The following is a 57,671-nucleotide window of genomic DNA, read 5'->3' on the forward strand; positions in this document are numbered from 1 at the left end:
TACCTTTGCCCATGAAATCACAGACTGATTCCAGAAAGAAACCCGGCGGATCGACCGCCGGGGCTGGGAGGCTACGGGGATAATACGGACTTACTGCGGGATCATGCCGGTGAAGACATAGGCCTGCAGCAGGGTGATCACGCCCACGATGCAGACGAAGAAGAGGCTGTGCTTCAGCGTGAAGCGCAGCAGGTTGGACTCGCTGCCCACCAGGCCCACGGCGGCGCAGGCCACCGCGATGCTTTGCGGGGAGATCATCTTGCCGGTGACGCCACCGGAACTGTTAGCGGCCACCAGCAACAGGTCGGAGACGCCCAGCTGCTGCGCCGTCGTGGCCTGCAGCGCCCCGAACAGGGCGTTGCTTGATGTGTCCGACCCGGTCAGGAACACGCCCAGCCAGCCCAGGATGGGGGAGAAGAAGGGGAAGCCCCTGCCCGCCTCCGCCAAGGTCAGCGCCAGGGTGGAGGACAGGCCGGAATAGTTGGCGATGTAGGCGAAGGCCAGCACGGCGCCGATCGTGTACATGGGCCATTTCAGCTCCGCCAGCGTCTCCCCGAACGTGGCCAGCGCCTTGCCCGGGCCATAGCGCAGCACGATCATGCTGAGGATGGCGGAGATGAGGATGGCGGTGCCGGTGGCGGCCAGCAGGTCCAGCTTGTACTGCGCGGCGTAGGGCGTGGCGGCCTTGACGATGGGGGCCACCTTGGTCACGGCGTTGTGCAGGCTGGGCACGTCGAACAGGAACACCGTGTCCACCAGGGCGCCGCCCTTGGCGAACAGGGCCTTGAAGGGCTTCAGGCTCCAGATCGTCACGATGACGGTGAGGATGAGGAAGGGCGACCACGCCTTCAGGATCTGGCCGCCGGTATAGGCGTGCGCGCCGCGCTCCTCCGCCGTCTCCTGGTCCTTGAAGCGGAAGATGGTCTTGGGCTTCCAGAACTTCAGGAACACCGTCAGGCACAGCAGGCTGATGAGGGCAGAGATGATGTCCGGCAGCTCGGCCCCGATGTAGTTGGACGTGAAGTACTGGCTGATGGCGAAGCTGAACCCCGTCACCAGGATGGCGGGCCAGGTTTCCTTCACGCCCTTGGCCTCGTCCATGATGAACACCAGCCAGAAGGGCACGAACACCGACAGGGCCGGCAGCTGCCGCCCGGTCATGGCCGCCACCTTGTAGACGTCCAGGCCGGACACCTGGGCGCCGACGATGATGGGCGTGCCCATGGCGCCGAAGGCCACGGGTGCCGTGTTGGCGATGAGGCAGAGGCCGGCGGCGTAGAGCGGGTTGAAGCCCAGCCCGGCCAGGATGGCGGCGGTGATGGCCACCGGCGCGCCGAAGCCGGCCGCCCCCTCTAGAAACGCGCCGAAGGCGAAGCCCACCATCAGCATCTGCAGCCGCTGGTCCTCGGTGATCGAAATGACGCTGGCGCGGATGATGTCGAACTGCCCCGTCTTCACCGTGATCTTGTACAGGAAGACGGCCGCCACGATGATCCAGGCGATGGGCCACAGGCCGTAGAAGAAGCCGTAGACCACGGCGGCGATGGCCGAGGACGCCGGCATGCCATAGGCCGCGACGGCGATGATCAGGGCCAGCAGCACGGTCAGCGTGCCGGCGACGTAGCCCTTCAGCCGCAGCACGGCCAGCGCCACGAAAAAGAAAACGATGGGCAGCACCGCGACCAGCGCGGACACCACCATGTTCCCAAACGGGTCATAGACCTGGACCCAAGGCTGCATGGCCTTCCCCCCTATTTGTTGTCGTGTCGAAACCAGGCGGAACGCGTAAGGCGGCGCGGGTTGGGGATGCCGCCGGTGCCCGCCGGCGTTCTGTCGTCCTCCCCACGCGGCTGGTGTCGGTCAGGCGCGCATATTCAGGCGTCCCGGGTATTGCCCGGGTTGATGTCTCCTTGGTCAAATTACTGTACCATGGACATAATGATGGATAACCCGCGCGCCGGGCGGGCGCAAACGGAAAAGATGGCCCTAATCCAAGGTCTTGGTTAACCCGGTTACGTGTCGGCCGATCCGCCTAGGGGAGAAATCCGGCCGAGGCCGCCGGGATTAAGCCGCTGAATGATTTGACCTTCCCTTGCACCGGAGGGGCGACCATTGCCGATCCCTGTTTGGTAAAATGATTTGACCAAGACTACTCCTTGGTAAAATATGGCGCCGACAATTTCCCCAGGGCAAAGGCAAGCCGGCCCCGGGGCAGCATCCTGGGAGGGACGGGCCTTTGACCACCACGAACCTGGCCGCCACGAATACGGCCGCCGCCGCAAGGCCGGCGGCCCGGCCGGATACGGTCTATTTCTTCGGCACCTGCCTGGTGGACATGCTGTACCCGGAGGCCGGGCTGGCCGGCATGGACCTGCTGCGCCACGCCGGCGTGCACGTGGTGTTCCCGGAGGGGCAGAGCTGCTGCGGCCAGCCGGCGCGCAATTCCGGCTATGTGGAGGAGGCGCGCGAGGTGGCGCGGGCGCAGCTGGACGCCTTTCCCAGCGACATTCCCATCGTGGTGCCCTCCGGCTCCTGCGCCGGCATGATGAAGACCCACTACGCCCACCTGTTCGAGGGCGATCCCGACCAGCCGCGCGCCATCGCCTTCGCCGCCCGCATCCATGAGCTGACGGCCTTCCTCGTCAACGTGCTGGGCGTCAAACTGGCGGACAAGGGCGCGCCCGTCACCGTCACCTGGCACCCGTCCTGCCATTCCCTGCGCGAGATGGGCGTGAGCGAGGAACCCAAGGCCCTGCTGCGCCAGCTGGCCAACGTCACCCTGGTGGAAAACAAGCGGGAGCGGGAGTGCTGCGGCTTCGGCGGCACCTTCGCCGTGCGCCAGGCGGCCGTGTCCACCGCCATGGTGTCGGACAAGCTGGCCAGCGTGCGGGAGACCGGCGCCGGCACCCTGCTGTCGGGCGACTGCGGCTGCCTGATGAACATCGGCGGGCATGCCGAGAAGGCGGGCGATGGCATCCGCTGCCGCCACATCGCGGAATTCCTGATGGAGCGCTGTCATGGCGGCTGACGGCGGCATGCATGCCGAACACGGCCCCCGGTTCGCAGAAAGGGCGCCCGACGCGCTGAACAACCCGCAGCTGCGCCGCAACTTCCGCCGGGCCATGGACGGCCTGATGGCCAAGCGCGCCGCCCAGTTCCCCGACCCGGCCTATTGGGCGGAGCTGCGGGAACGGGGCGCCGCCGTGAAGGCCCGCGCCCTGGCCAAGCTGCCGGACCTGCTGGAGCGGCTGGAATCCCGGCTGACCGCCAACGGTGTCCAGGTGCACTGGGCGGAGACGACGGAGGAGGCCAACGCCATCGTCCTGGGCATCCTGCAACAGGCCGGCGCCCGTACCGTCATCAAGGGCAAGTCCATGGTGTCGGAGGAGATGCACCTGAACGCCCACCTGGAGCGGCACGGTATCGAGGCGGTGGAATCCGACCTGGGCGAGTACATCATCCAGCTGGCGGGGGAGACGCCGTCCCACATCGTCATGCCTTGCATCCACAAGAACAAGGATGAGATATCGGACCTGTTCGCGGAGAAGATCCCGGGCCTGGAACGCACCGGTGACGTGGATGAATTGACCGCCGCCGCCCGCCGGGTGCTGCGGGAGCGCTTCGCCAACGCCGACGCCGGCATTTCCGGCGTCAATTTCGCGGTGGCGGAGACGGGCACCCTGGTGCTGATCGAGAATGAGGGCAACGGCCGCCTGTCCACCACCCTGCCGCCGCTGCACATCGCGGTGACCGGCATCGAGAAGGTGGTGGAATACCTGGACGACATCCCGCCCCTGCTGGCCCTGTTGCCCCGTTCCGCCACCGGGCAGCCCATCACCACCTACGTCAACATGATCAGCGGCCCCCGGAAGGCCGGCGAGAAGGACGGGCCCACGGCCGTGCACCTGGTGCTGCTGGATGCAGGGCGCAGCCGTGTCTATCAGGATGTGGAGCTGGCGGACACGCTGCGCTGCATCCGCTGTGCCGCCTGCATGAACCATTGCCCGGTCTACACCCGCGTGGGCGGCCACACCTACAACGCCATCTATCCCGGCCCCATCGGCAAAATCCTCACACCGCAGCTGCAGGGCCTGGACGCCGCCGGCGACCAGCCCCACGCCTCCACCCTGTGCAACGCCTGCGCCGAGGTCTGCCCGGTCAAGATCCCCATCCCCGACCTGCTGGTGCGCCTGCGGCGGGAGGCGGTGCGGCCGACGGAGACGCCGGCCACGCACCTTCCCCCCCTCTATTCAACAGTAGTGAAGGACGGCGGGGCGGAGCGGTCGTGGACGGAAAGCCTGGTCTGGGCCGGCTGGCGCCTGGTCTATACCCGGCCATTGCTGTACCGCATGGTCACCCGCGCCCTGGCCTGGGGCGGCAATTGGGTACCGGCCGACGCCCCACTGATGCGCGACTGGACCAAGGCGCGGGCCAAGCCCCGCTTCAAGCCGCGTACCCTGCATGATCTGGCGCGCGAGCGCGGTTACCTGAACGAGGTGCCGAAATGAGCGCCGCCTCAAACACGGCAAGGGCCAATATCCTGGGCCGCCTGAAGGCCGCCCCCGGCCGGCCGGGTCCCGACCTCGCGCCCTGGACGCCGCCCACCTATACCGACAAGCTGGTCCGCTTCCGCCAGATGGCGGAGGCCAACCACGCCGAGATCCATGACGTGACGGCGGAGACCTGGCCGGCGCGGCTGGCCACCATCCTGAACAACCGGGGCGTGGGCCGCCTGATGGTCGCCCCCGGCACACCGCGCGGCGACACATTACTGCAGGCGGCGGCCCAGGGCGTGCCCCTGCCCACCCTGGTGCCCTATGACCAGCCGGTGGAGGTGTTGAAGGATGCGCTGGTGCACCGGGTGGATGCCGGCCTGACCGGCACGCGCGGCGCCATCGCCGAGACGGGCACCCTGATTCTGTGGCCAACGGCGGAGGAACCGCGCCTCTTGTCGCTGCTGCCGCCCCTGCACATCGCCGTGCTGGAGGAGGACACGCTGCACGACACGCTGGCGGCGGTGGTGCGGGACCAAGGCTGGGCGGCGGGCATGCCCACCAATGCCCTGTTGATTTCCGGCCCGTCCAAGACGTCCGATATCGAGCAGACCTTGGCCTATGGCGTCCATGGCCCCAAGGAACTGATCATCCTGCTGATTAGAAAAGGGGAGTGATGGGTCATGCCGGACAGCATCGTGAACCCCGCCGCGGACCCCGTCCTCACCCGTGATTACGACGCCCTGCGCGCCGAGCTGGCGGGCGTGGTGCCGGCGGACCGGCTGATCACCGACCCGCTGCGCCGCCTGGCCTATGGCACGGACGCCAGCTTCTACCGCCTGGTGCCGAAGCTGGTGGTGCGGGTGGACAGCGAGGCGGAGGTGAGCCAGGTGCTGGGCGCCTGCCGCCGCCACAACACGCCCGTCACCTTCCGCGCCGCCGGCACCTCCCTCTCCGGCCAGGCCATCACCGACAGCCTGCTGATGGTGCTGGGCGACGGCTGGCACCGCTCCGTCATCAATGACGACGGCAGCGTCATCAAGGTGCAGCCCGGCATCATCGGGGCGGAGGTCAACCGCCGCCTGGCGCCCTATGGCCGCAAGATCGGGCCGGACCCGGCCTCCATCGAGAGCTGCAAGATCGGCGGCATCGCCGCCAACAACTCGTCGGGCATGTGCTGCGGCACCCACGAGAACACCTACAAGACCATGCTGTCGCTGCGCTTCATGCTGGCGGACGGCACCCTGGTCGACACCGGCGACGCCGCCAGCGTGGCGGCCTTCCGCGTCAGCCATGCCGACCTCTTGGCCAAGCTGGACGAGATGGGCCGGCGGGTGCGGGAGGACGAGGCGCTGGCCAACCGCATCCGGCGCAAGTTCGCCATCAAGAACACCACCGGCTACAGCCTGAACGCCCTGGTCGACTACCAGGACCCGGTGGACATCCTGGCCCACCTGCTGATCGGGTCGGAGGGCACGCTGGGCTTCATCGCGGAGGTCACCTACCGCACCGTGCCGGAACTGGCGGACAAGGCCAGCGCCCTGCTGCTGTTCCCCGACATCGTCGAGGCCGGGCGCGCCGCCTGCCTGCTGAACGGCGGGCCGGTGGCGGCGGTGGAGCTGATGGACCGCGCCAGCCTGCGCAGCGCCAAGGGCCAGCCGGGATTGCCGCCCGAGATCGACAGCATGGGCGAGGACGTCGCCTCCCTGCTGGTGGAAACCCGGGCCGTCAGCCCGGAGGCCTTGCGCCAGAACATCGCCGCCATCGAAGGGCTGCTGGCCGGGGTCACCCTCCTGCGGCCCCCGGCCTTCACCACCGACGCGGCCGAATACACCAAGCTGTGGAAGATCCGGAAGGGCCTGATCCCCACCATCGGCGCCATGCGCCAGACCGGCACCAGCGTGATCATCGAGGACGTGGCCTTCCGCATCGAGGATCTGGCCGACGCCTGCCACGACATGCGGGCGCTGTTCGACAAGCACGGCTACCCCGACGCCATCCTCATGGGCCACGCCCTGGCCGGCAACCTACACTTCGTCTTCGCCCAGGATTTCAGCACCGAGGCGGAGATCGACCGCCACGCCCGTTTCATGGACGAGATGGTCCACATCGTGGTGGAGAAGTATGACGGATCGCTGAAGGCGGAGCACGGCACCGGCCGCAACATGGCCCCCTTCGTCGAGCTGGAATGGGGCAAGGCCGCCACGGCATTGATGTGGGAGATCAAGCGCCTGCTGGACCCGGCCAACCTGCTGAACCCCGGCGTGCTGCTGAACACCAACCCGCGCCTGCACCTGGAGAACCTGAAGCCCCTGCCGCCGGCCCACACCATCGTCGACACCTGCATGGAGTGCGGCTTCTGCGAGAAGATGTGCCCCTCGCACGGCATGACGCTGAGCCCCCGCCAGCGCATCACCGGCCTGCGGGAAATCGCACGCCTGACGGCCCTGGGGGACCCGGCGACGGAGCTGCGGGATCTCTACGACCACCACGCCATCGACACCTGTGCCGCCTGCGGCCTGTGCGCCACCGCCTGCCCCGTGGGCATCGAGACCGGGCAGCTGACCAAGGCCCTGCGCGGCAAGCGCCACGGGCCAAGGGCCCGCACCGTGGCCGGCCTGATGGCCCGCCATTACGGCACCGTGCTGGCCGCCACGCGCGGCGCCCTGAACCTGGCCGCCTTCGCCGCCCAGGCATTCGGGCCGAAGAAGGTGGCCAGCCTGGCGGCGTACGCCCGCAAGCTGTCGGGTGACCGCCTGCCCCACGCCGGCCCCAACCTGCCCGAGGGGGCCAGCATGGCCTGGCTGAAGGACCTGCCGCCCCCCACCGCGACGGGCGAGCCGGTGGTGTACCTGGCCGCCTGCGCCGGCCGCACCTTCGGGCCGGCGGTGGAGGATGGGGAGAGCGATCCCCTGCCCGCCGTCACCCTGCGGGTGCTGGAGCGCGCGGGCTTCCGCGCCATCGTGCCGGAGGGCCTGCCCAACCTGTGCTGCGGCCTGGCCTTCGAGTCCGAAGGCATGCAGGAGGCGGCGGACGCCAAGGCGGCGGAGATGGAGGCGGCGCTGAAGGCCGCCAGCGACAATGGCCGCATCCCCATCGTCATGGACGCCAGCGCCTGCACCCAGCGCATGAAGACCTACCTTTCCGGCCGCCTGCCGGTGAAAGACCTGGTGGAGTTCCTGGCGCAGGACGCCCTGCCCCGCCTGACGCCCACCCCGCAGGCGGAACCCGTGCTGCTGCACCTGAACTGTGCGGCCCGCAAGATGGGCATCGATCCGCAGGCGGCCGCCGTGGCCAAGGCCTGCGCCAGCACCGTGGTGGTGCCGGAGCGCGTGGGCTGCTGCGGGTTCGCCGGTGACAAGGGGTTCGTGGAGCCGGAACTGAACGACCACGCCCTGCGCTTCCTGGCCCCCCAGGTGCCGGCGGGCTGCGAGGCGGGATACTCCAGCAACCGGACGTGCGAGATCGGCCTGGCCGACCATGCCGGCGTGCCCTATCGCCATCTGGTCTATCTGGTCGACCGGGCCACGCGCTGACGGATCGCCGATGGGCCCGCCAATGCTCCTATGCCGGCCCCGGCACTTCCGCACCGTTGACGGCGACCCCGCCGCCCCCTACCCATATCGGGCGTCGAAAAACAGTGCGTCATAAACCCGCGATGGCCGGCCAAGGCCACGCATGAGCGAGAGAAATCAGGGGAGAGGACCATGACGGCACGGGTTACGGCCGGGCATCTTCAGGTGGCGCAGGAACTGTTCGACTTTGTCGAGAACGAGGTCCTGCCCGGCACCGGATTGTCGGTGGAGGCCTTCTGGCAGGGCGTGGATGTGCTGGCGCACGAGCTGACGCCGCTGAACCGCGACCTGCTGGCCAAGCGCGACGCCCTGCAGCAGCAGATCGACGACTGGCACCGCGGCCAGAAGGGCCGGCCCTTCGACGGCGCCGCCTACCGCGCCTTCCTGTCGGCCATCGGCTACATCCAGCCCGAGGGGCCGGACTTCAGCGTCAGCACCGCCAATGTGGATGCGGAGATCGCCACCATCGCCGGCCCGCAGCTGGTGGTGCCGGTGATGAACGCCCGCTATGCCCTGAACGCCGCCAACGCCCGCTGGGGCAGCCTGTACGACGCCCTGTACGGCACCGACGCCCTGCCCGAGGATGACGGGGCGGAGCGGGGCCGGGGCTATAACCCCATCCGCGGCGCCAAGGTCATCGCCTTCGGCCGCACCTTCCTGGACCAGTCCTTTCCCCTGGCCGAGGGCTCGCACCGCGACGCCACCGGCTATGCCATCGTGGACGGCGCGCTGGCGGTGACGCTGGAGGGCGGGGCCAAGACGGGCCTGGCCGACCCCAGCCGCCTGGGCGGCTGGCAGGGCGACGCCGCCGCCCCCACCGTGATCCTGCTGTGCCGCCACGGCCTGCATGCCGAGATCCACATCGACGCCGGTCACCGCATCGGGCGCGAGGACAAGGCCCACGTGGCCGACATCGTGCTGGAATCCGCCATCACCGCCATCATGGATTGCGAGGATTCGGTGGCAGCGGTGGATGCCGCCGACAAGGTGCTGGCCTACCGCAACTGGCTGGGCCTGATGAACGGTACCCTGACCGCCCAGTTCGAGAAGGGCGGCCAGACGGTGGACCGCCACCTGAACCCGGACCGCGTCTACACCGCCCCGGGGGGCAAGACCCTGACCCTGCCGGGCCGCAGCCTGATGCTGGTGCGCAACGTCGGCCATCTGATGACGTCCGACGCCGTGCTGCTGGCCGACGGCAGCAACATCCCCGAGGGCATCCTGGATGCCATCATGACCAGCACCATCGCCCTGCACGACCTGCGGCGCGAGGGCGTGGGCGAGACTCCGGCCGTGCGCAACAGCCGCGCCGGCAGCGTCTATATCGTGAAGCCCAAGATGCACGGGGTCGAGGAGGTGGCGTTCGCCAACCGCCTGTTCGGGGCGGTGGAACAGCTGCTGGGCCTGCCCGCCAACACCCTGAAGATGGGCATCATGGATGAGGAGCGGCGCACCACCGTCAACCTCAAGGAATGCATCCGCGCCGCCCAGCACCGGGTGGTGTTCATCAACACCGGCTTCCTGGACCGCACCGGCGACGAGATCCACACCTCGATGGAAGCCGGCCCCATGGTGCGCAAGAACGACATCAAGGGCACCGCCTGGATCAAGGCCTATGAGGACTGGAACGTCGACACGGGCCTGGCCTGCGGCCTGAAGGGCCGGGCGCAGATCGGCAAGGGCATGTGGGCCATGCCCGACCGGATGGCGGACATGCTGGCCACCAAGATCGCCCACCCCCAGGCCGGCGCCAACACCGCCTGGGTCCCCTCCCCCACCGCCGCCACGCTGCACGCCCTGCACTACCACACCGTGGACGTGGCCGCCCGCCAGGCCGTGCTGGCCGGCCACCGCCGCGCCAAGCTGGAGGACATCCTGACGCCGCCGCTGGCAAATGGCGCCAATTGGTCGGAGGAGGAAATCCAGCAGGAACTGGACAACAACGCCCAGGGCATCCTGGGCTATGTCGTCCGCTGGGTGGACCAGGGTGTCGGCTGTTCCAAGGTGCCGGACATCAACAACATCGGCCTGATGGAAGACCGCGCCACCCTGCGCATCAGCAGCCAGCACATCGCCAACTGGCTGCACCACGGCATCTGCACCAAGGAACAGGTGCGCAGCACCCTGGAGCGCATGGCCGCCGTGGTCGACAAGCAGAACGCCGGCGACCCCGCCTACACCCCCATGGCCCCCAACGTCAGCCACAGCATCGCCTTCCAGGCCGCCTGCGACCTGGTGTTCGACGGGGTGCGCCAGCCCAACGGCTACACCGAACCGGTGCTGCACCGCCGCCGGGCGGAGGCCAAGGCGCGGCAGGCAGGGGCGTAGGCGCGAGGGTTGGGTTTGCAGTGAGGGTTGAGAAGGGGCGGGGTCGAGAGGTCTCGCCTCTTTTTCTTACGCTGAGTTTAGAACTTTTCTTATGAGTAAAGAGTATTTCATGTCCCTCATCTTGATCATTTAGGTCCAGGAAGAGGCTCCAATGAGAGTGGTTCCCAACCACAGCTTCTCCGGACACAGAGCCTTCAGGATGAGACTCACATTGCGAAGCCTTGAGAATATTCGAAAAGCACGCTAAAATTGCAGCCGAATAAACGAGGATGCCGATCAATGGAACTAAAATCATTTCGCGTAAGGAATTTTCGGTCAATTAATGACAGTGGCGAAATAGATGTTTCACGAATAACAGCCCTGTTGGGACGAAATGAAAGTGGAAAATCCAATGTTCTTCGAGCCCTGCATAGTTTGAATCCGGCAGGTGGGTTTGAGGCACTTAACCCAATTAAGGACTTTCCACGTCACTGCAAGCTTTCGGATTGCAACGACAATACCCCTGTTGTTGATTCCATATGGATCCTAAGCAAGCATGAACAGCAAAAACTTGCAGAAATTTGGCCTGCTGCTGAAGGTGTATCTGAAGTCACAGTTGGCCGCTGTTATGGTAAAACACGCTATGTTGGTATGGATGCGTCACAAGAGGTGTTTGACATAGCGGCAATCAAAAGCGAAGCGCGGAAGATTGACGCAGCTGTCAAGGCAAGAGCGTCAAAATTGGTTGAAACCGCCAAGGCCGAATTAGAACAGGCTTCAAATACATTTGTCGCCGCAATCAGCACCGGGGTAACCGCAGCCACCTGGGCGGCGTCAGCGACGCCCGCCCTAGCAGCATTACGACAGGCTCTCGCAGCAGCGGACGTCGAGCTTACCGATACGCAAGATCAAAAGATCATAGTACTAGAGGAGATGGCAGAAGCCATTCCAGGAAGAGAAAAAGCTCACGAAAGCGCACGTAAATGGATTATCCAGCGACTGCCAATTTTTATATATCTTGAGGATTATCCGGAAATAAAAGGCCATCAGGATATAACGCAATTCCTTCAACGAAAAAGAGATAGTAGCTCAACCCTAGCGGATATTAATTTTGAAAAGCTGTGCAAGGTTGCAGGATTAAGTCCTGACCAACTGCAAATTCTACTTCAGAGAAACGATCAAGAAACTCGGAGCCAATTAGCCAACCGCGCGGGGGCGGTTGTAACGACCGCCATTCGCAAGCGCTGGAAGGATCGAGAACTTAAGGTACGCTTCAATCTCGATGGTAGTCATTTTGACACCCTAATCTCCGATCCGAATAGCGTTTATGACGTCGAAGTTAATCTTGACGAGAGAAGCCGCGGGTTTCAATGGTTCTTCGCCTTTTATATCGTATTCGCAGCCGATACCGAGGATGGAAACGCTGATGGCGCAGTTCTTCTTCTAGATGAGCCAGGACTATACCTTCACGCCCGATCGCAGGGCGATTTACTTCGCCATCTCGAAAGCGATTTTAAAAACCAAATAATATATACAACGCATTCTCCGTTTATGGTTCCGACACACCATTTGGACTGGGTGCGAACGGTCAACATCACTGAAGACGAAGGTACTACCGTTTCCAACGATCCCAACGGCGATGCTCGTACCCTTTTCCCGTTGCAGGCCGCACTTGGATACGACCTTGCCCAAAGCTTGTTCGTCGGGCCAAACAACTTGGTCGTCGAAGGCGTCACTGACTTCTGGATTCTGTCAGCAGTATCGGCATATCTAAAAGATCAAGCCAAAATTGGACTCGATGAACGCCTCGTCGTAACGCCATCTGGAGGCGCGCAGAAAGTTCACTACATGGTAGCACTGCTAACATCTGAAAAACTAAACGTTCTTGTCCTATTCGATGACGAAAAAGATGCCAAGGCAACGCGGGACGATTTGATAAAAGGTAAGCTGATCAGATCAGATAACGTAATTTTTGCCAGTCAAGCTTTTAAAACGCCACCGGCTGAAGCCGATATTGAAGATATATTGGATCCAAAAATTTACGAAGCACTTGTACGCGAAGCTTATGCCAAGGAATTGAGGGGCAAGAAACTCGAATTGAACGCCCACATTCCCAGAATAGCCCGCCGGGTCGAAGCGGCATTCGACGCGCTCTCGATAGGCTTCCACAAGACACGACCGGCAAGGCTGTTTCTGCAAAAGATGGTTAATGACCCAGCATCTGTATTGCCAGCAACAAGCCAAGATCAGTTCGAATGCCTATTCAAGGCCATCAACGCCGCTCTCGAGAAGCATCTGTTACGATAATTCCATGAGGCTGTAAGTCTGTGGGCTGCTGGATTGCCCTCCCCGCCCATATTCGTCCTGACCACCTTCTAGGCCTGGAGTTTGTGCCCCCCAAACCTTGTCCCCCAGACAATCCCGCCCTTGCCCTGCCCGCCCGCCGCTCGTATCGAACCAGGAACCCCTGTCTGCGGAGAGCCGCCATGGTCGAGATCGACACCCGCCCCATGACCGTCAGCCCCGTCACCCTGACGGGGGCCGTGGTGCGGCTGGAGCCGTTGAGCCAGGATCATCTGCCGGGGCTGATCACCGTGGGGCTGGACCCGGTGCTGTGGCGCTGGGTGCCGACGCAGGTGACGACGCCGGATGAGATGCGGGCCTATGTCCACACGGCGCTGGAGGAGCGGGACCGGCATGTCAGCCTGCCCTTCGCCATCGTGCACCGGGCCAGCGGGCAGGTTATCGGCAGCACGCGCTATGGCAACATCGACCGCGCCAACCGGCGGGTGGAGATCGGGTGGACCTGGGTGGCGCGGTCGCACCAGCGTACCGGCGCCAACACCGATGCCAAGCGCCTGCTGCTGACCCATGCCTTCGAGGTCTTGGGCGCCCACCGCGTGGAGTTGAAGACCGACGCGCTGAACCAGCAGTCCCGCGCCGCCATCGCCCGCATCGGCGCCACGCAGGAAGGCATCTTCCGGTCCCACGTCGTGGTGCCGGCCCGCGTGGGGCCGGAGGGCGAGGCCATCCCCGCCCGCCTGCGCGACAGCGTCTATTTCTCCATCATCGCCGCCGAGTGGCCGGCGGTGAAGGAGCGGCTGGCCGCCCTGGCGCGGCCGGACTGAGCGGGACCGACCGTCCTATCGCAGCCGCGAACGCCCCCGCCCTGCAACCGATGCCATACTTGCGCGACCCGTCCGTCCACCTTAAGGCTGTGACGGCGCTCATTGCGTGAGCAGGCGCAGCATGACAGATATGCGCTGCCTATCCTGGTAATCACCGCCCGCCGGCCATTTACGCGATTGACCGGAGCGTTATTCCCCGTGCTAACTGTCGTTAGTGTGCTATTAATATTTTGCACATCCATTGAACAGTACAATTCGGCGGCCGGCGTCACCCGGTGAACGAGCCCAGCCAAGGGCCACGCCGGGGAACGATGGGGGAGTGGCTGAGGATGAAGGGACCACGCGTGTACGCGGCCGCAGGTCGGCTGTTACGGGGCCAAACGGTATGGGGCCGGGCGCTTTCCGGTATCCTGCTGATGGGCGGCGCGCTGCTGGGCGGCGGCGCCGTGGCGCAAGAGCAGGATGCGGGGGGCATTCCGGACATCATCGTCACCGCCCAGCGGCGCGCGCAGTCGGTGCAGGACGTGGGCCTGTCCGTCTCCGTCCTGTCGGCGGGGGATCTGGCCACGCACCACGTCACCTCGGTCAACGATCTGCAGAACATGACCCCGGGGCTGGAGGTCACCAACGCCTTCGGCGGCGGGCAGCCACAGTTCCGCATCCGGGGCGTGGGCTTCAACGACTATGCCTCCAACAACACGCCCACCGTGGGCGTGTATGTCGATGAGGTCGCCTACCCCCTGCCCATCATGACCCAGGGCCTGGTCTATGACGTGGACCGGGTGGAGGTGCTGCGCGGGCCGCAGGGCGTGCTGTACGGCCGCAACACCACCGGCGGCGCCATCAACATCCTAACGGCCAACCCCACGGACAGCGCCAGCGCCGGCATCACCGCCGACTATGGCAGCTATGACGCCGCCAAGATCGAGGCCTATGTCTCCGGCCCCGTCAGCGACACGGTGAAGGTGCGCCTGTCGGCCATGACGCAGCAGGGCGGCGCCTGGCAGACCAACCGCCTGACCGGCCAGGATTTGGGCAACGCCAACCGCACCGCCGTGCGCGCCAAGATCGCCTGGACGGCCACGCCGGACACGGACGTGAGGCTGAACCTGCATTATGGCCGCGACCTGTCGGACGGCACCGGCGGCTATCTCTTCAACCCCGCCGTCCAGCCGGGCGTGGGCACCCTGCCCGCCGATACCGACCCGTCCAGGACGGGGTGGGGCCTGTCGCCCGCCTTCGCCAAGGTCATCGGCGCCGACCCCAATGCCAAGCCCTTCCGCAACAACACCAGCGGCGGCGCCGACCTGACGGTGCTGCACCGCTTCGAGGATGTGACGCTGACCAGCATCACGGCGTGGGAGGCGCTGAACCGCAAGGAGTTCAACGACTGGGACGCCACCGCCTACCGCGACGCGGATGAATATTTCAACAGCCGCGCCCAGGACGTGTCGCAGGAGGTGCGCCTGGCCTCCAGCGGGCCGGGCCGGCTGCAATGGGTGGGCGGCCTCTATTACTCGCACGAGACGCTGCGCGAGGCCTTCCTGTCCGACTTCACCGACATCTACGGCTTCATCGCCAACACCCGCTATGCCCAGACGGCGGAATCCATCAGCGGCTTCGGCCAGGCCGACTATGCCGTCACCGACCGGCTGAAGCTGATCCTGGGCCTGCGGGAGGAGCATGAGGACCGCACGCTGCGCACCTTCAGCACCATCACCATCCCCGACACCGGCATCGGCGTTTCAGCGGACAAGGTGCCCACCGGCTTCACCCAGACCACGGGCAAGGCGGGGGTGGAGTTCAAGGTGACGGATGAGGCGCTGCTGTACGCCAACCTCAGCCGGGGGGTGAAGTCCGGCGGCTTCACCGCCTACAACACCCTGGCGCTGGGCGGCCTGGCCCCGTTCCGGCCAGAGGTGCTGTGGGCCTATGAGGCGGGAGTGAAGTCCGACCTGGCCAACCACACCCTGCGCCTGAACGCCTCGGCCTATTACTACGACTACCATCACCAGCAGGTGCAGTCGGTCATCATCGACCCGAGCTTCGGCGCCATCGGCAAGATCGTGAACGCCCCCCGGTCGGAGATTTACGGCGCGGAGCTGCAGGCCGACTGGGCGCCCCGCCCCGGCCTGCTGATCACCCAGGCCCTGGGCCTGTCGCATGGCGAGTTCAAGGAATTCAACGCCGTGGACACGGCGGCCTCGCTGGCCACCTGCTATCCCTGCCGCCCCATCTATACCAACCAGGCGGGGGAGGATCTGGGCTTCCCCCGCATCACCTACAACGGTGGCGTCAGCTATGACTGGGCCCTGCCCGGCCACACGCTGAAGACGGAGGCCGACTACAGCTATCGCAGCAGCGAACGCTCGCTGCTGGGCAGCCGCTACAACGTCGCCGGCTATTGGCTGGTCAACGCCGCCGTCACCCTGACGCCGGACCAGGGGCCGTGGACCGCCACGGTCTACGGCCAGAACATCCTGGACAGGCGCTACGACCTGCTGCGCAACTTCTTCACCAACGCCGACATCGCCATCCCCGGCCGGCCGGCGACCTGGGGCATCCGCCTGGGGTACCAGTACTAAACGCCCGCAACAGCCTGGCCGAGAGCGTCATGGACGAAGACTTCCTGGGCAACCCCATCACCACGGACGGCGCGCACAGCGCCGGGCTGATCGACGATTTCGTCGGCGGGCTGCTGGCCTATGAGACGCGGGCCGTGAACCTGCTGGCGGTGGCGGATGAGGCGGTGGACCTGCCCCTGGTGCAGACCTATGCCGGCATGCTGTGGATGTTCCTGGAATCCACCGACGGCCCCGGCCGCGCCGCCCCCTATGTGGCGCGCGCGCTGACCGCCGCCCGCCACGGCACGCGCCGAGAACAGCTGAACGCCGCGATGCTGCAGGCCTGGTGGCGGGACGACATCCCCGCCGCCCTGGCCCTGGGCGACCAGATCGCGGAGGAATTCCCCCGCGACCTGGCGGCGGTGAAGGTCCACCAGTACCTGAACTTCAACCGGGGCCAGTCGCCGGACATGGTGCGCATCGCGCTGAAGGTGCTGCCCCGGGCCGGCGACGTCGCCTATCTGCACGGCATGCTGGCCTTCGGCTATGAGCAGTGTCACCTGCTGGATGAGGCGGAGGCGGCGGCCCGCCGCGCCATCACCCTGAAGCGCAAGGAGCCCTGGGCCCACCACGCCCTGGCCCATGTGATGCTGACCCGGGGCGAGATTGACCAGGGGGCGGCCTTCCTGCGCAGCGTGCACGACAGCTGGACCGAGCTCAATTCCTTCATGTCCACGCACCTGTGGTGGCACTACGCCCTGTTCCTGCTGAGCCAGGGGCGGGCGGCGGAGGCGCTGGCCACCTACGACGCCCGGGTCTGGGGCGTGGACAAGGGCTATTCCCAGGACCAGGCGGGGGCGGTGCAGTTGCTGAGCCGGCTGGAGCTGGCCGGCGTGGAGGTGGGCGACCGCTGGACCGACCTGGCCGGCCACCTGGCCGCCCGCGCCACCGACACGGCCCAGCCCTTCCTGGCGCTGCTGTACCTCATGGGCCTGGCCCGCGCCGGCAGGGCGGAGGCCGAGACCCTGCTGGACGCCATCCGCGCCCAGGCGGGCAAGGCGCCGGACCACAGCCGGGAAACGTGGGCGGATGTGGCCGTGCCGGCGGCCGAGGGGCTGGTGGCCTATCACCGGGGCGACTGGCGTACGGCGGTGCGCCGCCTGGGCCCGGTTTTGCCCCGCCTGGTGGAGATCGGCGGCAGCCACGCCCAGCGCGACCTGTTCGAACAGGTGGTGCTGGACGCCTATCTCAAGGACCGGCGCTGGGCCCCGGCGCAACAGATGCTGGAGCTGCGCCGGGCCCACGACCCCGGCGGCGTGCCCCTGAACCGCGCCCTGGCCCAGGTCTATGACGCGCTGGGCCTGCCCAGCCTGGCGCGCCAGGCGGCGGCGCGAGCCCAGGCCACGGCGGAGGCGCACCGCCATGACACCAGCCTCTTGGTGAACTGACTCAATGGCCTGGACGATCTTCCTCATGCGCCTGGTTAAATCAGCAGTGGTGCTGGCGGCGGTGGCGGCGGCGCCCGCCGCCTGGGCGCGCGACACCATCACCCTGGGCCTGCAGCTGGAGCCGCCGGGCCTGGACCCGACGGCGGAGGCCTCGGCCGCCATCCCCGCCGTGGTTTTCCCCACGGTGTTCGAGGGGCTGGTGCATCTGGGCGTGGGCGGCACGGTGCAGCCCCTGCTGGCCACCGACTGGACGGTGGCGCCGGACGGCCTGACCTACATCTTCCACCTGCGGCCGGGCGTGCGCTTCCAGGACGGAACTGATTTCGATGCCGAAACGGTCAAGTTCTCGCTTGAGCGCGCCATAGCGCCTGGCAGCACCAACCCGCAGAAGGTGGCGCTGTCGCACATCGACCATGTCGACGTCCTCGACCCGCTGACGGCGGCCATCCACCTGAAAGCGCCCTACGGCAGCCTGTTGCAGGTGCTGGGCTGGCCGGCGGCCGTCATGGTGTCCCCCGCCAGCGCCGCCGGCAACGTCACCCATCCGGTGGGGACCGGCCCCTACGCTGTGGCCGACTGGCAGCGGGGCAACGCCGTCACCCTGGCGCGCAACCCCGCCTATTGGGGCCCAGCACCGCATCTGGCCAGCGTCACCTACCGCTTCATCGCCGACCCGGCGGCGGCCACGGCGGCGCTGAAGGCCGGCGACATCCAGGGCTTCCCCGCCTTCCCCGCGCCTGAGGCCATCGCCGCCCTGAAGGCCGATCCGCGTTACACTGTCGACGTCGCCCCGTCGGAGGGGGAGACGCTGCTGGCGCTGAACAACCGGCGCCCGCCCTTCGACAATGTGCTGGTGCGCCGCGCCCTGTCGCATGCCATCGACCGCCAGGCCATCATCCAGGGCGCCATGTTCGGCTATGGCGCCCCCATCGGCAGCCATTACCCGCCGCAGAACGCGGGCTATGTCGACCTGACGGGCCTGTATCCCCACGACGTGGCCAAGGCCAAGGCCCTGCTGGCGCAAGCCGGATACCCGCAGGGCTTCACCGCCACCCTGCGCGTCCTGCCCCTGCCCTATGCCAAGCGCGCCGCCGAGATCATCGCCGCCCAGCTGGCGGAGGCGGGGGTGCATGTGGTGCTGCAGGATGTGGAATGGGCCACGTGGATTTCCCAGGTCTATGGCGGCCACGACTACGACATGACCATCGTCGCCCATGTCGAGCCCATGGATTACGACATCTATGGTCGCGACGATTACTATTTCGGCTACCGCAACCCGGCCTACAAGGCGCTGCTGGCCCGGCTGGACGCCACGGTGGACCAGGGCCAGCGCCTGGCCCTGCTGGGCGACATCCAGCGCACCCTGGCCAACGACGCCGTCAACGTCTTCCTGTTCGAATACCCCTATTTCGGCGTGTGGGATGCCGGATTGCGGGACATCTGGCTGCCCACCCCGGTGCAGCTGGTGGACCTGGCCACGGCGCGCTTTGACGAGGCGGGCGCGGATGCCGCCGCCGCTGGCGGGCTGTGCGGTGCCGGGGGGCTGGCGTGGCTGCTGGGCATGGCCGTGCTGGCCGCCGTGGCCCTGGCCGCCGCCAAGGCCGGGCCGCGCTATGTCGCCGGGCGCCTGGCCGTACTGCTGCTGACCCTGCTGGCCGCCAGCCTGGCCATCTTCCTGGTGCTGCAGGTCATCCCCGGCGACCCCGCCCGGGTGATGATGGGCCTGAGCGCCGACCCGGCCGCCCTGGCCGTCCTGCGCCACCAGATGGGCCTGGATGTGCCCGCACCCCAGCGCTACCTGGCCTGGCTGGCCGGCCTGGCGCGCGGCGATTTCGGCCTCAGCTACACCTACCGCGTCGACGTCGGCCGCCTGATGGCGGAGCGGCTGGCCGTGACCCTGCCCCTGACCCTGTACGCCGTGCTGCTGTCCACCCTGCTGGCCGTCGCCCTGGGCACGCTGGCGGCGCTGGGCGCCGTGTGTGGGCGCCAAGGTAACGTGGTCGACGCCTTCCTGAACGGCGTGGCGCAATTGCTGATCGCCATCCCCAACTTCTGGGCCGGCACCGTGCTGGCCCTGGTATTCGCCGCCGGCCTGCACTGGTTCGCCGCCGGCGGCTTCCCCGGCTGGGGCGGCGGGCTCTTGCCGGCGCTGAAAGCCCTGACCCTGCCGGCCATCGCCCTGGCCGCCCCCCAGGCCGGCATCCTGGCGCGGGTGCTGCGCGGTGAGCTGGTGGAGCAGATGGGCCAGGATTACGTCCGCACCGCGCGGGCCAAAGGCCTGAGCCTGTCCCAGGCCCTGCTGCGCCACGCCCTGCCCAACGCCTTCGTGCCGGCGCTGACCATCCTGGGCATGCAGTTCTCCTTCCTGCTGGCGGGCGGCATCATCATCGAGAACGTGTTCTTCCTGCCCGGACTGGGCCGGCTGGTGTTCCAGGCCGTGGCCCAGCGCGACCTGATCGTGGTGCAGGGTGTGACCGTCGGCCTGGTGTTCGCCGTGGTGGTCGTCACCTTCCTGGTCGATCTGGCCAACGCCGCGGTGGATCCGCGCCTGACACAGGGGCGGCGCCCATGACCGTCATGATCACGCTGGAGGCGGCGACCGACGGCGGCCGCCATTCCAGGGCCCTGGCCGCCGGCCTGCTCCTGACCGGCCTGGTGGTGGCCGCCGCCCTGCTGTCGTTGGCGTGGACGCCCTATGACCCCACCGCCATCAATGTCGCCGGCCGGCTGGCCGCACCCTCCGCCACCCACTGGTTCGGCACCGACGCCTATGGCCGCGACGTCTTTTCCCATGTGCTGGCGGGTGCGCGCAGCGCCTTGGCCGTGGCCCTGGCCGCCGTGGGCGCGGGCGCGGGAGCCGGCGTGCCCCTGGGCCTGCTGGCGGCGGGCCGGCGCGGCTGGGTGGAGGAGGGGACGATGCGCGGCAGCGACGTGGTCTTCGCCTTCCCCGCCCTGATCACCGCCGTGCTGATCGCCGCCTTGTGCGGCCCGGGTGCCGTGGACGCCATCGCCGCCATCGGCCTGTTCAACATCCCCGTCTTCGCCAAGGTGACGCGGGCGGCCGCCCTGGGCGTCTGGGCGCGGGATTACACCCTGGCCGCCCGGCTGGCCGGCAAGGGCGGCGGCCGCATCTCGCTGGAGCACGTGCTGCCCAACATCGCCGGCCTGCTGCTGGTACAGGCCACCATCCAGCTGTCGCTGGGCATCATTGCCGACGCCGGCCTGTCCTTCGTCGGCCTGGGCACCCAGGCGCCGCAACCCAGCTGGGGCCGCATGCTGGCGGACAGCCAGACCCTGGCGGGCCAGGCGCCCTGGCTGGTGCTGTTCCCCGGCCTGGCCGTGGTGGCCGCCGTGCTGGGCTTCAACCTGCTGGGCGAGGGCCTGCGTGGCCGCCTGGCCCCCAAGCGGGGGGCCTGATCCCATGGCGCTGCTCGACATCCGCGACTTCAGCCTGGCCATCGACGGCCGCACCATCCTGAGCGCCGTATCGCTGACGGTGGAACCGGGCCAGATCGTGGCCCTGGTGGGGACGTCCGGCTCCGGCAAGTCCATGACCGCCCTGTCGGTGCTGGGCCTGACCCCCGCCGGCGCCAGAACCCAGGGCAGCATCCGCCTGGACGGGCGGGAGCTGACCACCCTGACCGACAGGCAGATGAACGCCGTGCGCGGCCGCGACGTGGGCCTGGTGTTCCAGGAGCCCATGACGGCGCTGAACCCCGTCCTGTCCATCGGCGCGCAGGTGGCGGAGACGGTACGGGTGCACGGCATGGCCAGCCGGGCGGAGGCCATGCGCATCGCCGACGCCATGCTGACCCGTGTGGGCCTGCCGACCGACCGCTTCCCCCGCAGCCGGCGTCCGCATGAACTGTCGGGCGGCCAGCGCCAGCGGGTGGCCATCGCGGCGGCCCTGGCGCTGAAACCCAAGCTGCTGATCGCGGATGAGCCCACCACCGCCCTGGACGTGACCACCCAGGCCCGCATCCTGGGCCTGCTGGTCGATCTCGTCCGTCAGGACGGCCTGGGCCTGCTGCTGATCAGCCACGACCTGGCCCTGGTGTCGCGCGTGGCCGACCGCGTGGTGGTCCTGCATGACGGTGCGGTGGTGGAAGTGGGCGACCCCGCGACCGTCTTCGCCGCCCCGCAGCATCCCTATACCCGCCGCCTGCTGGCGGCCACCGAGCCGGCGCGGCAGCGGCCGGACGTCCTGCCGGCCCCCGTACGGCCGCCCCTTTTGGTCGCTGAGGGCATCGTGCGCGACTATCCCCTGCCCCGTGCCGGCTGGTGGTCCAAGCCGGCGCACCTGCGCGCCGTGGACCAGGCCAGCCTGGCCGTGCACCGGGGGGAGAGCGTGGGCATCGTGGGCGAGTCAGGATCAGGCAAGTCCACCCTGCTGCGCACCCTGCTGGCGGCGGACGCGCCGCAGGCGGGCGCGGTGCGCCTGCTGGACCAGGCCTGGTCGACAGCGTCCGAGGCCGCGCGCCGCCCCCTGCGCCGCCATGTTCAGATGGTGTTCCAGGATCCGGTGGGCAGCTTCGACCCCCGCTGGCGGGTGGAGCGCGTGGTGGCCGAGCCCTTGGCCCTGCTGGACACACCGCTGACGCCCGCCTTGCGCCGGGCGCGGGTGGAGGAACTGCTGACCCAGGTGGGCCTGGCGCCGGCGGATGCCGACCGCCATCCGCACGAATTCTCCGGCGGCCAGCGCCAGCGCATCGCCATCGCCCGCGCCCTGGCGGTGCAGCCCGACCTGATCGCCCTGGATGAGGCGACCTCGGCCCTCGACGTGCTGACCCGCGCCCAGATCCTGGACCTGCTGGCCGACCTGTCGCGACGCCTGGGCCTGGCCTATCTGGTGGTGTCGCACGACCTGGCGGTGGTGCGGGCCTTGACCGACCGGCTGTTGGTCATGCAAGGCGGCTGCATCGTGGAGGAAGGACCGACCCTGCAGGTGCTGAGCCGGCCCCAGCATCCCTACACCGCCAGCCTGCTGGCGGCCACGCCCACCCTGGCGGCTCACGTCGCCTGATGGCTGCCATCGCCGCCTTGACCGTCCCCCGCATGGAACACCGCGCGGGCGATGGCGCGGGCCAGGCAGTCGGCGGCGGCGGAACCGATACGCGCCACCTGGGCCCAACGGCCGCCGGCGGCCGCCACCAGGGCCGGTCCCCGCGCCACGGCGAACACGGTGTCGCCGTCGAACGGCGTGTGGGCCGGGCGCGCGGCGCGGGCGATGCCGTCCTGCGCCATCATCGCCACCCGCTTGCATTCCGCCGTGCTGAGGTCGGCGGAGGCGGCAACCACGGCGATGGTGGTGTTAGCGCCCGCCGTGGGCTGGCGGTGCACGCCCAGCCGCGACAGCTCCGGCACCGGGTCGCTGGCGTCCACGGGACCCTGGGGCGTTCTTCCGCCAAACTCACCATCAATCTCGAAAGGCCAGGCCCAGTAGGTGCGGCCGTCGGGCATGAAGACCGAGCCCAGGGGGTTGGCCGCCACCAGGGCGCCGACCACCAGGCCATCACCCAGGTCGATGGAGGCGGTGCCGACACCGCCGGGGATCAGCCCCGCCATGGCGCCGCGCCCGGCGCCCAGGGCGCCCTGGGGCACCTCCAGTCCGGCGGCTTCCACCGCGCGCATCCCCAGGTCGCGGTAGGGCGGCGTCAGGCCCCAGTCCTTGTCGCCGCCATTGGCCAGGTCATAGAGCACGGCGGCCGGGACCAGCGGCACGGCGGGTGTCCCGGGCCGCAGGGTCAGGCCCATCCCGCGCCGCGACAGCACGGCCGCCACCCCGTCCGCCGCCGCCAAGCCGAAGACGGAACCGCCGGTCAGGACCACGGCATGAGCCCGGCCCGCCAGGTTCTCCGCCGCCAGCATCTCGGTCTCGCGGGTGCCGGGGCCGCCGCCGCGCACATCCACGCCGCCGGCCCAGCCGGCGGCCCCCTTGGCCCCTCCGCACATCAGAACGGTGACGCCGCTACGCACTCGCTCATCCGTGGCGTGGCCCACCGTCAGGCCGGGGACGTCGGTGATGGCGTTGCGCGGTCCGGGGGCAGGCATGATACGGTTTTCCAACGGCTTGTTTCACAGTCCGGGGACGGCCGATCCACGATTCCGGCCGAGACAGCGCGGATAGTCCCCCTTCGCCCTCGTACCTTCAACGGGAAACACCATGCCCGACGTCCCTGACCTGCCGCTCGCCACCACCCGGCTGGTGGTCACGCCCGACACGGTGACGGTGCGCGACGGCCGTCCGCCCTTGAGCCTGCTGGTGCATGAGGGCGGCGCGCGCGCCGATACCACCGTCTTCTTCTGCCACGGCAGTGGCGGCAACAAGAACCAGTGGCGCCACCAATGGGCCGCCCTGGTGGAGGCGGGGGTGCGCATCGTCGCCTGGGATTTCGTCGGCCACGGCCAAAGCCCGCAGCCGCGCGACTGGGCGGCGTATCAGGGCAGCCATCTGGTGGCGGACTACCGCCAGATCCTGGAGACATATGGTCAAGGCCGCGTGATCCTGGCCGGCCATTCCTATGGCTGCCGCCTGACCTTGAGCCTGTTGCAGGGTCTGGCGGCGGAAGGGCGGCTGGACCGTGTGGCGGCGGCCCTGCTGCTGGCCCCGCCCAGCCCCGTCGCCCAGCTGGGCGCCAACCCGCTGAGCTGGCTGCCGCCCTTCATCCTGGAATGGATCCGCCCCATCATCTCCGCCAAGTTCCGTTCCCTGGCCTGGCATCCGGACACCGACGCCGCCCTGCTGGCGTTCGAGGAGCAGGCGACCAAGGGCAACAGCCTGTTCATGATGAAGGCGCTGATGAGCCAGGCGGCCCACCCCGACCCGGCAGCGCTGTCCGCCCTGACCCTGCCCATCACCGTGGTGGCCGGCGCCAACGACGGCCTGACTCCCCCGGCCGGCGCCCGCGACCTGGCCGGGCGCCTGCCCAACGCCACCTACGTGGAACTGGAACGCTGCGGCCACCAGATCATGCTGGAAAAGCCGGCCGAGACCAACGCCCTGCTGCTGGGCCTAGTGAACGGCTAAGGCGCCCTGGGGGTAGGGGTGGGAGTGGAGGAGTAGGTGATGGCCACGATGCGCCATCCGGTCGTGTCCTTCACCAGCTGCCACATCTCCAGCCCCCGGTTGGTTTCCACCCCGTCGATGAAGAAATGAAAGTCGAAGGTGACCGAGGCAACGGTGCCGTCGCTGACGATGCGGATGTTGTCGTGGCGCGGGTCCAGCGCCGATTTGGTCGTGGAGACGAAATTGGCAAAGTCGCGATGGCTGCCCTCCCGCACCTTGGGCTTGACCCCGGCGACAGGCGCGTATGCCTCCTCCGTCAGGACGTTCAGCCAGGTGCCGCCTTCTGGAATGAACAATGACGCCAGGCCGGTGCCGTCATGGCTGACCACGGCGGCGTGAAAGGCGTCCATCACTTGGCGAATGCCGGCCTCGTCCGGCCCCGCCGCCTGGGCCGCCGGGGCCAGGCACAGGCTGAGGGCGAATAGGGGAATGAGTAAGGCGCGCATGGGGCCTCCTGTCGTCGGGAATGCCCCTGCCTGGCACGGCGTCCGGCGCTTTAACGACTAAAGAAACGCTAAAGCCGCCTAAAGACGCGCTCCAGCCAGCCCTGCGGCCGCAACTGGGCGTCCAGCCCGTCCAGCCGCGCCGCCGTGACCTTGGCCAGATCGCCCGCTGGGCCAGCGGCGAAGGCGGTCCACACCACCCGCCCCGTGGCGGCATCCGTCGCCGTCAGCGACAGTTCCGGCGCGCCGTTCCACAGGATCAGACGGGGCGTCAGCGTCAAGCCATCCGCTGGCGGCGTGTCCGATGCCGTCACGGCCACAGCCGTCACTTGCGCCAGGCGGTTGGTCACCACCGTGTCCAAGGCACGCGACAGGGCATCATAGCCAGCCTCGCCGGTCTCGTTGCGCACCGGCGCCACCGCCACCGCCGGCCAGGGCGTTGATCCGGGTGCCAAGCCCCAACCCGCCAGGGCAACCAGCGCCACCGCCAAGCCCGCGACGGCCAATGGGCCCCAATGGCTATGAAACATCTGAAACGTCCCCTCCCGGGGAACGGACGACTCCTGGTTCAGCCGGTAGCCCCGTCGCGCCACGGTGACTAGGTGCACCGGCTCGCCCGCGTCCTCGTCCAGGGCGCGTCGTAGATCGCCGATGACCACGGCCACGCTGTTGGCGCTGACGGCCCTGCCCTGCCAAACGTCGGCCAGCAAGGCGTCGCGGCTGACCACCTCACCGCGTCGCACGCACAGTGCCGCCAGCGTCCGCGCGGCGCGATCCTCCAGCCGCCGCTCCGTCCCGTCGGCATGGCGCAGAGATACGCCGTCGAAAGTCCAATCACCGATGCGATGCGTAGGTGTCATATCGCTGATCCCTGCCTCGTCGGCCCAGGATAGCACGCCTCACTCGTACCGCAGCGCCGCCACCGGCGGGGCGCTGGCGACGCGGATGACGTGGACCGCCACCGTGGCCAGGGCCACGGCCAAGGCGGCGGCGCCGGCGGCCAGGAAGGTCAGGGGCGCCTGGTCCACCCGCACCGTGAATTGCAGCAGCCACTGGTGCAAAGCCCACCAGGCTACAGGCCACGCCACCAGGTTGGCCAGCAGCACCGGCCGGGTGAATTGCCAGGCCATCAGCCCCATGATGTCCGGTACCCTGGCCCCCACCACCCGGCGGACGCCAATCTCCTTGGTGCGCCGGGCCGCCGTCAGGGCGGTCAGACCGAACAAGCCCATATTGGCCAGCGCCACGGCCAAGCCACCGAAGGCGGCGAAAACGCGGGCCTGGCGCCTTTCCGATTGGTAGAGGCTTTCGATCCGCTCATCCGCGAAGGCGCGGCGCAGGTATTCGGCGTCGGGGTACAGTTTGTCGACCACGGCGTTCACGGCCGCAACCGTGGCCCGTTGGTCACCTGCGGCCAGGCGCACGGTCAGGTGCTGGCCGCTGGCCTTGATCAGGAACATCAGCGGCAGGTCGGCCCGGCGGGCGGACTGAAACCGCATGTCCGCCACCACGCCGGCGACCTCGGTGGGGTCTTCGCTGTTGATGGAGAGGCGTTCGCCCACCGCGTCCTCCGGCCTGGCGTATCCCATGCGCCGCGCCGCGGTTTCCGTCAGGATGAGGTAACGCGGCTTGTCCTCGTCCACCTCCGTCGGCTTCCAGCCGGAGGGCAGGCCCTTGCCCGCCACCAGGCGCGCACCATAGGTGGCGAAGAAATCCTGGTCCGCGGTGAAGCTGGCGATGCCCCGCGCCTGGCGCAGGGTGCTGCGGGTGTCCGCCGGGAGGTCGAAGCTGGACAGGCTTTCCGATTGGGCGGCCGGCACCAGGCTGGACAGGCTGGCGGCACGCACCCCGGGCAGGCGTGACACCTCCGCCTTCAAGGTGGCGGCCCGCGCAAGATCGGCGGGCAAGTTGCTGACCAGGTACAGGCTATCCGGCTGATAGCCCAGGCCAGCCGCCTGCACATGGGCCACCTGGCGCTGCACCGTGAAGGTCGCCACCATCAGGGCGATGGACACCGCGAACTGCGCCACCACCAGCACGGCCCGTACACGGCCGGCACCCGGCGCCTGGGCGCGGCCCTTCAGGACCTCCCCGGGCCGATAGCCCGACAACACCAGGGCGGGATAGAACCCGCCCAGTACGCCCACCAGCACGGGCGTGGCCAGCAGCAGGGGCAGCAGCCAGCCCCGCGTCAGGGGCGCCAGCGATACATCCCGGCCCACCAGTCCCTGAAACGCCGGCCGGGCCAGTTCCATGAGCGCCAGGGCGGCCACGGTGCCGAGGGTGGCCAGCAGCACCGCCTCGCCGGTGAACAGGGCGACCAGTTGCCGGCGGCGGGCGCCCACCAGCTTGCGGATGCCCACCTCGCGGGCGCGGGTGATGGCCTGGGCCGTGGCCATGTTGGTGTAGTTCGCGATGGCGATGCCCAGGATCAGCAGGGCGACGCCGCCCAGGACCTGCAAGGTGCCGACGTCCCCCTCGGCGAGGGTGCCCAGCACCTTGACCCGCAGATAGATGTCGGGGACGGGGTCAAGCCGCAGGCTGACCATGTTGTCCATCCCGCCGCCCGCCTTGTCGGGGTTGGGCGGGTTGTGCCGGTTGACGAACGCGGGCAGCGCCGCACCCACGGCCGCCGCCGACGCCCCCGGCGCCAAGCGGACATAGGTGGTGACGCCCGAGATGTCGGACCAGGCGCGCGGCTTCGCATGCGCCCAGGACTTGTCCCCCCGCGCGGCCTCGGCGGCGACCGCGGTGAAGACCAGATGGCTTTGCCGCAGCGGCGCCAGAACACCGGTGACGGTCAGGGCCGGTCCGTGCCGCACCTCGATCGTGCGGCCCATGGGGTCGGCGTCCCCGAACAGCGTGCGCGCCAGTTCCCGGGTTACCACCACGCCGTCGGGCCGGGCCAGCGCCAGGGTGGGATCGCCCCGTTCCAGTGGATAATCCAGCAGCCGCAGGAAATCCGGATCGGCCCACAGCACCCGCTGTTCGAAGTAGCGGGTGGCGGCGCCCAGCATCACCCGATCCGGCTCGATACGGGTGACGGCCTCCACCTCCGGCACCTCCTGCTTCAGGGGCTCGGCCAAGTCATCCGGAGCGAAGGCCAGCTTGATGGACTGCCCGCCTACGTTCAGCTGGCTGCCCACGCGGTACAGGCGGTCGACGTGGGTGAAACCCCGATCCACCGTCCCCTCTTCCGCGACGTAGAGGCTGACCAGCAGGAAGGCGGCGATACCGACGGCCAGACCCGCCAGGTTCAGGAGGGTGAACAGGACATGCCGGCGGAAGAAGATGGGCAGCGTGAACGTGGACATCGAGCACCTCCCCCTTATTCATACCGCAGGGCGCTGGCCGCCGGCGCCCGGGTCACGCGGATGACGTGGATGGCCACGGTGGCCAGTGCCACGGCCAGGGCGGCGGCCCCGGCGGCCAGATAGGTGCCGGGCCCCTGGTCCACCCGCACGGTGAATTGCCCCAGCCAGCGATGCAGCCCCCACCAGGCCAAGGGCCATGCCACCAAGTTGGCCAGCAGCACCGGCCGCGCGAACTGCCACACCATCAGCCAGGCGATGTCGCGCGCCCGGGCCCCCACCACCCGGCGGATGCCAATCTCCTTGGTCCGGCGCGCCGCCGCCAGCGCCGTCAGGCCGAACAGCCCCAGATTGGCCAGCACGATGGCCAGCGCGCTGAAGATGGCGAAGACCTTGGCTTGGCGCTCCTCCGTCCGGTACTGGGCTTCCAGCCGGTCGTCGGCGAAGCCGCGCGGCGCGCGGCGCGCCTCGGGATACAACCGATCCACCAGGGCGTTGATGGCGGCCAGGGCCGGACGGGGGTCGCCGGCGGCCAGGCGGACGGTCAGGAAGCCGCCGGTGGCGCCGATGGAGAACATCAGCGCCTCGTCCGCGTCGCGGGCGGTGCGGAAACGGACATTGCCCAGCACGCCCGCGACCTCGACCGCATGGTCTTCCTCATCAGTGTAGCGATCGCCCACGGCGTCTATGGGATGGCCATACCCCAGGCGCCTGGCCGCAGCCTCGGTCAGCCAGACATAGCGCCGCCCCCCGTCCATCGCAGCGTGCCAGCCGGGCGGCAGGGCAACCCCCGCCTTGAGATCCAGGCCATAGGTCGCGATAAAGTCCGGATCCGCCGAGAACTCCGGCATGAAGGCCTTGCCCGGCGTGGCGCCATGGGTGTCGCCGGGCACCGTGAGCTGGGTCATGAACTGGCTGATGTCGGCGGGGACGAGGCTGCTGAAGGCCGCGCCCTGGATGCCGGGCAGCTTCGCCAACTCCGTCTTCATGGTGGCCGCGCGCCGGGCGTCGTGGGGCAGCTGGCTGACGACGTACAGGTTTTCCGGCAGGAAGCCCAAGGCGGCGGTGCGGGCGTGCGCCACCTGGCGCAGCACCGTCACCGTGGCGATGATCAGGGTGATGGAGATGGCGAACTGCGCCACCACCAGCACGGCGCGCAGGCGGCCGGCGGCCGGCGCTGCCCCGCCCTTCAGCACCTCCGCCGGGCGGTAACCGGAGAGCACCAGGGCGGGATAAAGGCCGCCCAGCACCCCCACCACCAGGGGCGTGGCCAGGACCAGGGCAAGGAAACCGCCGTCACGCAGCAAGGAAAAGCCGAGCGGCCGGCCCACCAGCGCCTGGAAGGGGGGCAGCAGCACCTCCACCACCGCCAGGGCAGCCAGGGTGCCGGCGATGGCCAGCGCCACGGACTCACCGGTGAACAGGGCCACCAGCTGCCAGCGCCGGGCGCCGGCCAGCTTCCGGATGCCGACCTCGCGCGCCCGGTGGATGGCCTGGGCCGTGGCCAGGTTGGTGTAGTTGGCGATGGCCACGCCCAGGATCAGCAGGGCAGCAGCCGACAGGAGGCCCACGGTGCCAACGTCGCCGCCCGGCTTGGACTGGTTGAAGGTTTTGATGTGCAGATGGATGGCTGGCACCGGGTCCAGGCGCAGTGTCATGAAGCCCTGGCGCACATCATCCGGCAATTGGCTCAGGACGGCGCGGCGCCGCACGAAATCCGGCAGCCGCGCGGCCACCGCCCCGGCGGAGGCGCCCGGGCGCAGCCGGACGTAGACGGCGGTTTCCCCGATGTGGCTCCACTGCTCCGCCGCCATATGTGCCCAGTTCTTGTCGCCCCGACCACTGTCGGCAGCGATGCCGGTGAACTTCAGATGGGTTTCGGCCAGCGGCTTCAGCACGCCGGTGACGGTCAGCATCTGGCCGCCCGCCACCTGGACGGTGCGGCCCATCGGATCGGCATCCCCGAACAGGGTGCGGGCCAGATCCGGCGTCACCACCAGCCCGTCGGGCCGGGCCAGCGCCGTGGCGCTGTCGCCGCGGGCCAGGGGATAGTCCAGCACCCGCAGCAGGTTGGCGTCCGCCCACAACAGCGGCGTGGTCAGGACGCGATCCCCATCCTGAAGGTCGACATCCTCCTCCGAGGCGCGGGTGACCGCCTCCACCTCCGGGAAATCCTGCGCCAGCGGTTCGACCAGCAGGGGCGTGGTGGCGCCCAGGACGATGTCGTTGCCGCCCACGGACAACCGTGTCCCCACCCGGTACAGCCGGTCCACGCCGGTGAACCCCCGGTCCACGGTCAATTCCCCCGCCACATACAGGCTGACCATCAGGAAGCCGGCGATCCCCGCCGTGAGCCCGAACAGGTTGAGCAGGGTGATCAGCGCGTGGCGGCGAAAAATGGACGGCAAGACGATCATTCAGCGGTTTCCCCCGGCTGCGGAATGAGGCCATTGCCTTAAGCAAAAGGTGGGCCGTAGCTTAAGTTATTGTTATTGGTGATAATACCCGGACAACACTCTTGTCCGTTCCCGGACAGTGTCCGGCGGCGGACAGCGGCGGCGTCCGATCACTGCAGTTCCGCACGCAGTTCCCGCACACCACGGCCCAGCCGCCGCTTCAATAAATTACGCAAGGTTGCGGAGTCCGCGTACCCTACTTGGCCGGCGATCCGCTCCAGATCCTCACCCAGCGAAATGAGGTGCTGCACGCGTTCGATGCGCAGGTCCTGGAAGAAGGCGAGCGGGGACTTGCCCAACACCGCTTCGGCCCGGCGCTGCAGGGTGCGTGGGGTGACGGACAGGGCCTTGGCCGCCTCTTGAAGCGAGAAGCCATCGGCCAGATGGCTGCGCGCCCAACGCTCGAAACGTTCAATCAAGGGGTCGGCATGCGCCAGATAGTCCGGGACGATGTAGCGTGCCTGGGAGGGCCGCTTGTCGATCAGCATGAAGCGGGCCACGAAGGCCGCCAACTCGGGGCTTTTCTGCCGCATCAGCCACAGTGCCAGATCCAGGTGGCCCATGGCCGCCCCGGCGGTGACCACCTGGCCGCAGGCGGCAATCATACGCGTATCGTCCAGCCGGACGTCGGGGTAGCGCTGGCGAAACAATGGCGCCAGCGCCCAGGTGGTGGTCGCCTCCAAGCCGTTCAACAACCCGGCCTCGGCCAGCAGGAAGGTGCCAATGCAGGCGCCGGCGACGCCGATGCCCGCCGCATGCCAAGCGCGAAGATGGCCCACCGCCTCGATGACGTCCGTGCGTTCCAGCGCCTTCAACAGCAGGTGGGGCAGCTTGGCATTCAGCGCTGGGACGACCACCCAATCCGCCTTGCGGACGGCGTCCACCGGTTCAACGGGCGCGGCGAAGCCCAGGGCGGTGCGGACCTGCCGTCCTAGGCCCACCACACGTACGTCGAAGGGCGCGACAGGGTTCCCCTGGGCGGCCGCGAGTTCGTTCGCTGTTGAAAAGGTGTCCAGCAACACCGTCAGGCCGGTGTCGAAAACGTCATCAAGGGCCAGGATGGTCAGTCGCATGTCGCAAATTGCCCTAAGAATGTCACTTACGACCATAGCGCGACGTCGGCGTGAAATCTACAATCCAAATAAACACACCTGAGAATTCAGGTACTCTTGGGTAATTGTCATATGTTGGAGCATCATTCATGCAAATAACATCGGAAATACATTTGCTTTTATTGGTTATTCTTGCGACGATAATGATGTGGATTCCCTATACGGTGGCTAGAATCCTGACGCGCGGCCTCATACCGGCTCTGTCCTACCCTAATCCGTCCTATCCGCCCGACCCGGCCTGGGCAGAGCGGGCGCGTCGCGCCCATGCCAACGCCATTGAGAATTTGGCGCCGTTCGCCCCCCTGGTTCTCATCACGACCATGATCGGCGCCAGCACGCCGACGACGGCCCTGGCGGCCCAGGTCTATCTTGCGGCGCGGCTGGTCCACTACGTTGTCTATGCCGCCGGTATTCCAGTCATCCGGACACTAGCCTTCGTCACTGGATGGGGCGCCACACTGGTGTTGGCCCTCACCCTTCTGGGGCACGCTGGCTAATGGGGGTGGGGGGCGCCGCCAGCGCGGCCTTGTAGCCATCCAGCTGCTACCGCGACCGCCCCGTCATCCTGGTCGCCGGTGAAACGACGGCGCCCCTGCCATTCATCCCATGGCCATTGTCGGCGTTGCTCGCGTCACGCCCTGTCGATCCGCGCGGCATAGCAGCCGTATTTGGCGTAATGGGCGTGGATGTAGGCCACGTCCGTCCGGTCCAGCAGGCGATGGATGACGGGGATGGCGTCCGCACCGTCCACCAGGTCGGCCGTCACGATCATATGGCCCGCGTCGAAGCATCGTAGCGATAGGATGCGCCGTTCCAAGGCCGGCGGCAGGGCATTCACCGTCCGGCACGCTTCACCCACGCCCTCGCGCACATAGATCGCATGGGCGGAGCGATACGGGGTGAAGGCGGGTTGATGCTGATGGTTCACCAGCACCACGCGCTCCCCCGGGCGGGCATCCTCCAGGCTGACACGGCAGGGAAAGGCGCCCGGGGCGTCCACCATCTGGCGGCGGGCGCCGGCGGCCAGCAGACCGGCCTCATCCAGGGCGAACAAGGGGGCGAAGGGGGCCGGATCCAGGCCGGTGACGGTGAAGGACAGGGTCATGATGGCAACCGATTGTCAGGTGTCGATGTCCCACCCTGCCCCGCGCCGACGCGGCGGCCATCCCGTTTCCTGCGGTCGAAAATACTCAGTCGCCGTAGGCGTCCGGACCGAAAGAGGGCGGGCCGGGCTTCGCCACCTGCGTCGGTGGCATCTCATCCGCATCCGGCACCACCCGCACCAAGGTGCAAGGGTGGCCCTGGTTGTCGAGCGCCACCGGCATCGCGGGGCGTTGCATGAGCAGAAGGATGAAGGCAAGCAGGAGCAGCCCCAGCAGCGCGCGCGACAGCGCGCCGCCGGCGCCACCGGAAAGGCGGCCGGTCATGATGGTGTCCTTTATGGTTTCAAGGTGCCGCCCGCGGTGCGGAGCCCCGGGGCGGAGGAGCGTCCGTTCAGGCATTCGCTCCGTCACAGGCGAAGTATCGGTGACCGAACCCTTGGCAACAATGTGTATTGCGCGCAGTGTGCCTTCGCCGATGGCGAAGGGTGATCCGCGAAGGGGACCTGCATGCAATTCGACTTGACCGACCTGGCCCTGTTCCGCGACGTGGTGGAGGCGGGCAGCATCACCTGGGGGGCCGAACGGGCGCATTTGGCGCTGGCTGCGGCCAGCACCCGTATCCGCAACATGGAGGTGTCGCTGGGCGCCACCCTGTTGGACCGGGGACGGCACGGGGTGACCCCCACCCCCGCCGGCCGCGCCCTGCTGGCCCATGCCCGCGCCATCCTGGAACAGACGGAGCGCCTGCGCGAGGATTTGAGCGTTTACGCCGGTGGGGCGGCCGGCAACGTCCGCATCCTGTCCAACACCAACGCGCTGACGGAATTCCTGCCGGAGTTGTTGAGCAGCTTCCTGAACGCCCACCCCCTGGTGTCGGTGGATGTGGAGGAGCGGCTGAGTGACGAGATCGTGGCCGCCATCGCCGACGGCACCGGCGACATTGGCATCGTCGCCGGCACGGTGGAGACGGGCCAACTGGAAACCTACCCTTTCCGCCAGGACCGCTTCGTCCTGGTGGCCGCCCCCGCCCACCCGCTGGGCGGGCGTGACACGGTGACCTTCGCCGAGGTGATGGACCATGACCTGGTGGGGCTGGATCGCGCGGCGGCACTGCAACGCTTCCTGTCCGAGCGGGCCGCCCGGGCCGGCCGGCGCCTGCGCCTGCGTGTGCAGCTGCGCAGCTTTGACGGCATCTGCCGCCTGGTGGAGGGCAACGTCGGCATCGGCATCGTGCCGGAGACGACGGCGCGGCGCGCCGCCCAGACCATGGACATCCGCTGCATCGCCCTGACCGACAGCTGGGCGTTACGCGACCTGAAAGTCTGCACCCGCGGCCGCGCCCGCCTGCCCCGCTTCGCCAAGCTGCTGACCGATCATCTGTTGCACACGCCCCCGAAGGGGCCGCTTGAGGATGTGGCCATGGAGCCACCCGCAGCGGCCCCATAGCGCCGCTGGGCGCTTTTCCCTACACTTCCGCGTTCATGACGACGGGTCGGTATAACGGCCCCCGAGCCCCAAGGAAGAGTTCCCATGCGTCTGCGGCCCTTGATTCAGTTGACCGTCCTGGCCGGCGCCACCGTATTCAGCCTGCCCACTGTGAGCCTGCCCGCCTTGGGCGCCGAAGAGGCCAAGCCCGACCCCGTCCTGGCACAGATGGTGGCCTCACCCGCGCGGTCACCACAGTTCCAGGCGCGCGACGCCGCCCGCCATCCCCTGCAGGAGCTGGCCTTCTTCGGCCTGGCGCCGGATCAGACGGTGGTCGAGATATCGCCCAGCGGCGGCTATTGGACGGAGATCCTGGCGCCCTACCTGCATGACCGGGGCACCTACTACGCCGCCGCCAACCCCCGGGGCACGGACAGCGCCTACGCCAACCGCGAGAACGCCGCCTTCGATGCCAAGCTGGCCGCCGACCCGGCGCGGTACGGCAAGGTCAAGGTGACGGAATTCGGCCGGGGGCGCTTCGACATCGCCCCCGCCGGCAGCGCCGACCTGATCGTCACCTTCCGCAACCTGCACAATTGGATGGCCGGCGGTTACGCGGACGAGGCTATGGCTGCCTTCTACCAGGCGCTGAAGCCCGGCGGCATCCTGGGCATCGAGGATCACCGCGCCAGCGATGCGCAGCCGCAAGATCCGAAAGCAACCAGCGGTTACGTAAGACAGGATTACGCCATCGCGCTGGCCAGGAAGACCGGCTTCGAACTGGTGGCCAGCTCGGAGATCAACGCCAACCCCAAGGACAGCAAGGATTGGCCGGAAGGCGTATGGACCTTGCCCCCGACCTTGGCGCTTAAGGATAGGGACCGGGACCGCTATCTGGCCGTGGGCGAAGCCGATAATTTCGTGCTGAAATTCCGGAAACCCCTGCAATAAGCTGATTAGTTTATACAATATTCAGATAACAAACGAGTCTCGCGCCGCGCCGTCCCCGGTTGCGGCGCGTTTTCGTTTCCAGAGGCGCTGGATGCGGCGATCCGCCACGGCATAGGCCTTAGGTAATAACATTTCCATTTTTGATACCTTGGCATTTCTGCCGTTATCAAAAATGTGGCAAAATTCGCACACTTATCGGTTGATACCGACTGTTACAAATTCCGCCGTTTACTCGATCACACTTCTGCAAAAGAAATTGGTCGCAATCCTGCCCCGGTATGGGCGCGGGGCTGGCTGGGCGCCGTCGGCGCCGGCCAACGATCAAGACAGAAGAGAGATTGAGGAGAGGCATGAGGGAGATTTCCGTCGCCGCCCGCCGTAAGGTGTGGCGCCATGGCATCGCTGCGGGCGCCCTGATGGCGCTGGCCGCGACCACCGCCCAGGCCCAGCAGAAGCAGCAGGCCGCCGCCGATGATTCCCTTGAGGAAATCGTCGTCACCGGTTCGCGCATCGCGCGCCCCAACCTGACGCAGCCGACCCCCGTCCAGGTCATCAACTCCGAAGCCATCCAGGCCACCGGTCTGACCTCGACCGTCGACGTGCTGAGCCAGCTGCCGCAGACCCAGAACGACATGGGTCCGTCGACCAACGCCCGCTTCATCAACGGCGCCGGCGTGAACTTCGCCAACCTGCGCGGCCTGGGTGAATACCGCACCCTGACCCTGGTGGACGGTAAGCGCCATGTCGGTTCGCTGTCCGGCCGTAACGGTTCCGGCGGCACCTCGCTGGTCGACCTGAACAGCATCCCGCCGGCGCTGATCGAGCGCATCGAAGTGGTGACGGGCGGTACGTCGGCCGTGTACGGCGCCGACGCCGTGGCCGGCGTGGTCAACGTCATCACCAAGAAGAACTACGAAGGCGCTGAAGCCACCATCCAGTACAACTGGTCGGATGGGGACGGCTATCAGTCCACCGACATCAGCGCCATCGTCGGCCACAACTTCGACGGCGGCCGCGGCAACATCACCCTGGCAGTCGACTACAACCACGACCTGGGCCTGTACGGCCGTGATCGGCCGGAAGCGCTGTACAACTACTCCCTGGTGGCCAACCCGGCCAGCAAGCGCCCCAACGACGGCATCCCCGACCGCATCACCATCGCCCCCACCCTATCGTCGGTGTTCGCGGCCAGCGGCGCCCCGGTGATCCGTACTTTCATTCCGGGTTACGGCCAGTATGCCCTGACCTTCAAGACCGACGGTTCGGGACTGCTGCCCTTTAACCGCGGCAACATCATCAATAAGCCGACGAGCAGCACCAGCGCCGGTGATACCGTCTCCATCGGCGGCGACGGCGCCAACACGTCCAAGTACCTGACGCTGCGCACGCCCAACATCCGCGAAGTGGCGGACACGCTGGTCAACTACCGCCTGGCGCAGGACCTGGGCCCCATCGACACGGTGAACTTTTTCGCCGACCTGAAGTATTCCGACAGCCGCGGCACCAGCCGGTCCACGCCCATGACCAATGGCACGGGCAACCCGGCCACGGGTACCAACGGCCTGTCGGGCTCCGGCTCCCTGACCATTCAACGGGACAACGCCTACCTGCCGTCTGATCTGAAGGCGATCCTGGCGGCGAACCCCTCCATCCCTAACATCACCATCACCCGTCTGAATGAAGACTGGTATGGCCCGCGCGAGTACGCCTACGAGTATGAGGTGATGCGCGGCGTGTTCGGCCTGAACGGCGACCTCACCAACGGCTGGCATTACGAGGCTTATTACGACTACGGCCGCAACCGCACCAGCTTTGTGAACACCGACAAGGTCGTCAGCCTGTTCAACCAGCAGCTGGACGCCGTGAACGTGGGCGGCAAGATCGTGTGCCGCGACGCCACCGCCCAGGCCAACGGTTGCGCTCCCATCAACCCGTTCGTGGTCGGCCCGCTGACCGCCGCGCAGAAGAACTACGCCTTCACCTACACCAAGGAAATGGCGACGCTGCAGCAGCACGACGCCGCCTTCAACCTGAACGGCGATCTATTCAAGTTCCCGGCGTTGTTCAGCGGCACCATGGCCCCGGTCAGCTTCGCGGCCGGCGTCGAGTACCGCAAGGAAGAGTCGGTGGACAAGACCGACTTCCTCCAGAACCAGCCCTCCGGCACCATCTACGGCAACCAGAACGGTTCCGTGTCGGGCAGCTACGACACCACCGAAGTGTACGGTGAGTTGAGCGTCCCCGTCCTGCGCGACCTGCCGTTCGCCAAGGCCGTGGATCTGGACCTGGCCTATCGTTACTCCGACTACTCGCTGGCCGGTCCCGCCAGCACCTGGAACGTCCAGGCCGGCTGGGCCGTCAATGACGATGTGAAGCTGCGCGGCGGCATCGCCCGCGCGGTGCGCGCGCCCAACATCGACGACCTGTTCACCCCGGCTGGCGACAACTTCCTGGGCGTCAGCGATCCCTGCTCGGTCGAAAACATCAACGCCAACGCCACCCGCGCCGCCAACTGCGCCAAGGTGGTGCCGGCGGGCTACAAGTCCAGCGACTTCGGCAACCCGTCCACCCGTACGGGCGGCAACATCAACCTGAAGCCGGAAATCGGCCGCACCCTGACGGCCGGCGCCGTGTTCACGCCGACCTTCGTCCCGGGCCTGAACGTCACCGCCGACTATTGGCTGGTGAAGATCACCCAGGGCCAGGCGGCGCTGACCTCCAACTCCATCCTGACCAACTGCTATGATCTGAGCGCCGCCTCGCAGTGCGGCCTGATCACCCGCCGTGCGGACGGTTCCATCGCCACCATCTATGGCAACACCGTCAACATCGGTAAGGAAGTGGTGCGCGGTCTGGACTTCCAGGTCGACTATGCCTTCGAGCTGGATAAGGTGGGCCTGCAGAACATGGGCGGCCTGAACCTGGGCTTCACCGGTACCTGGGTTCCGGAAAGCATCATCATCCAAGACCCGGCCCACGCCGAGAACAAGCTGTACCGCGCCGGCACCGTCGGTTATCCGCACCTGAAGGGCCGCTTCACCGGCACCTGGGATTGGAACAACCTGTCGGTCACCTGGTCCAGCCGCTTCATCGGCGAGTCCGAGACCTTCCCGAACTCCACTGCTGAGATCGCTGATTTCAACAAGATCCCGACCTACTGGTACCACGACGTCTCCGCGCGGTACCGCTGGAAGAACATCACGGTGTTCGGCGGTATCAACAACCTGGCGGACAAGATGCCCCCGGCCGTGCCGTTCCTGTACCAGGGCTCGTACCAGGGCGGTTCGTATGCCACGTTCCCGGTCACCACGGGTGGCGGCGGCTCGTACGACATCGTCGGCCGTACCTTCTTCGTCGGCACGACGGTGAAGTTCTGATGAGTGCGGGGGCCGGGCGGCGACGCCGGGCCCCCATCCTGCGAGAAGTCGGGGCCGCGACCGGGAAACCGGTCCGGCCCCTTTCGCGTTCAGCCCCCGTGCGACCGTGGCCGCCGGGGTTTTGGGAGAGATGGATGAAGCACGCCCACATTGCCGCCCCCCTCGCGGCGACCCTCCTGGCCCTGGCCGCACCGGCCCAGGCGGCGACCGCCCCCAGCGCCGCCGGCGAGGTGGTGGCCTGCAAGAAGATCCCCGACCGGGACCAGCGCCTGGCCTGCTTCGACAGGAGCAGCGACGGCTTGGAAGCGGAGATGAAGAAGGCGGTGGAGGCCACCTTCGGCAGCCCGCCTGGCGTCAAGGCCGACCAGACCGAGGCCACGTTCGGCAAGCATGAGCCGCCCCCGCCCCCCGTGGCGGCGGAACTGGACAACATCCAGTCCCGCATCGTCTCCATGCGCCCCGACCCCGCCGGCCGGCCCATCTTCACCCTGGAGAATGGCCAGGTCTGGCGTTCCCAGGAAAACGCCCGCATCCGTCTGAAAGGCGGGGAGGTCGCCACCGTGTCCCGTTCCATGCTGGGCATGGGCTATCAGCTGCAGGTGGGGTACATGTCCTACAGCCTGAGCGTTGTGCGCGACCGCTGATGCCCGTTTTCATTGTTCCTCAAGCGCCGGCGTCAGCATCCGCTGACTTGGCTTCCTCGTTCCGTCCTTCGGTACTCACTCCGGGGCCGGCGGTCGCCGGCCACCAAGGGGGCTCAAGCCCCCTTGGGTCTTGTTCAGCGGTCAGTTCTGCGCCGGGCTGCCGGCGACGATGAACTTGCGGATGTCCTGGGTCAGCTTTTCGATGGCCTGGGGCTGCACGTACATCATGTGGCCGCCGGGGTAGTAGTTGAACGACACCCGGTTGGTGGGCACGCCCGCGTCGTTGAAGCTGTTCTCGGTATGGAAGAACGGCGTCGCCAGGTCGTAATAGCCCATGGCGACGAACGCCCGCATGCCCTTGTTCTGGCGCATGGCGTCGCCCACGAAGGGGCCGACGTCGGTGCCGCGGTAGGGCTCGCTGCCGCCGCCGTCCACCTGGGCGTAGTTCCAGCGGCGATAGAGGGAGCCCAGCACCTTGTACTCCCGCCCGCCCATGTCCAGGCCCAGGTCGTTGCGGAAATAGGTGTTCACCACGGCGCTGAACGCCCCGCTCATGCCATTCAGCGAGGGGTCGTTGTCCGGCCGGTCGCCTGAGCTGTCGTAGTCTTCGCCCAGGTAACGGCCGTCGATGCGGCCGATGCTCTTGCCCTGATCGCGCAGCAGTTCCTTCATGAAGCGGTGGTCCTGGATCTTCAGGTGCGACTGCTCGATGAAGGCGGGGGACAATCCTGTGAAATGGGCCAGCTTGGCCACCACCGCCTTGTGCTGTTCCGGCGGCAGCCGGTTGCCCAGGATGAGGGCGGAGGCGTACTCCGTCGCCGCGAATTGGCGGGCGTCGGCCAGGAACTTGTCGAAGCCCATGGAGGTGTCGGCCACCTTCTTGTGGTACCAGGCCGTGGCGGCATAGCTGGGCAGGAAGGACCAGTAGGGTACCAGGTTGCCCCGCGCGAAGGTCAGCGAGGTGTAGTCCATGGCCGGAGAGATCAGGATGATGCCGTTCAGGGACACGGTGGAGGTGGTGCCGCTCAGTTCCGGCAGCATGGCGCCGGTGCGGATGCCGCCATAGCTTTCGCCGCCCAGGAACTTGGGGCTGTTCCAGCGCTTGTTGTCGCCCAGCCAGACACGTACGAACTGCGCGACCGACTTCGCATCCTCCTTCACGCCCAGGAAGTCCTTCTCCTCCCCCTTACCGATGGCGTGGCTGTAGCCGGTGGCGACCGGGTCGATGAACACCAGGTCGGTCACGTCCAGGATGGAATAGGCGTTGTCCACCAGCGGGAAGGGCGGCGGGCCGGGGTTTTCGGCGTCCGCCGGGATCTGCACGCGCTTGGGGCCAAAGACGCCCATGTGCAGCCACAGGCTGGCCGAGCCGGGACCGCCGTTATAGAGGAAGGTCACCGGCCGCGTGGCGGAATTGGCGCCCTTCTTGGTGTAGGCGACGGAGAAGATGCTGGCGACGGGTTCGCCCTTCTCATCACGCAGATAGGTCTCCCCCGCCGAAACGGTGTAGTCGACGCGCTTGCCATTGAAGGTGCCGGAGCGGTCGACGGTGACGCGCTTGGGCGCGTCCGCTTTTGATGCGTCCGGGCCGGCCTTCGGCACGCCTTCCTTATGATCCTGCTTGTCGTCTTTTTTCTCCTGCGCGACGCCCATCACGGCAGGAGCCATGACCGCCGGCAGCGTCACGGCCAACACGGCCGCCACCAGCAGTGCCCAACGCCTGTTCTTCACTGGAACCCCCATTCTTTTTCAACGCTCTACGCCGGGCCGCCCCTGTCGAAACGGCCTAGCAGGCACAGCGTAACAAAAGCATTCGAAATAGGACGCCCGGATAAAAGTTTTAAGCGGGGGCATAGCTGGCGCCGTGCCAGCCTGCGGCCAGCCGGTCGAAGCGGATGGCCCGATTGCTGAGGCAAGGTCGCCGTCTGGCTGAATCGAAAAAGTCGCACCAACCAGGCACCGTGCCATCCATGAACTATCCCCATGGCACGGGAACCTTTGAAATCCTTGGGTGTTCTCACATCACACGTTTTTCTTCGGCCCCGGAAGCCTATCCTCTCCTCAGGAGGCAAAAACAAATCATGGACGTTTCCGGCCCCCCGTCCCCGCGGCGGACCATCCGTCGCCCCGCGCTGATCAGCCTGATGCTCGGCCTGGCGCTCTGCCTGTTCTGCCTGATGCCCGGCAAGGCCCAGGCGCAGACACCCTCCCCCCTCAGCGAATGGCAATATTCGGCCGGCGTGCTGCTGCGGTCGAAGTTCGAGAATCCGCTGCCCACCTGGGATGTCAGCGTCGGGGCCGCGACATCGTTGCAGCCGCGCTACGTCGGCTCGTCCGAATACCATGTGCAGCCGGGCATCAACCTGGATGTGCGCTACAAGGATATCGCCTTCTTCTCCATGGGTGAGGGCCTGGGCGTTAATCTGCTGCGCGGAGAGAACTTCCGCGCCGGCGTCGCCCTGGGCTTCGATGTCGGCCGCGACCAGGACGACAGTTCCCAACTGCACGGCCTGGGTGACATCTCTCCCGCGCCGGAGGCCAAGGTGTTCGCGGAGTACACCATCTTCCCCGTCGTGCTGCGCACCGCCGTGCGGCGCGGCTTCGGCGGCAACAACGGCTGGGTGGGGGACGTCAGCGCCTATCTGCCCGTCGCAGGGTCGGAGCGCTTCTTCGTCTTCGTCGGCCCGACCGCGACCTACGCCAACTCCTCCTACATGCGGCGCTATTTCGGCATCAACCCCAACCAATCCATCCGCAGCGGGTACCGCCAATTCACGCCGGGCAGCGGTTTCAGCAGCGCCGGCTTCGGCTCCAGCGCCGTATGGTTCTGGACGGAACACTGGTTCATGACGGCGGACGGCGCCTACCAGAGGCTGCTGGGCGACGCCGCCGACAGCCCCATCACCCGCGCCCATTCGCAGCTGACCCTGAACCTGAGCGTCGCCTACCGGTTCTGACCGCATAATATTCACGCCAATGCGGTTGGCGGCGCGCGCCCAACCACCCTAAGATGGTGGCGCCACAGGAAATACAGCCCTGGCGGAAGTTGGCGGAGGCCGGCTCCGCCAGGGCCTTTGGGGGAACCGCACCATGCCGCGCGTGATCAAGGTTTTCGATGCGTCGGCGCAGGCCCTGGCGGCTCTGCCCGGCGTCCGCCTGGTGCGGGACTATCCCGCCTTCCGCATCGTCGAGGTGGACGCGGATGACGCCGCCGCCGCGGTGCTGGCCACCGGCCTGACGGAGGAGATCAGCGACCTATACACACTGACCATGGCCAACACCGGTGCTGCCCCCATCGACACCGGCATTCCTCGCGTGGCCGCCGACGGCGGCCATGAGGCCCACCCGGCCTATGAGGACCAGGCCCCCTTGCCGCCGGGTGCCCACCATTACATCGTCCAGTTCGTCGGCCCCATCCAGGATGGGTGGCTGACCGCCGTGGCGGCAACGGGGGCGGAGGTGGTGGAGCCCTATCAGCACTTCGCCATCATCGTTCGCGCCACCGCCGACGAGGCGGGCGTGCTGAGCCAGTTGGGCATCGTCCGATGGGTGGGTCACCTGCCCTATTCCGCCCGCCTGATCCATGACATCGACGTCCTGGCGGCGCCGCCGGTGCCGGGCGCGCAGCACGGCCACGCCCTGCCGGACGCCTATACGGTAGAGTTTTTCGATGCCGCCCAGGCTCGGCATCATCAGGCCGATGTCGCCGCCGCCGGCTTCACCATCCTGGAGGAAGCGCCGGGCAGTTCCTTGCTGGTGGTGGAAACGACGGCGCCGGGCGAAGGCAGCCTGCGCGACAAGCTGCTGGCCCTGGCCCGGGTGCATGGGGTGAAGCGCATCGGCCGCCATGTGCTGCCCATGCCGTCCACCGACCAGGCCACCCGCATCATCGGCTCCGCCAACGTGCTGGCTGATGCCATGGGCCTGGGACTGACCGGTGCCGGCGAGGTGGTGGCGATGTGCGACACCGGCCTGGACTCAGGCGATCCCGCCACCATCCACCCGGACTTCGCCGGGCGTGTCCTGGCCCTGGAAAGCTATCCCATCAGCCCCAGTTACGCCTCGCGCATCAACAACCCGGGCGCCGACGACGGACCCGCCGACGTCAACCGCGGCCACGGCACCCATACCGCTGGGGCCCTGTTGGGGGACGGCACCGCCAGCGCCGAGTTGCCCAACCTGGCCGGCCCGGTGCGCGGCCTGGCCTATAAGGCGCAGGTGGTCATGCAGGCGGTGGAACAGTTCCTGGACTGGAAACCCGTCGAGGGGCAAACGCCGCCACCGCCCTATTCCCTGGCCGGTCTGCCCAGCGACCTGAAGGTGCTGTACAGCGCGGCCTACGGCAAGGGCGCCCGCATCCATTCCAATTCCTGGGGCGGCGGCACCAAGCAGGCCTACAATTCCTACTGCACGGACATCGACACCTTCATCTGGAACAATCCGGACTTCTGCATCGTCTTTTCCGCCGGCAATGACGGCGCCGACAATGACGGCGACGGCCGCATCGATCCCGGCAGCGTCACCCCGCCCGGCACGGCCAAGAACTGCGTCACCGTGGGCGCCTGCGCCAACAACCGGCAGGACATCCCCCTCACCAATGGCGCCAAATGGGGTGCCAAGGCCGCCCCGGTCGACGCCCTGGTGGCGGGCGGCCCCGACCAGATGGCCCCCTTCAGCAGCCGGGGGCCCACCCAGGACGGTCGGATAAAGCCCGACGTGGTGGCCCCCGGCACCTTCATTCTGTCGACCCGGTCGCAGCGGCTGACCAGCTACAACGGCCAGACGCCCTATTACACCCCCACCACGCCTTTCTACATGTATGAGAGCGGCACCAGCACGGCAGCACCGCTGGTTGCCGGGGCCATCGCCCTGATCCGTCAATATCTGCGCACCCAGGCGGGCCATCCGGCGCCCTCCGCCGCCCTGCTGAAGGCCGCGCTCATCGCCGGCGCGGTGCCCTTGAGCGGAACGGATGGTCCGGTGCCCGACATCAACCAGGGCTTCGGCCGCGTCCACCTGGATATTATCCTGGCGCCGGCCGCCCCCTTACGTGCCACCTTCCTGGACGGCGGCAGCGTCGCCACGGGCGACCTTTATCAGCACAGCCTGCAGGTGGTGGTGGACGGCAGCCCCTTGCGGGTGGTGATGGCCTATAGCGACTACCCCGGCGCCAGCCTGGTGAACAACCTGAACCTGGTGCTGCGCGGGCCTGACGGCTCCACCCTCACCGGCAACGCCGGCCCCGGCGGCCAGGACCCCAATGGCCAAACCCCCAACAGCCAGACGATGGACAGTGCCAACAATGTCGAGGTCATCGCCGTGGCGGCGGCGGCGGCCGGCACCTGGATCGTGCAGGTGATCGGCGCCAACGTGCCCCAAGGGCCGCAGCCCTTCGCCCTGGCCCTGCTGGCCGCCAGTTGAAAGAAAAAGGGCGGCGCCCCCAAGGCCGCCGCCCTTTCTTTTAAACCTATCCGGACAGCACCGTTCCCTACACTGGCCCGGGGTCTGATCGGCGGGCCAGCCGGTGCCGTGCGTCCGTGACCGGCGGCCTTACAGCGCGTCGGTGTCTGTCTCGCCCGTACGGATACGGACGGCTTGCGCCAGTTCCAGCACGAAGATCTTGCCGTCGCCGATCTTGCCGGTGTTGGCAGCGGCCTGGATGGCCTCCACCGCCTTGTCGGCCAGATCGTCGGGCACGGCCACTTCGATCTTCATCTTGGGCAGGAAGCTGACGGCGTACTCGGCGCCCCGGTAAATCTCGGTCTGGCCCTTTTGACGGCCATAGCCCTTGACTTCGGTGACGGTCAGGCCCTGGACCCCCAGACCGGTCAGGGCGTCGCGCACCTCATCCAGCTTGAAGGGTTTGATCACCGCGATAATGAACTTCATCAGACCACTCCCTGATTGGATATTCGTGATCGCCGGGGGCGGGTCGGCCGGGTCAGTCTAACATCACCGGCCGACTTCTGTTCCCACGGATCCGCTTGGACTTCAGTCCCTTAGGGATAGCTCGGCCATTCCCAAGGATACGCAACCAAGGCTCAGTGGATGGACTCGCCATGCAGGGCGATGTCCAGGCCGTCGCGCTCGACTTCCTCATCGACGCGCAGGCCGATCACCAGGTCGATCACCTTCAGCAGGACAAAGGTGATGACGCCGCACCACACGATGGTGAAGGCCACACCTTCCAGCTGGATGATGATCTGGGCGGCATTGCCCTCGATCAGGCCCAGCTTCGTGTCGGGCGCGTCCTTCAGCGTGGCGGCGAAGGCGCCCTCGCTGTTGGCCACGGCCATCTTGGCGAACACGCCGGTCAGGATGGCGCCGACGATGCCGCCGATGCCGTGCACGCCGAAGGCGTCCAGGCTGTCGTCATAGCCCAGGGCCTTCTTCAGCGAGGTGGCGGAGAAGAAGCAGATGATACCGACGGCGATGCCGATGGCGAAGGCGCCAACGGTGTCGACGAAACCGGCGGCCGGGGTGATGGCCACCAGACCGGCCACGGCGCCCGAGATGATGCCCAGGACCGAGGGCTTGCCCTTCACGGCCCACTCAACGAACACCCAGGCCAGCGCCGCAGCGGCTGTAGCCACCTGGGTCACGGTCATGGCCATGCCAGCGCGCGGACCGGCCGTCAGGGCCGAACCGGCGTTGAAGCCGAACCAGCCCACCCACAGCAGCGAGGCGCCGATGAGGCTCAGCACCAGGTTGTGCGGGCTGAAGTCGGCGTTGGGATAACCCTTGCGCTTGCCGATGACCAGGCAGGCCACCAGGCCGGCGATGCCGGCGTTGATGTGCACGACGGTGCCGCCGGCGAAGTCCAGCACGCCCAGCTTGGCCAGGTAGCCATTGGGATGCCACACGGTATGGGCGATGGGGGCGTAGACGACCAGCGACCACAGCGTGATGAAGATCAGCATGGCCGAGAACTTCATGCGATCGGCGAAGGCGCCGGTGATCAGCGCCGGCGTGATGATCGCGAAGGTCATCTGGTACATCATGAACACCGGCTCCGGGATCGTCGGGGCCAGGGCGTGGGTACCGGTCGGGTCCATGCCCGCCAGCAGCACGCGGCTGAAGCCACCGATGAATTCCTTGGCGTCGGCGGCATCACTGGCCGCGGAGAAGGCCAGGCTGTATTCGACCAGCGCCCACAGCACGGTCACCAGACAGGTAATGGCGAAGCTCTGCATCACCATGGCCAGCACGTTGAACTTCCGGACCATGCCGCCGTAGAACAGCGCCAGGCCGGGAATGGTCATCATCAGCACCAGCGCCGTGGACGTCAGCATCCACGCCGTGTCGCCCCCACTGATGGTGGGCGCGGCGGGCGCCGCAGCGGCGGCCGCGGCCGCGGCGGGTGCCGCGGCGTCCTGAGCGAAGGCCAGCTCCGGCGCCATGCCGGCCAGCGCCATTACCATCAATCCTAGTAAACGGTTCCCAAGCAAACGGTTCATCTGGCTCCCCATTCCCGTTCGTTTAAGCCGGTTCCGGCACCCCCAGGTCTGCCCCCGGGAACCAGTCCGGCCATCAGCCAACCGTCCACTCCTTTCAAAGTTCGTGCCGCAGTGCGAACAAGGGCCCCGGATGGCGGGAACGCTGGCCCCCATCCCCCCGCAGGCCACCCCCATTTGTTGCCGAAAGGTTAAAAAATCCGCACGCTTTTCGGGCGGACCGCCCGGCACCATGGGCCATTGCCTATATTTAAGGCGTTTCTCACTTTGCCACAGCTTGTGGTTTCAGCTTATTTTTGAAGCTGTTTCAAGCGGCTGGGCCTAATGGTTGCGACACCGGGTTTCGGGCGAAACGTAGAATTTCGTTCCACGCCTAAAAATCGTGCACATTTTTTCAAATTCCACTACCTTGGCACAACTTATGGAAACCAGTTTCACCACAGACATGGTTTCTTACAACTTCTTAGCGTAAAAACAGCCTCGCCAGGCCGAGGCTTGGCAAATCAACCTTTTGTGGCTACCTCCACCCGACTGCGGCCAAGCGCCTCAGGTGTTCGCGATTGGGACACCGCCTCATTTTCAGGCAGCCAGACGCGGTTGGCATCGATCTTGCTGCGACGCAATACGCAGTCATCGCCTACATAAAACAATCAACAAGCCTCACGGAGAATAAACAATGGCCTCAGTTCGGGAGATTGAAGTCGACTGTCCGCTCGCCACCCGCGCGCCGGCCCCGCGCGGACGCACCACCAAGACCGTCCTGCTGGCGGCCACCGCCGCCGCCGCCATCAGCCTGATGGTGGGCCTGTCCGCCATCGCCACGCCCGCGCTGGCGCAAGAGGCGGCCCCCGCCGCGGCCGCCCCCACCGAACCGCCGGGCATCAAGTGGTCCGCCTATGTCGAGGCCGGCGCTACCTTCAATAGCAACGGCCCCACCGGCGGCACCAACTATGGCCACCTGTTCACGGACAAGACCAACCAACTGGTCCTGAACCAGCTGTCGGGCACCGTCTCCAAGGACCTGGACCCCAAGGCCGAAGGCTTCGACTGGGGCTTCAAGGTGCAGGGCTTCTACGGTACCGACGCCCGCTATACCCATTTCCTGGGCATCCTGGACACCGGCATCAAGGAACGCACCCAGTTCGACCTGGTGGAAGCCAACGTCCTGCTGCACTTCCCCAGCCCCGGCGCCGGCGGCCTGGACCTGAAGGTGGGCGCGTTCTCCACGCCGCTGGGCGCGGAGGTGATCGCCGCCCCGTCCAACCTGCTGTACAGCCACAGCTACATCTTCAACTTCGGCCTGCCGCTGAAGCACACCGGCGCCCTGGCCACCCTGCACCTGACGCCGGACATCGACCTGTACGGCGGCGTCGACAGCGGCGTGAACACGACGCTGAGCGATGGCGATAACAACGGCGCCGCAGCCGGCATCTTCGGTATCGGCCTGAACAACCTGGTGGACGGCAAGCTGACGGTGCTGGCCTTGACCCACGTGGGCCCGGAAAACCCCAGCCTGAAGGCGCCGCTGGGCTATGCCGACGCCAACCACGAGAACCGCTGGATCAGCGACATCACCGCCACCTTCAAGGCGACGGACGAGTTGACGCTGATCACCGAGCTGAACTACATCAAGGACGACCTGTTCAACGTCGACGGCGGCGGCATCGCCCAGTACGTCAGTTACACCCTGTCGCCGGAACTGACGGCCACCCTGCGCGCCGAATGGTGGCGGGATGGCCACGGCTTCTTCGTGGCGGCCTTCCCCGGCAACCGCGACTTCGTCTTCCTGGAGAAGGGGGAGCCGCTGGAGAAGGGCGCCATCGGTCCCGGGGTGGGCACCAGCTATGGCGAGCTTACCCTGGGCGTCACTTGGAAGCCGGCGGACCTGGGCCTGCTGGACGGCCTGACCCTGCGGCCGGAGGTGCGCTACGACAAGGCCAACCACGCCGCCTACGACAACCTGACCAAGGACGACCAGTTCACGTTCGGTGTTGATTTGATCCTGCCTTTCGGCGGTTGATCCGCTAGTATGGGCGCGGGCGGGCGGTTCCCTGGGGCCGCCCGCCCCTTATGATTAAAAACGAATGGGGTCCGACGCTGGCAAAAGCCGGCGTCCGTATTGTTTTCGTATTTTTGATCTGGTCGCTTGTGGACCCGGATACCCTCGTGCGCTCCTGCCCCGCTTGTGCATCCCGTGGGATGCCCACGGACGCCGGATGGGGACATCAGGTCCGTGAATGTCCGTACTTGATGTCCGTATTGGACCCGATGAAGGGTCGCGCGCGGAGGCGTGTTTGCTGACAGGTTTGCCGGTATCCTTGGCTATCGAGCCCCCACCCGCCATGACGGTTCCCACCCCGGCCGCGCTGGACACGCCCGTCCTCCCCGACGCTCCCATCCAGATGGTCGCCGCGGTTCATGAGGCGCCCGCGGAGGCCGACACCGCCCATCCCGAGGACCGCTATCGCCGCCTGTTCGAGCAGGCTCCCTGGGGCCTGTTCCAGACCACGGTCGATGGCCGCTACCTGGATGCCAACCCGGCGCTGGCCCGGCTTTATGGCTATGACAGCCGCGAAGACATGCTGGGTACCTTGACCGATATCGGCGTGCAGCTTTATGTCGACGCCGGCCGGCGTGAGGCCTTCGTGGCGGAGATGCGGGCGCGGGGCGTGGTCCAAGGCTTTGAGTCCCGCATCCGCCGCCGCGACGGCACCATCATCTGGATTTCCGAGACCTGCCGCGAGGTGCGCGACGTCAACGGCCAACCCCTTTATTACGAAGGCACGGTGGAGGAAATCACCACCCGCAAGGAGGCGGAGCAGGCCCTGCGCGCCGCCAACGAGAAGGCCCAGCGCGCCAACGAGGCGAAGGAGCGTTTCCTGGGCCTGGTGACGCATGAGTTGCGCACACCGCTGCACGCCATCCTCGGCTTTGGCGACCTGATCGGCCAGCTGGACCAGGACGAGGTGGCGGAGCGCGACGACTATCTGCGTGAGATCACCAGCGCCGGCAACCGGCTGCTGCGCACCATCAACCGCTTGCTGGACTATACCCGCCTGGCATCGGGGTCCATCGCCAGCGAGCTGCAACTGATCGAGCTCGAGCCCTTTGTGACCCGTCTGGTCCGTCAGTTCGGCGGCGGACGGGACAAGCGCGTTCGCGTCCAGCATGATGCGGAAACGACGGCGCCCTGCGTGCTGGAGATTGACGGCAATCTGCTGAACCGCGCCCTGACCGAGCTGCTGACCAATGCGCTGACCTACTCGCCACCCGACCAGGCGGTGGTGGTGGAAATCGGCCAGCGGCGGGAGGGTGTGACCCTGCGGGTCATCGACCAGGGCCGCGGCATGTCGCCGGAGGAGCTGCAGGCCGCCGCCGTGCCTTTCGGCAGTGTCATCCTGCAGGCGCGCGCGCGTCAGCAGGGCCTGGGGCTGGGCCTGCCCATCGCGCAGAGCATCGCAAGCATGCTGGGCGGCCACCTGGATCTGGCCAGTTCCCTGCTGAACGGCACCGTCGCCACCCTGCACCTGCCGACACCGGCGGCGCGTTAGACTTTATGCGGCCCCCCCGGCCGCACGGTGCACAGCGTCTCCAGCTTCGCGGCCAGGCGCTCCACCACCACCGGCTTCAGGAAGAAGGCATCGGCGCCGCCCGCCAGCACCGCCTTCTCATCCGAACGCTCGCTGTAACCGGTGTAGAGCACGCAGGGCAGGTCGGGCCGGCGGGTCTTCAGCAGGGCGATGAGGGCCATGCCGGTCATGCCGGGCATGGTCTGGTCGCTGACGACCGCGTCGAAGGCCAGCGGATTCTCCTCGAACACCTCCAGCGCTTCGGCCGGGGTTTCGCAGATGGCGACCTCATGCCCCCGGCGCGACAGGCCTTCCAGCAGCATGTCGCCCATCTCCGCAGCGTCGTCCACCACCAGGATGCGCAGGCGGCGGTGCGGTGCCGCCTTCACGGCCGCGGATGCCAGCATGGGGGCCGCCACGGCGCCCGGGCCACCCACCGGCAGCAGGACTCGCAGCAGCGCCCCCTCGCCCTCTGCCGACATCACCGTCATGCCACCGCCATGGGCGCGGACGATGCCGTAGACCACGGGCATCCCCAGGCCGGTGCCCCGGCCCTTGCCCTTGGTCGTGAAGAAGGGTTCGAACAGGCGGGTCATGACCTCCATGGTCATGCCGTGGCCTTCGTCCTCCACCTCCAGCACCACGTGTGGACGGGCCTTGTCGAAGGGCAGGGCCTCATGCTCGGTCCATCTCCCTTCCCTTACCCGCGCATCCTCCGGCGCGGGGCCGGGGAACAGGCGGATACGGATGCGCCCGCCCTCACCCCGGCGGGCGTCGTGGGCGTTGATCACCAGGTTCATCAGCACCTGGACCAGCTGGGTGGGATTGGCGCGCACATTGGGCACCGAGCCCGCGATCTGGAAGCTCATCTCCGTTGTGGCCGGCACGGCGGAGCGCAAGATGCCTCGCGCATCCTCCAGCACCGCCACTGGGGATACGGCCTGCAGCTCCCCCTTGTCCGATCGGGCGAAGGTCAGGATCTGCCCCACCAGCTCCTTGGCGCGCTTGCCCACGGCGTTGATGCGGGCGACATAGCTGTGCGCCTTGTCCTGCGGGTCCAGATCGTCCAGCAGGAACTCGACATAGCCCAGCATGGCGCCCAGCAGGTTGTTGAAGTCGTGCGCCACCCCGCCGGCCAGCCGGCCGATGGCCTCCATCTTGTCCTGCTGCAGGACTTGGCGCTGCAATTCCTCGCGTTCGCGCGCCACCCGGCGGGCGTTGGAAACGTCGCGCAACACCATCACGATGTCGCCGTTGGGCCGCAGGCTCAGCGTCGTCTCGTACGCCTCCATGGTGCGGCCCCAGATACTCTCCCACGTCTCGCTCACCATGTGGGCATAGCCGGTGGACATGAGGTCGGCGCGGCGGCGCTGGTATCCCTCTTCCGACCGGGCCACCGTCTCCGGCGTCAGCAGGTTCCGCCAATATTGGCCCACCACCGCCGCCTCGTCCGGCGCGCCCAGCAGGGATATGGCCGCGGGGTTGGCGTACAGCACGGTGTAATCCCGGTCGAACAGCACGATGGCGTCCTGGGCGGCGCCCACGCCGGCCAGCATGCGCTCCAGCGCCGTCGTCCGCTCTTCCACCTGGGCGCGCAGGCGGTCACGCTCCGCCAACGTGCCGCGGAAGCGGTCCAGCGCGCGGGCGATGCCGCCGATCTCGTCGTTGCGCCCGGTGTCGGGCACGGCCACGGCCTGGCCCTTGTCCAGCAGGTCTATGGTCCGCGCCATGCGCGCCAGCGGCACGCCGATGATGGCGCGCACGGCCGCCACCAGCACCAGGCTGACCAGCAGCCCCGTCGCCAGGGCCGCGAGCATGATGGCGGTGCCGATGCCGGCAAAGGGCGCGCTCAAGCCCTGCACCGGCACGTCCAGCAGCAGCAGGCGGCGGCTGTCGCCCTCGAAGAACACCATGGGCACGGCATAGCGGCGGATGCGCAGGCCGTTCTTGTCCAGCCGCTCCACCTCATAGGGCTGGACCTTCAGCACCTTGGCCAGTTCATCCGCGCTCAACTGGAACTGCGCCCCCTCACCCACCGTGGCCTTGGTGGCCAGCAGAGCGTGGTCGGGATGGTAGGTCCAGTTGGCCTCGCGGTTGATCATGTAGATGTTGCCGCCCAGGGGCCGGCGGCTGTCCAATTCCTGCGCCCGCGCCTCCAGCGACAGGTCGGTGCCGGCCACGCCGATCAGGCGCCCATTCACGATCACGGGAATGGTGTAGGAGATCATCCAGACGGGCCGGCCCAGCACCGTGTAGAGGTAGGGCGGGATGGCCTGGCGCACGCGGGACTGGGCTGGACGGGTGTAATATTCGTCGTGATAGAAGTCGGAGCGGATCTCGCTGGCCTTCACGCCACCCTGGCCATCGGCCACGTAATAGGTGGCGAAACGCCCGCTTTCCGGCAGTCCCAGGGTGGGGTCGCCATCCTTGAACGCCTGGTCCGGGCCCATGAAGTCCGGCTCGGCCAGGAACCAGAAGCCCACCAAGTTCGGATGGGCCACCGCCGTGCGCTCGATATACTTGGCCACCAGGCGCCGGTCGCTGGTGCCGGTGGCGACCATGCTTTCCACCTGGCGGGCCAAGCCTTCGACGAAGGCGATCTTTTCCCGGGTGATGGCGGCGATCTCGCCTGCCTGCTTGTCGGCCAGGTCCTGGCCGTAATCCACCGCGAACCGTTCCACCACCGCGCGGCTGGTGCGGACGGCCACGAAGGCCGTGCCGGCCGCCGCCAGCAGGACCAGCGGCACCAGGATCAGCAGCAGGCGGGTGGTGATGCTGCCCTGCGCGAGCGGGGTCCGCTCGGAATGGGCGTCAGGCCGCAGGCTCACGCGCCTCCTTCCCTGGCTGGGCCAGGAAGTCGGCCAGCATCGTGCCGAGGTCGCCACTGCTCTTTTCGGAGACGGCGGCCCCGTAGATCAGCTGCGCCGCGCGCAGGCAGGGCGCGGTGATGGCCTCCGGCCCGTCGCTGAGGATCAGCAGGGGCATGCGGGGGTGCTGCGACCGGATCGCCCGGGCCAATTCCAATCCATCCATCTGCGGCATCAGCAGATCCGAAATGACGGCACGCACCGGTTGGGAGGCCAGCACGGACAGGCCCTCGCGGGCCGAGGCGGCCATGATGGGGGCGTATCCCAGGCGCCGAACCGCCTCGCACAGATAGTCGCGGAAATACGCGTTGTCGTCGACGATCAGGATGGCGCTCATTGGGATAGGCTTTCGGGCGATGAACAGGAATTGGGGGTCCAGGTTGTGGAGCGCATATGACCGCAACCATTCCCACCCGCACCTGCCACGAAGGCTATCGGTCCGGGGAATAGGGATAGCGGGGGATAGTGCGCCGCTATCCCACAACCCTGCATGGTCGCCATGCCCGGCGCCCGGCGCCAACCGCCCCTGCGTTTCCTTCATTCCCAAAGCCTTAAGGCCCACCCAAGAGGCCAAGATCGCGCGCCCGCGTCACCGCCTCCACCCGGTTCTTGGCGCCCAGCTTGCGCAGGATGCGGCGGGTGTGCAGCTTGATCGTCACCTCCTGCAGGTCCAGCACCCGGCCGATCTCCTTGTTGGTGGCGCCGCCGGCCAGATGCTCCAGCACCTGGCACTCCCGCTCCGTCAGCAGGCCGCCGCTGTCGGACGCGGCGCCCGAACCGGAATCGCCCAAGGGGGCCGGCAGGGCCCCCGCCATGCGCAGGGCCACGTCCGCCGGCACCACGCTGCCGCCCACCGCCACCACCTTCAGCATCTGCACCAGGGCCACGCTGGACAGCGTCTTGGGCAGGAAGGCGCAGGCGCCGCGGGTCAGCGCCTCGCGCGCGATGGCGGCGTCATCATGTCCCGTGACCACCGCCACCGGCGCGTCGATGCCGGCGGCGTCCAGGCGGTCCATCCCGGCGCCGCCCTCGCCCCCCGGCAGTTGCCAATCCATGACCACCAGGTCGAAGTCCTGCCCCTCCGGCTGCTGCGCCAGGGCGTCCAGTTCCTCCAGCGAGCCGACGGCGGTCAGGCTGGCCTGCGGCCAGTCCCGCGTCAGGTACAGTTCCAGCGCGTCGCGATACATGGGGTGGTCGTCGGCGACCAGCACCCGCATCGGCCTATTCGCGGCACGTTCCACGGCATCCCCCTCCGCCCCCACGATCCCCCAACGGTGGCGTCCGTTGCGCGGCGCCGTTCTTGCGGGCCATCATCCGCCCGCGCTCCGCCCAAAACAACAATTTCAAAACAACGCTTTGGCACAGGGTGCCAATCGCCACCGGCGGCGGCGCCAACAGGCCTCCCGTTTACATTTGTCCGTCGCATCAGATACGGTGCCGGGCAGCTTGGGTCTAAACCAGCGGCGCCGGCCTGCAATGGCGCGCCGCCTCGGGAGGTCGATATGGGAATGGTGGGGCGCGCCGGCCGCGGCGGCGCGGCGATGGGGGCTTGGCGTCACATTCTGACGGGAAAGGTTCTGGCGGGAACGGTTCTGGCGGGCGCGCTGATGACGACGCCCGTCCTGGCGGCCGATGCCCCGGCGGGGTCCGGGCCCGCCCTGACGGTGGAGCGCATGCTGGGCAGCCCGGCGCTGAACGGCCCCCGGGCGCGCGGCGTGAAATTCTCCCCCGACGGCACCCTGGTCACCTACCTGAAGGCCAAGGCCGACGACGCCAACAAGACCGATCTGTGGGCCTATGACATCAAGGCCGGCACCGACCGCCTGCTGGTCGACAGCAACCAGTTCAGCGCCAAGGAAAGCGAGGAGGAGCGCGGCCGCCGCGAGCGCCAGCGCATCCGCGACACCGGCATCGTCGATTACGGCTGGGATGATGAGGGCCGCACCCTGCTGTTCCCCATGGCGGGCGACGTCTTCGTCATGCCGCTGGGCGGCAGCCCGAAGCGCATCACCGACAGCGCCGCCACCAAGGACGCCGCCATCGACGCCCGCTTCGCCCCCGGCAGCAAGCTGGTGACCTATGTGCGCGGCAACAACCTGTATGTCTACGACTTGGCCCAGGGCCAGGAACGCGCCCTGACCCACGACGGCGCCGGCACCCTGTCCTACGGCACGGCGGAGTTCGTGGCGCAGGAGGAGCTGAAGCGCAACACCGGCTATTGGTGGTCGCCCGGCGCCCGCTACATCGCCTATACCCGGGTGGACGAGTCCGACGTGCCGCTGGTCAGCCGCTATGACTACGGCGCCGAGGGCGTGACGGTGGTGCCGCAGCGCTATCCCTTCGCCGGCGGCCCCAACGCCAAGGTGACGCTGCAGATCATGGACGCCGGCACCGGCAAGGTCGCCAGCGTCAACCTGGGCGATCCCGCCGGCTATTATCTGGCGCGCGTGGACTGGCGCCGCGACGGCTCGGAAGCGCTGGTGCAGCGCCTGAGCCGGGACCAGAAGCGCCTGGACCTCTTGGCCGTGAACCCCGCCACCGGCGCCGTGCGCACCCTGCTGACGGAAGAGAGCAAGACCTTCCTGAACCTGCACGAGGATCTGCGGGCGCTGGCCAATGGCAAGATCCTGTGGGCGTCGGAGCGCACGGGCTTCAAGCACCTCTACCTCTGCGACCATGAGGCCGCCAACTGCCGCGCCCTGACCAAGGGCGACTGGATGGTGGACGCCGTGGCCGGGGTGGATGAGACGGCCGGCCGCGTCTTCTTCACCGGCTTCCGCGAGGGGCCGCTGGACCACCACGTCTATTCCGTGGGCCTGGCCAAGGGCGACGTGAAGGCCCTGACCACCGAGGATGGCTGGCACGGCGCCGTCATGGCGGCCAAGGGCGGCAGCTGGCTGCACAGCTATTCCGGCCCGCACCAGCCGCCGCAGCTGTCGGTGGAGGACGCCAAGGGCAACCGCGTGACCTGGCTGATCGAGAACAAGCTGGACGACAGCCATCCCTTCGCGCCCTACCTGGCAGTGGAGATCCAGCCGGAATACGGCGTGCTGAAGGCCGATGACGGCAGCGACCTGCACTACATGATGCTGGTGCCGCCAGGGGCCCGAGAGGCGGCCAAAGCCAGCGGCAGGAAGTATCCCGCCATCGTCAACGCCTATGGCGGCCCGGCGGCGGCCCTGGTGACCCACGCCTGGGGCGATGCCCAGACGGGCTTCACCCAGGTGCTGGCGCGCAACGGCTACGTCGTCATGGTGCTGGACAACCGGGGCACGCCGCACCGGGGCCAGGCCTTCCTGTCGGCGACATACCACCACTTCGGCTCGGTGGAGGTGGCGGACCAGGTGAAGGGCGCCAACTACCTGAAGTCCCTGCCTTTCGTGGACGGCCAGCACCTGGGCTTCTTCGGCCACAGCCACGGCGGCTTCATGACCATCATCATGCTGACCCGCGCCCCGGGCGTTTTCGCCGCCGGTGCCGCCGGCGCCCCGGTGACCGACTGGCGCCTCTACGACACCGCCTATACCGAGCGCTACCTGGGCGACCCCAAGGACGGCACGGCCTATGAGGATTCCAGCGTCTTCAAGGATTTGAAGAACATCAAGGGCCGCCTGATGGTCATCCACGGCATGGCCGACGACAACGTCTTCTTCGACAACACCACCAAGCTGCTGCGCGCCCTGCAGCAGCAGGAGACGCAATTCGACCTGATGACCTATCCGGGCCAGCGCCACGGCTTCTACGACACCTACGCCAACATCCACCGCTACAACACCATGCTGGACTTCTTCGACCGCACCCTGCGGCCGGCCGGCAGCCCTGGTGCCGTAACGGCGGGCGGCGCCCCGCAGGCCGGCACGCCGTAAGGGCGCCCCGGCGCCCAGCCCCGGAAACGACAAAGCCACCGATCCCGCCGGGTCGGTGGCTTTTCTTTTGAGGCGCCTTTGCAGGAAAGGCAGAAGCGTGAAGCCCGCTTATTCCGCCGCGCGCAGCACGGGCTCGGAGGTGTTGGCCGGCTGACCTTCCTGGATCATCTCACGCATGGTGTCGAAGCATTTGCCGCAGCGGGGCGAGCACCCCTGGGCCTTGAACACCGCCCCCACGCTCTGCGCCCCCGCCCCGATATGGGTGCGGACGGTACGGCAGTTGATGGCGTTACAGACGCAGACGTACATGGCGCAGGCATCCACCCAGAGGCTGATCTGGGGGATAAGATAGTGAGAGGCGTTCGCAGAGGCAAGGATGATTCTGCGAGGCATTCGCGTATGGGCGGGGTGCGTTTTCGCAGTCGATGAACATATTCAATTCGGGCGGCTCTTCGGATCACATTATTTAAGCCTTTGGGAGGAGGCGCCACCACGGACACCTCTTCTACGCG

At 67.5% G+C, this 57,671-nt stretch carries 41 protein-coding genes (2 of these 41 only partly in view); 24 read left to right on the forward strand and 17 right to left on the reverse strand.

What is annotated here, in order from left to right; all coding sequences use genetic code 11:
• Window positions 1–28, forward strand: the final stretch of a protein-coding gene (locus tag P5F91_RS04585) for an acyl-CoA synthetase (protein WP_211107018.1). 1,880 nt of this gene lie to the left of the window's left edge; only the last 28 of its 1,908 coding nucleotides appear in the window; the start codon falls outside the window, past its left edge; the stop codon is at window positions 26–28.
• Between the two features lie 62 nt (window positions 29–90).
• On the opposite strand, the gene P5F91_RS04590 is transcribed toward P5F91_RS04585, so the two are convergent.
• Complete coding sequence (locus P5F91_RS04590; protein ID WP_277906649.1) at window positions 91–1,740, reverse strand: lactate permease LctP family transporter; 1,650 nt, start codon at window positions 1,738–1,740, stop codon at window positions 91–93.
• A gap of 496 nt (window positions 1,741–2,236) precedes the next feature.
• On the opposite strand from P5F91_RS04590, the gene P5F91_RS04595 reads away from it, so the two are divergent.
• From P5F91_RS04595 to P5F91_RS04650, 12 genes are all read left to right on the forward strand, one after another.
• Window positions 2,237–3,028 (forward strand): (Fe-S)-binding protein, encoded by a 792-nt coding sequence (locus tag P5F91_RS04595; protein ID WP_277906650.1) that lies wholly within the window; start codon window positions 2,237–2,239, stop codon window positions 3,026–3,028.
• Window positions 3,018–4,508, forward strand: a complete 1,491-nt coding sequence (locus P5F91_RS04600) for a LutB/LldF family L-lactate oxidation iron-sulfur protein (protein ID WP_246134502.1) — start codon at window positions 3,018–3,020, stop codon at window positions 4,506–4,508. Before P5F91_RS04595 ends, P5F91_RS04600 begins: the two co-directional genes overlap by 11 nt.
• Window positions 4,505–5,170, forward strand: coding sequence for a LutC/YkgG family protein (locus P5F91_RS04605; protein ID WP_277906651.1), 666 nt, complete (start codon window positions 4,505–4,507; stop codon window positions 5,168–5,170). Before P5F91_RS04600 ends, P5F91_RS04605 begins: the two co-directional genes overlap by 4 nt.
• Before the next feature lie 6 nt (window positions 5,171–5,176).
• Complete coding sequence (locus tag P5F91_RS04610; protein WP_277906652.1) at window positions 5,177–8,029, forward strand: FAD-binding and (Fe-S)-binding domain-containing protein; 2,853 nt, start codon at window positions 5,177–5,179, stop codon at window positions 8,027–8,029.
• A gap of 171 nt (window positions 8,030–8,200) precedes the next feature.
• On the forward strand, window positions 8,201–10,396 hold the full coding sequence (locus P5F91_RS04615; RefSeq protein ID WP_277906653.1) for a malate synthase G: 2,196 nt from the start codon (window positions 8,201–8,203) through the stop codon (window positions 10,394–10,396).
• 279 nt (window positions 10,397–10,675) lie between these two features.
• The gene (locus P5F91_RS04620; protein WP_277906654.1) at window positions 10,676–12,682 is read left to right on the forward strand and encodes an AAA family ATPase; all 2,007 of its coding nucleotides are present in this window, start codon (window positions 10,676–10,678) and stop codon (window positions 12,680–12,682) included.
• A 179-nt stretch (window positions 12,683–12,861) separates the two neighbouring features.
• Window positions 12,862–13,503 (forward strand): GNAT family N-acetyltransferase, encoded by a 642-nt coding sequence (locus P5F91_RS04625; RefSeq protein ID WP_277906655.1) that lies wholly within the window; start codon window positions 12,862–12,864, stop codon window positions 13,501–13,503.
• Between the two features lie 329 nt (window positions 13,504–13,832).
• Window positions 13,833–16,088, forward strand: coding sequence for a TonB-dependent receptor (locus P5F91_RS04630; protein ID WP_277906656.1), 2,256 nt, complete (start codon window positions 13,833–13,835; stop codon window positions 16,086–16,088).
• 29 nt (window positions 16,089–16,117) lie between these two features.
• A complete protein-coding gene (locus P5F91_RS04635; protein WP_277906657.1) occupies window positions 16,118–17,515 on the forward strand; it encodes a tetratricopeptide repeat protein in 1,398 nt (465 codons plus the stop codon).
• Window positions 17,516–17,519: 4 nt separating this feature from the next.
• Complete coding sequence (locus tag P5F91_RS04640) at window positions 17,520–20,087, forward strand: ABC transporter substrate-binding protein (RefSeq protein WP_277906658.1); 2,568 nt, start codon at window positions 17,520–17,522, stop codon at window positions 20,085–20,087.
• On the forward strand, window positions 20,084–20,932 hold the full coding sequence (locus tag P5F91_RS04645) for an ABC transporter permease (protein ID WP_277906659.1): 849 nt from the start codon (window positions 20,084–20,086) through the stop codon (window positions 20,930–20,932). Before P5F91_RS04640 ends, P5F91_RS04645 begins: the two co-directional genes overlap by 4 nt.
• Window positions 20,933–20,936: 4 nt before the next feature.
• The gene (locus tag P5F91_RS04650) at window positions 20,937–22,538 is read left to right on the forward strand and encodes an ABC transporter ATP-binding protein (protein ID WP_145612336.1); all 1,602 of its coding nucleotides are present in this window, start codon (window positions 20,937–20,939) and stop codon (window positions 22,536–22,538) included.
• On the opposite strand, the gene P5F91_RS04655 is transcribed toward P5F91_RS04650, so the two are convergent.
• Window positions 22,526–23,566 carry a P1 family peptidase gene (locus P5F91_RS04655; RefSeq protein WP_145612337.1) on the reverse strand — a complete coding sequence of 347 codons (1,041 nt, stop codon included), beginning with the start codon at window positions 23,564–23,566 and terminating at the stop codon, window positions 22,526–22,528. The two genes, P5F91_RS04650 and P5F91_RS04655, sit on opposite strands and share 13 nt — an antisense overlap.
• A gap of 112 nt (window positions 23,567–23,678) precedes the next feature.
• On the opposite strand from P5F91_RS04655, the gene P5F91_RS04660 reads away from it, so the two are divergent.
• A complete protein-coding gene (locus P5F91_RS04660; RefSeq protein WP_145612338.1) occupies window positions 23,679–24,542 on the forward strand; it encodes an alpha/beta fold hydrolase in 864 nt (287 codons plus the stop codon).
• Here the strand turns inward: P5F91_RS04660 and P5F91_RS04665 are convergent.
• The 5 genes from P5F91_RS04665 to P5F91_RS04685 form a co-directional block, all read right to left on the reverse strand.
• The gene (locus P5F91_RS04665; protein ID WP_145612339.1) at window positions 24,539–25,027 is read right to left on the reverse strand and encodes a YybH family protein; all 489 of its coding nucleotides are present in this window, start codon (window positions 25,025–25,027) and stop codon (window positions 24,539–24,541) included. The genes P5F91_RS04660 and P5F91_RS04665 overlap by 4 nt on opposite strands.
• Window positions 25,028–25,095: 68 nt before the next feature.
• Window positions 25,096–25,884 (reverse strand): winged helix-turn-helix domain-containing protein, encoded by a 789-nt coding sequence (locus P5F91_RS04670; RefSeq protein ID WP_277906660.1) that lies wholly within the window; start codon window positions 25,882–25,884, stop codon window positions 25,096–25,098.
• A gap of 39 nt (window positions 25,885–25,923) precedes the next feature.
• Window positions 25,924–28,338, reverse strand: coding sequence for an ABC transporter permease (locus P5F91_RS04675; RefSeq protein WP_145612341.1), 2,415 nt, complete (start codon window positions 28,336–28,338; stop codon window positions 25,924–25,926).
• Window positions 28,339–28,352: 14 nt separating this feature from the next.
• Window positions 28,353–30,752, reverse strand: a complete 2,400-nt coding sequence (locus P5F91_RS04680) for an ABC transporter permease (protein WP_145612342.1) — start codon at window positions 30,750–30,752, stop codon at window positions 28,353–28,355.
• A gap of 149 nt (window positions 30,753–30,901) precedes the next feature.
• Entirely contained in the window at window positions 30,902–31,864 is a 963-nt protein-coding gene (locus P5F91_RS04685; RefSeq protein ID WP_277906661.1) for a GlxA family transcriptional regulator, read from the reverse strand.
• Window positions 31,865–31,992: 128 nt separating this feature from the next.
• On the opposite strand from P5F91_RS04685, the gene P5F91_RS04690 reads away from it, so the two are divergent.
• Entirely contained in the window at window positions 31,993–32,400 is a 408-nt protein-coding gene (locus P5F91_RS04690; protein WP_145612344.1) for an MAPEG family protein, read from the forward strand.
• Window positions 32,401–32,534: 134 nt separating this feature from the next.
• On the opposite strand, the gene P5F91_RS04695 is transcribed toward P5F91_RS04690, so the two are convergent.
• Both P5F91_RS04695 and P5F91_RS04700 read right to left on the reverse strand, forming a co-directional pair.
• Window positions 32,535–33,008 carry a DUF1203 domain-containing protein gene (locus tag P5F91_RS04695; protein ID WP_145612345.1) on the reverse strand — a complete coding sequence of 158 codons (474 nt, stop codon included), beginning with the start codon at window positions 33,006–33,008 and terminating at the stop codon, window positions 32,535–32,537.
• Window positions 33,009–33,093: 85 nt separating this feature from the next.
• Window positions 33,094–33,330, reverse strand: coding sequence for a hypothetical protein (locus P5F91_RS04700; RefSeq protein WP_145612346.1), 237 nt, complete (start codon window positions 33,328–33,330; stop codon window positions 33,094–33,096).
• A gap of 183 nt (window positions 33,331–33,513) precedes the next feature.
• Here P5F91_RS04700 and P5F91_RS04705 point away from each other — a divergent pair, with 183 nt between their 5' ends.
• The 4 genes from P5F91_RS04705 to P5F91_RS04720 all read left to right on the forward strand — a co-directional run bounded on the left by P5F91_RS04705 (window position 33,514) and on the right by P5F91_RS04720 (window position 39,403).
• Window positions 33,514–34,452, forward strand: a complete 939-nt coding sequence (locus P5F91_RS04705; RefSeq protein WP_277906662.1) for a LysR substrate-binding domain-containing protein — start codon at window positions 33,514–33,516, stop codon at window positions 34,450–34,452.
• Between the two features lie 84 nt (window positions 34,453–34,536).
• Window positions 34,537–35,382 (forward strand): class I SAM-dependent methyltransferase, encoded by an 846-nt coding sequence (locus tag P5F91_RS04710; protein WP_277906663.1) that lies wholly within the window; start codon window positions 34,537–34,539, stop codon window positions 35,380–35,382.
• A 350-nt stretch (window positions 35,383–35,732) separates the two neighbouring features.
• Entirely contained in the window at window positions 35,733–38,759 is a 3,027-nt protein-coding gene (locus tag P5F91_RS04715) for a TonB-dependent receptor domain-containing protein (protein ID WP_277906664.1), read from the forward strand.
• 134 nt (window positions 38,760–38,893) lie between these two features.
• Window positions 38,894–39,403, forward strand: a complete 510-nt coding sequence (locus tag P5F91_RS04720; protein ID WP_277906665.1) for a hypothetical protein — start codon at window positions 38,894–38,896, stop codon at window positions 39,401–39,403.
• 141 nt (window positions 39,404–39,544) lie between these two features.
• Here P5F91_RS04720 and P5F91_RS04725 read toward each other — a convergent pair whose 3' ends face one another.
• A complete protein-coding gene (locus tag P5F91_RS04725) occupies window positions 39,545–41,134 on the reverse strand; it encodes a S10 family peptidase (RefSeq protein WP_277906666.1) in 1,590 nt (529 codons plus the stop codon).
• Window positions 41,135–41,484: 350 nt separating this feature from the next.
• Between P5F91_RS04725 and P5F91_RS04730 the strand changes: the two genes are divergently transcribed.
• Window positions 41,485–42,360: a MipA/OmpV family protein gene (locus tag P5F91_RS04730; RefSeq protein ID WP_277906667.1), complete on the forward strand. Its 876-nt coding sequence runs from the start codon at window positions 41,485–41,487 to the stop codon at window positions 42,358–42,360.
• Window positions 42,361–42,493: 133 nt separating this feature from the next.
• Complete coding sequence (locus P5F91_RS04735) at window positions 42,494–44,824, forward strand: S8 family serine peptidase (protein WP_277906668.1); 2,331 nt, start codon at window positions 42,494–42,496, stop codon at window positions 44,822–44,824.
• A gap of 129 nt (window positions 44,825–44,953) precedes the next feature.
• Here the strand turns inward: P5F91_RS04735 and P5F91_RS04740 are convergent, their stop codons facing one another.
• A complete protein-coding gene (locus P5F91_RS04740; protein ID WP_004271938.1) occupies window positions 44,954–45,292 on the reverse strand; it encodes a P-II family nitrogen regulator in 339 nt (112 codons plus the stop codon).
• A gap of 152 nt (window positions 45,293–45,444) precedes the next feature.
• Window positions 45,445–46,824 (reverse strand): ammonium transporter, encoded by a 1,380-nt coding sequence (locus P5F91_RS04745; protein WP_422394444.1) that lies wholly within the window; start codon window positions 46,822–46,824, stop codon window positions 45,445–45,447.
• Between the two features lie 709 nt (window positions 46,825–47,533).
• Here P5F91_RS04745 and P5F91_RS04750 point away from each other — a divergent pair.
• Both P5F91_RS04750 and P5F91_RS04755 read left to right on the forward strand, forming a co-directional pair.
• Window positions 47,534–48,877 carry a porin gene (locus tag P5F91_RS04750; protein WP_145612354.1) on the forward strand — a complete coding sequence of 448 codons (1,344 nt, stop codon included), beginning with the start codon at window positions 47,534–47,536 and terminating at the stop codon, window positions 48,875–48,877.
• Window positions 48,878–49,199: 322 nt separating this feature from the next.
• Window positions 49,200–50,408: a PAS domain-containing sensor histidine kinase gene (locus P5F91_RS04755; protein WP_277906670.1), complete on the forward strand. Its 1,209-nt coding sequence runs from the start codon at window positions 49,200–49,202 to the stop codon at window positions 50,406–50,408.
• Here P5F91_RS04755 and P5F91_RS04760 read toward each other — a convergent pair.
• From P5F91_RS04760 to P5F91_RS04770, 3 genes are all read right to left on the reverse strand, one after another.
• Entirely contained in the window at window positions 50,405–53,254 is a 2,850-nt protein-coding gene (locus P5F91_RS04760; protein WP_277906671.1) for an ATP-binding protein, read from the reverse strand. The genes P5F91_RS04755 and P5F91_RS04760 overlap by 4 nt on opposite strands.
• Window positions 53,238–53,630, reverse strand: a complete 393-nt coding sequence (locus P5F91_RS04765; protein WP_277906672.1) for a response regulator — start codon at window positions 53,628–53,630, stop codon at window positions 53,238–53,240. Before P5F91_RS04765 ends, P5F91_RS04760 begins: the two co-directional genes overlap by 17 nt.
• A gap of 214 nt (window positions 53,631–53,844) precedes the next feature.
• Window positions 53,845–54,534, reverse strand: a complete 690-nt coding sequence (locus P5F91_RS04770; RefSeq protein ID WP_277906673.1) for a LuxR C-terminal-related transcriptional regulator — start codon at window positions 54,532–54,534, stop codon at window positions 53,845–53,847.
• 366 nt (window positions 54,535–54,900) lie between these two features.
• Here P5F91_RS04770 and P5F91_RS04775 point away from each other — a divergent pair, with 366 nt between their 5' ends.
• The gene (locus tag P5F91_RS04775; protein WP_277906674.1) at window positions 54,901–57,159 is read left to right on the forward strand and encodes a S9 family peptidase; all 2,259 of its coding nucleotides are present in this window, start codon (window positions 54,901–54,903) and stop codon (window positions 57,157–57,159) included.
• Between the two features lie 108 nt (window positions 57,160–57,267).
• Here the strand turns inward: P5F91_RS04775 and P5F91_RS04780 are convergent, their stop codons facing one another.
• Complete coding sequence (locus P5F91_RS04780) at window positions 57,268–57,468, reverse strand: (2Fe-2S)-binding protein (protein ID WP_277906675.1); 201 nt, start codon at window positions 57,466–57,468, stop codon at window positions 57,268–57,270.
• Between the two features lie 153 nt (window positions 57,469–57,621).
• Window positions 57,622–57,671, reverse strand: partial view of a P-loop ATPase, Sll1717 family gene (locus tag P5F91_RS04785; protein WP_277906676.1) — the end only. 1,558 nt of this gene lie beyond the right edge of the window; 50 of the gene's 1,608 nt are visible here — the last part of the coding sequence; the start codon falls outside the window, past its right edge; its stop codon occupies window positions 57,622–57,624.

The organism is Nitrospirillum amazonense, assembly GCF_029594735.1.
Classification (GTDB): domain Bacteria; phylum Pseudomonadota; class Alphaproteobacteria; order Azospirillales; family Azospirillaceae; genus Nitrospirillum; species Nitrospirillum amazonense.

Coding starts and splice junctions, on each gene's coding strand:
- P5F91_RS04590 (WP_277906649.1), bottom strand. CDS start 1,740: ATGCAGCCTTGGGTCCAGGTCTATGACCCGTTTGGGAACATGGTGGTG.
- P5F91_RS04600 (WP_246134502.1), top strand. CDS start 3,018: ATGGCGGCTGACGGCGGCATGCATGCCGAACACGGCCCCCGGTTCGCA.
- P5F91_RS04605 (WP_277906651.1), top strand. CDS start 4,505: ATGAGCGCCGCCTCAAACACGGCAAGGGCCAATATCCTGGGCCGCCTG.
- P5F91_RS04610 (WP_277906652.1), top strand. CDS start 5,177: ATGCCGGACAGCATCGTGAACCCCGCCGCGGACCCCGTCCTCACCCGT.
- P5F91_RS04615 (WP_277906653.1), top strand. CDS start 8,201: ATGACGGCACGGGTTACGGCCGGGCATCTTCAGGTGGCGCAGGAACTG.
- P5F91_RS04620 (WP_277906654.1), top strand. CDS start 10,676: ATGGAACTAAAATCATTTCGCGTAAGGAATTTTCGGTCAATTAATGAC.
- P5F91_RS04625 (WP_277906655.1), top strand. CDS start 12,862: ATGGTCGAGATCGACACCCGCCCCATGACCGTCAGCCCCGTCACCCTG.
- P5F91_RS04630 (WP_277906656.1), top strand. CDS start 13,833: ATGAAGGGACCACGCGTGTACGCGGCCGCAGGTCGGCTGTTACGGGGC.
- P5F91_RS04635 (WP_277906657.1), top strand. CDS start 16,118: ATGGACGAAGACTTCCTGGGCAACCCCATCACCACGGACGGCGCGCAC.
- P5F91_RS04640 (WP_277906658.1), top strand. CDS start 17,520: ATGGCCTGGACGATCTTCCTCATGCGCCTGGTTAAATCAGCAGTGGTG.
- P5F91_RS04645 (WP_277906659.1), top strand. CDS start 20,084: ATGACCGTCATGATCACGCTGGAGGCGGCGACCGACGGCGGCCGCCAT.
- P5F91_RS04650 (WP_145612336.1), top strand. CDS start 20,937: ATGGCGCTGCTCGACATCCGCGACTTCAGCCTGGCCATCGACGGCCGC.
- P5F91_RS04655 (WP_145612337.1), bottom strand. CDS start 23,566: ATGCCTGCCCCCGGACCGCGCAACGCCATCACCGACGTCCCCGGCCTG.
- P5F91_RS04660 (WP_145612338.1), top strand. CDS start 23,679: ATGCCCGACGTCCCTGACCTGCCGCTCGCCACCACCCGGCTGGTGGTC.
- P5F91_RS04665 (WP_145612339.1), bottom strand. CDS start 25,027: ATGCGCGCCTTACTCATTCCCCTATTCGCCCTCAGCCTGTGCCTGGCC.
- P5F91_RS04670 (WP_277906660.1), bottom strand. CDS start 25,884: ATGACACCTACGCATCGCATCGGTGATTGGACTTTCGACGGCGTATCT.
- P5F91_RS04675 (WP_145612341.1), bottom strand. CDS start 28,338: ATGTCCACGTTCACGCTGCCCATCTTCTTCCGCCGGCATGTCCTGTTC.
- P5F91_RS04680 (WP_145612342.1), bottom strand. CDS start 30,752: ATGATCGTCTTGCCGTCCATTTTTCGCCGCCACGCGCTGATCACCCTG.
- P5F91_RS04685 (WP_277906661.1), bottom strand. CDS start 31,864: ATGCGACTGACCATCCTGGCCCTTGATGACGTTTTCGACACCGGCCTG.
- P5F91_RS04690 (WP_145612344.1), top strand. CDS start 31,993: ATGCAAATAACATCGGAAATACATTTGCTTTTATTGGTTATTCTTGCG.
- P5F91_RS04695 (WP_145612345.1), bottom strand. CDS start 33,008: ATGACCCTGTCCTTCACCGTCACCGGCCTGGATCCGGCCCCCTTCGCC.
- P5F91_RS04700 (WP_145612346.1), bottom strand. CDS start 33,330: ATGACCGGCCGCCTTTCCGGTGGCGCCGGCGGCGCGCTGTCGCGCGCG.
- P5F91_RS04705 (WP_277906662.1), top strand. CDS start 33,514: ATGCAATTCGACTTGACCGACCTGGCCCTGTTCCGCGACGTGGTGGAG.
- P5F91_RS04710 (WP_277906663.1), top strand. CDS start 34,537: ATGCGTCTGCGGCCCTTGATTCAGTTGACCGTCCTGGCCGGCGCCACC.
- P5F91_RS04715 (WP_277906664.1), top strand. CDS start 35,733: ATGAGGGAGATTTCCGTCGCCGCCCGCCGTAAGGTGTGGCGCCATGGC.
- P5F91_RS04720 (WP_277906665.1), top strand. CDS start 38,894: ATGAAGCACGCCCACATTGCCGCCCCCCTCGCGGCGACCCTCCTGGCC.
- P5F91_RS04730 (WP_277906667.1), top strand. CDS start 41,485: ATGGACGTTTCCGGCCCCCCGTCCCCGCGGCGGACCATCCGTCGCCCC.
- P5F91_RS04735 (WP_277906668.1), top strand. CDS start 42,494: ATGCCGCGCGTGATCAAGGTTTTCGATGCGTCGGCGCAGGCCCTGGCG.
- P5F91_RS04740 (WP_004271938.1), bottom strand. CDS start 45,292: ATGAAGTTCATTATCGCGGTGATCAAACCCTTCAAGCTGGATGAGGTG.
- P5F91_RS04745 (WP_422394444.1), bottom strand. CDS start 46,824: ATGGTAATGGCGCTGGCCGGCATGGCGCCGGAGCTGGCCTTCGCTCAG.
- P5F91_RS04750 (WP_145612354.1), top strand. CDS start 47,534: ATGGCCTCAGTTCGGGAGATTGAAGTCGACTGTCCGCTCGCCACCCGC.
- P5F91_RS04755 (WP_277906670.1), top strand. CDS start 49,200: ATGACGGTTCCCACCCCGGCCGCGCTGGACACGCCCGTCCTCCCCGAC.
- P5F91_RS04765 (WP_277906672.1), bottom strand. CDS start 53,630: ATGAGCGCCATCCTGATCGTCGACGACAACGCGTATTTCCGCGACTAT.
- P5F91_RS04775 (WP_277906674.1), top strand. CDS start 54,901: ATGACGACGCCCGTCCTGGCGGCCGATGCCCCGGCGGGGTCCGGGCCC.
- P5F91_RS04780 (WP_277906675.1), bottom strand. CDS start 57,468: ATGTACGTCTGCGTCTGTAACGCCATCAACTGCCGTACCGTCCGCACC.